The following is a 57,671-nucleotide window of genomic DNA, read 5'->3' on the forward strand; positions in this document are numbered from 1 at the left end:
CACCCCCCAGGTCATCCCTTCGACAGGGGGGAACAGTCATGCCGGGCCCGGAGGCCAGCGGCCCTCTTGCAGGACCGCGAAGAAGATAACGGGGGGCCGCTCATGCGGAGACGGGGCCGGAGGTCGTGCCCGCCGCCGGCACCCGCGGGCGGTTCCCCGCCCGGCGTCGCAGCGCGTGCCGTGCGCGACACGCCGCGGGGCCGGCGCATCGGCACCGGCCCCTGGCCCCTGTGCGGAGTCCGGGCCTACGCCCCGCTCTCCCGGAGCATGTCCTCGCGCTCGACGATCTTCACGCGCTCACGGCCCTGCGGCTCGCCCAGAGCGCGCTCGGCGGCGTCCAGCTTGTACCAGCCCTCCCAGGTGGTGAAGCGGACCTCGCGCTCGGCGAGGAAGGCGTCCACCGCCTCCGGGCCGGGCGAGGCCGGGGTGTGCAGCCGGCCGTTCGCGTAGTCGTCCAGCAGGTTGGCGACGGTCTCGTTGGCGTCGCCCTTGGTGTGGCCGATCAGGCCGACGGGGCCGCGTCGGATCCAGCCGGTGACGTAGGTGGACTGCACCGGGGTGCCGCCCTCCTCGATGACCCGGCCGCCCTCGTCCGGGATCGTGCCCGAGTCGATGTCCCAGGGCAGCTTGGGCAGCTTCTCGGAGAGGTAGCCGACCGCGCGGTAGACCGCGGTCACGTCCCAGTCCTTGAACTCGCCGGTGCCCTTGACGTTTCCGGTGCCGTCGAGGGCGGTGCGCTCGGTGCGCAGGCCGACGACCTTGCCGTCCTCGCCGAGGATCTCCGCGGGGGACTCGAAGAAGTGCAGGAACAGCTTGTGCGGCCGGTCGCCGACATCCCGGATCGCCCAGTTCTCCAGGGTCTTGGCAACCATGTCGGCCTGCTTGTTGCCGCGCCGGGTCTCGATCGAGCCCTCGTCGTAGTCGATGTCCTCGGGGTCGACGATGACCTCGATGTTCGGCGAGTGGTCCAGCTCGCGCAGCTCCATCGGGCTGAACTTCGCCTGGGCGGGCCCGCGCCGGCCGAAGACGTGGATCTCCACGGCCTTGTTGGCCTTCAGTCCGTCGTGGACGTTCGGCGGGATCTCGGTCGGCAGCAGCTCGTCGGCGGTCTTGGCGAGGATGCGGGCCACGTCGAGGGCGACATTGCCGACGCCCAGCACGGCGACCTTCTCGGCCTCCAGGGGCCAGGTGCGCGGCACGTCCGGGTGGCCGTCGTACCAGGAGACGAAGTCGGCGGCGCCGTAGGAGCCGTCCAGGCCCGCGCCGGGGATCGGCAGGTCGCGGTCGGCCATCGCGCCGGTGGAGAAGATCACCGCGTCGTAGAAGGCGCGCAGGTCGTCCAGGCTGATGTCGGTCGGGTAGTCGACGTTGCCGAACAGACGGATCTGCGGCTTGTCGAGGACCTGGTGCAGGGCGGTGATGATGCCTTTGATGCGCGGGTGGTCGGGGGCGACGCCGTACCGGATCAGGCCGAACGGGGCGGGCATGCGCTCGAAGAGGTCGATGGAGACGCCGGGGTCGGCGGCCACCTCGGACTTGAGCAGGGCGTCGGCGGCGTAGATCCCGGCGGGGCCGGCTCCGACGATGGCTACCCGCAGGGGGCGCGGCATGATCAGGTTCCCTTCGAGCGTGAATGGGCGACTCGATCGGGAAGCCTAAACTAAGGCACACCTAAGTTGGTACGGGGGTCCGGTCTATGACCCCATAAGTGGATCTTATGACATACCCAGTGCCGCCTTATGGTCCGCTGTCGCCCTGTGGTCCAGGGTGTTCCCCTGCAGCATCCGGTGCCCGACCCTGTCCTCGGACGGCGGCATGGGGAGGGTGAGCGTGGGCGGACACGCGGGGACGGTCGTGACGGGGACGGTCGTGGCGGTGACGGGCGGCAGCGGATTCGTCGGCAGCCATCTCGTTCGACGCCTGCTGGAGCGGGGTTACCTGGTCCATGCCACCGTACGCAACAGGGCCGACGCGGCGAAGGTCCGGCCGCTGTGGGAGATCCAGGAGGCGTTTCCCGGCCAACTGGAGCTCTTTGAGGCGGACTTGGTCAACAGCGGCACCTTCGGCGCGGCGTTCCGGGGCTGCTCTGTCGTCTTCCATGTCGCCTCGCCGTTCCTGATGCCGGAGCGGATCGAGGACGGCCGACGGGACGTGGTGGACCCGGCGCTGCTGGGCACCCGCAACGTACTGGCGGCGATCGAGCGGACCCCCGAGGTGCGGACGCTCGTGTTCACGTCCACCGTGGGCGCGATCTTCGGCGACTACGCCGATGTGCTCGCGATGGACGGCCAGGTCCTCTCCGAACGGTACTTCAACACCACCAGCACCCTCGAGAACAACCCCTACCACTACGCCAAGACGCTGGCCGAGCGTGCCGCGTGGGAGGCCGAGGCGGCGCAGGACCGCTGGCGCATGGTGTCGGTCAACCCCGGGCTGATCCTGGGCCCCTCGTTCACCCCCGCCTCCGGCTCCGGCAGCCTCTTCCTGCTGGACGAGCTGTTCCAGGGCTACTTCTGTTACGGCGCACCGGACTTCAGCTTCACCACGGCGGACGTCCGGGACGTGGCCGACGCGCACATCGCCGCCGCCGAGAACCCGTCCGCGCACGGGCGGTACATCGTGGCCGCCGAGACCATGACGTCGTTCCACGAGATGGCCCGCATCGTCCTCGCCCGCCACCCCCGCGACCTGCGGCTCCCGCGCACCAGACTGCCGCACTGGCCGGTCCGCATCCTGGGCCCCGCCTTCGGCCTCACCCAGGACTACATCGGCAAGCACCTCGGCATCCGCTTCCGCGTCGACAACAGCCGCAGCATCCACGAACTGGGCCTGACCTACCGCCCGTTGGAGGAGACCCTGCTCGACCACTATGAGAGCCGGCGCGCACACCGGCGCCGCGGCTGATCCCGGTCCCGGTCCACCCGGCCCACGGACCGCTCAGGCGGGCCGCACGATCCGGTGGATCGCCGACTCCCCGGCGCCGTAGATCGACTCCTCGCGTATCGACGAGCCCGGGCCCGGCGCGTGCACCATCATGCCGCCGCCGACATGCAGGCCCACGTGCCGGTCGTCGTCGAAGAAGAGGACGAGGTCGCCGGGCTCGATCCCGGCGAGAGTGACCGGCGCACCGGCGAGCGCCTGCTGGTACGCGGCGCGCGGCAGCGGGACCCCGGCGGCCCGCCAGGCGGCCTGAGTGAGGCCGGCGCAGTCGTACGAGTCCGGCCCGGTCGCCCCCCACACGCAGGGTTTCCCGATCTGCGCCCGGGCGAACGCGATGGCCTTGGCGGCCCGCACGGCCCGGGGCGACTCGGGGTGGGCGGTGGGTGCCATGGGGTCGGCCGCGGGGGGTGCGGTGGTGGGCGAGACGTCCACGGTCGGCGTCGCGGTCGCCGTCGCTCCGGGCGTCGTCCATGGCGACTCCTGCCACTGGCCGGTTGCGGGGTCCGGGAAGGGGGCCTGGACGGGCGGTGCGGGCGGTACGGCCGTAACGGGCACGGGAGTTGGCGCGGTGACGGGAGCCGACGGTGCGGCCGTCGTCGGTACGGGTGGTGCGACCGTGACGGGTGTGGGCGGGACGGCTGTCACGGACGCGGGCGGTGTGGCCGCGACCGACGTCGGCGGTGCGGCCATCATGTATTCCGCCGGTGCGGCCGCACCGTACTCAGGCGCCGCGACCGCACCGTACTCCGGCGGGGTCACCGTCATGGGCGCGGCTTGAGCGGCTGCGGCGGCCGTGGTCAGTCGGGCGGTGTACCGGGTGATCACGTCGCTCGCTGCGGCCAGCTTGCGCTGGTTGTTCGCCTTGGAGGTGGCGGGGGAGGGGCGGCCCGGCGCGTTGGGGCCGGGCAGTGTCCTCGGTTCCTGAACCGGGGTGCCCTGCACAGTGGGTGGGGCGGGCGTCGGGAGAACGGCGGTTTCGGCGGGACCGGCGCCGGCCGGTGACGCAGTCCCGAGCCCGGCCGGATACACCGGACCGAGCCCGGTCGGTTCCAGCGGTCCGAGGCCGGTCGGTTCCACCGGTCCGAGGCCGGCAGGCCCCACCGGATCAAGACCGGCCGGTACTCCCAGCGGGTCGGCCGTCACCAGGGCTGACGCGCCCGGCAGCGCCAGGCCCGCCGGGCCCGCGCCGGCCGTCCCTGTTCCGTCGAGGGCGGACAACTCCGTGACCGCTCCTGGCAGTTCAGGGCGTCGCGGCCCCGGCAGCGCCGCGCGTCCGCTCTGCCGTGCGGCCAGGGCCAGGCTCTCCGGATCCGTCGCCCGGCCGGCCGTCAGCTCGGCCACCGTGCGGGCGGCGGCACGCTCCAGGGCCTCGGCCCGTCGGGCGGAGGGGCCCACGCCCAGGGCGTCCGGTGCGCCGCCCGTCCGGCCGCGGGAGCGCCCCGCCGCCGGGCGGTCGGGCAGCCGGTCGGCGGGCAGCACGGCGGGGACGGTCGGGCCGAGCTTGGCGCGTGCGCCGTCGAACCACTGCCGGGCGATCTCGTCGAGAGCGGGATCGGACCGCCGCGCCGAGCGCTTGGCCAGGGGGACGCCCCGTGAGCGCGTCACCGAGGCCATGGCCCGGGTCGCGTTGTAGTTCCCGGTCTCGTTCTCGGCCCGGTCGTAGAGGGAGTCGATCCGCTGCCGAACCTCGTCCCGCGCAACCTCGTCGCGGCTCTCCGGCGCCATGGAAGACACGCTCCTTCCTTGCCCCGTAGGGCAGTTGGGCCGTTGCGTCCGGCACGTCGAGGGCCGGGCGGCCTCGCGTCAACCTAGCCAACGTGTGTACCTCGTGTGAAGGTTGAGGTGTGAAATGTCCGATACGTATTTGTGATGTTCGTGTCACTGTTCGAAAGGGAAGGAGCGAGTTCCGCGTTTTCCTGTGAGGTCCCGGTGAATCCGCGATCCGGTTGAACACATCGGTGCCGCCCTCCGTATGAGCCCGGGGAGCTCCATGCCCGACCGGCGCACACCACACAGGGGACGACCTTGGCACGCAACAAGCGCAGACGCCCGACCGGCGCACGACGCGCGACCTTCGCAGCGATCGCCCTGATGCTGGGCGGAGGTGGCCTCGCCACGGTCAATGTCTACGCCTCGGCGACCGAGGGCTGGGGCGACGGATCCGGAGCGAACGGAACCGGACACGTGCTGTCCGCCGGCATGGCGACCATCGACTGCCCCGACATCGGCAGCCGGCTGACCGCCGTACCGGACGCCGCCCGTCCCGACGTGGACCGTGAACTCGCCCTGCTCGACCGGCAGACGGCCGAGGCCTACCGGCAGCTCCAGCAGTCCGCGCAGGCCGGCGGGCAGGACTCCGGCTCGGTCGACGACACGATCATGAACCCACTCAGGGAACAGCGGGCCGCCGCCATCGGCCGGATCACCGACGCCATCGACCGGGCGGGGGAGCGCCCGCAGGGCCTGGACGCCCTGGCCGCCTGCACCCTGCGCCCCGGCGGCGACGGCGCGAGCGCCGGCCCTCAGGCCACCGCCACCGCGAGCCCGGGTGCCCTGCCGGGCGGCGCCGGCCAGGGCGGCAACGGACCCGTCGTCTCCGACTACGCGGACATCACCTCGGTACCGCCCGCTGCACCGAACCCGCCTCAGCAGGCCGACGCCTCGCGCGGCAGCTTCACCTCCGACTGCGGTGTCAACGCGAACGGCCTGTTCAACTCCGACAACGTCATCGTCGCCCCCGGCGTCTCCAACGGCGCCCACCACTTCCACGACTACGTCGGCAACCAGGGCAACAACGCCTTCGCGAGCGACGACGACCTGGCGAACGCCGGCACGAGTTGCGTGGACCAGGGCGACAGGTCCACCTACTACTGGCCGGTGCTGCGCCTGCAGAACGGCACACAGGAGCGGGACGCCGGATCCCCGGGCGGCGGCACGGAGGGCAACGCCGGCCAGATCGTCACACCCGCGCAGGTCACGCTGACCTTCACGGGCAACCCGCGCGGCAAGGTCACCGCCATGCCGCGGTTCCTGCGCATCATCACCGGCGACGCCAAGGCCTTCGTCAACGGGCCCGGTAACGCCAACGCGTCCTGGAGCTGCACCGGTCACGAGGACCGGCAGCTGAAGGACAAGTACCCCCTGTGTCCGCAGGGCAGCGACGTGGTGCGCACCTTCCGGTTCCAGAGCTGCTGGGACGGCCGCAACATCGACAGCGCCAACCACCGCACCCACGTGGCCTTCACCGCCCCCGACGGCTCCTGCCCGGCCGGCTTCCGCGCCATTCCGCAGCTGGAGGAGCGCATCGTCTACGACGTCAAGGCGCCGAGCCTCCAGGACGGCGGCCGTACGGTCCCGCTCTTCGCGGTCGACTCCTTCCCCGAGCAACTCCACAAACCCGTCACCGACCACGGCGACTTCATCAACGTCTTCGACGAGGACCTGATGCGGCAGATGGTCGACTGCATCAACTCCGGCCGCGCCTGCGGCCCCGACGGCGACACCCCGGGTACGACGGCGTCACCCACGGCGACTTCCGGCTCCGGTACGACGGCCGCCCCGGGTTCCGGTACGACGGAGCAGCCCGGCGCCACCGCCACCGCCACCTCCGCACCGGCGCCCTCGGCCACGCAGACCAGCGAGGCTCCTAGGACCGACGCGACGATCACACCGGCCCGCACCACCGCACCGGCCCGCACGACGACAGCGACTGGCACCCCTGGGCAGCACCACACCACCGGGCACCACACCGCCGAGCAGGGCAGGTCCACCGAGTCGGCGCCGCCCCCGCCCACGTCCGCCCCCGCCGAGTCGGCCCCCGCCGAGTCGGCACCGGCCAAGTCCGCACCTGCTCACTCCGCACCCGCTCGGTCCGCATCCGCCCAGCCCACCGCCGCCGGATCGGCCCCGCCGCCCCAGGCGCAGGGCGCTCGGCAGGGCGCACTCGCGGAGACCGGTGCGCACCTGTGGCCGGCCGCGCTCGGCACGCTGCTCGCCCTGTCGGGTCTGATCATGCTGCTGAGGGCCAGGCGTCTCCGCTACTGACGGCCGCACCCCGCGGCCGGCCGGCTCAGGTCAACTCGGGCGTCCGCTCGGCGACTTCGTAGGCGGGCCGCATCGCCTCGCGCTCCTCGGTGTCCATCCCGCCGGGTGCAGGACCACCGGGCCCTCGGGCGTGCCGACCGCGAGCGCGGACTCTGTCTTCGTCGCGCCCAGGAGCTTGCTGGTGTAGAGGTACTCCACCTCCACGCCGGTCAGGCCGCCGCGGGTCCTGAAGGGGTGGTACCTCTCCTTGCCGGCGTTGTCCTCCGCGGCGACGAACTCCCGCAGCACGCTGCCGGCGTCGGCCTCACCGGACCTGCCGGTCCACACGCGCAGGAAGCCGATGTGGCCCGCCGGTCTGGTCGATCTCGCAGGCCGCGGTGACCGGACCCTGACGCAGGAAGGCGTCCGCGAGCGAGCCGCTCAGGTCGCCGTCGGGCCCCTTGGACGCCTTCGACAGCTCCGCCTCGGCGTCGATCGCCTTGGCCTGCCAGCGCACCGCCCCCACCCCGACCTGCACTTCCCTCCCCCTTCCGGTACAGGGGCGCAACCGTAGCCGAGGGCACCGACAGCGCCGGACGCGTTTTCCGGCGCCACCCGCCCCGCCCCGGTCAGCCGGTGACGAGCGGTTTGCCGTAGACCGTGGAACTGCTCCGGACCGTCATGCCCAGGCGCTCGTACAGCGAGAGCGCGCCGGTGCCGGAGTGCGTCCGCAGGGTGCAGGCCGGCCTGCCGAGACGGTGGAAGGTGCGGAACGCCTCGCGCAGCAGCGTGCGGGCGATGCCCCGGCCGCGCTGGTCGCGCCGCACCGCGACGCGCGCGACGTATCCCTCGTCGTGGCCCGGAACGTCCAGTGACAGCACGGCCCCGACCAGGTGGCCGTCGGCGAAGGCGAGCGGTGACGCCGCCGGCCGGAACGTGCCGCGTTCCACCGTCTGCCGCGCCCATTCCGCGTAGCTCTTCCGCCGTGGCTGCCACTCGTCGAAGGCGTCCTCGGTGAGCTGGTACGCGGCCTGTTCGTCGCCGTGCCGGAACGGGCGTACGGCGATGCCCGCGGGCGGATCCGGTACCTCCGGTTCGCGTGGCAGCGCGATCTCCAGCAGCCACTCGGTGACCAGGCGGGAGTATCCACCGGCCCGCAGGAGTGCGGCCGCGGCGCCGTCGCCGTCGGGGACCGTCTGCGCGAGCCGGTCGCCGCCCGCTCGCCGGGCCCTGGTCTCGCTCCAGGCGAGCAGCGCACCGCCGAGGCCCCGGCCCCGGTGACCGGGGTGCACATGAACCCTGGCCCGCTGCCCCTTCACCCAGCCGTATGCGGCCGGCGCACCGGTGGCGTCGTGCACGAGCAGCGTGTCGTGCTCCGGCCGCAGACCGGGCAGGGTGAGCTCGGCGCTGATCCGGTCGGCCGCGGTCTCGGCGCGGCCGTGCACCTCGCGTTCGTACGCGGCGACCAGGCGGTGGACCGCGTCCGCGTCGGCGGTGGTCGCCGGCCGCCATCGGTAGCCGGCCGGCAGCCCCTTCGGGCCGGGATCGGCCCCGAGTGCATCCGTGCCCGTCACGGCGGCCCCTCCCGTCGCTCCCCGTGTACAGCCACTACCCCGCCGCGCGGCCCGCCACGCCCGTCGTTTGCGAGGCGCCGAGCGGGCACGGCAGGGTGCGGGGTGTGCCTACCTTGCTGATCGTCCATCACACCCCCTCGCCCAACTGCCAAACGCTGTTCGAGGCCGTCGTCTCCGGCGCCACGGCACCGGAGATCGAGGGCGTCCGCGTCGTCCGCCGGGCCGCGCTGTCCGCGACCGCCTCCGACGTCCTGGCGGCCGACGGCTATCTGCTCGGCACACCGGCGAACCTCGGGTACATGTCCGGCGCGCTGAAGCATTTCTTCGACCAGATCTACTACCCCTGCCTGGACGAGACCCGGGGCCGGCCCTTCGGTTACTACGTCCACGGCGGCAGTGACGTCACCGGCGCCGTCCGTGCCATCGAGGCCGTCACCACCGGCCTCGGCTGGCGCCGCGCCGCCGACACGGTGACGGTCACCGGCGAGCCCGGCAAGGCCGACACCGAGGCGTGCTGGGAGCTCGGGGCCACCGTCGCCGCGGGATTGATGCCCGGGGCATGAGCCGGCGGCCCCACGGGCGGCCACCCGAACGAGGTGTGCACGCTCACGCGCGGTGACCGGCGGGGGGCGAAGCCCTCCCCCGCCGTCCGTTGCGACCGGCGGGGGAGGAACGCCCTGCGGCCGTTCGGGGGACATGGTCCGGGCCCGGCTGCCGAGGCGGGGCGGGGGAGTATGCGGCGGTGTGCGCGGTGATCGATGCAGCCGTCGTGCGGCCGTGGGGTCCGGGCCCGGCGGGCCGCACGGCCTCGGCGTCCGCTGCCTGGACGGATGAAGGTGCGGGCCCGGTGTCCCTGGCCGACGATGGGACCGGGATCGCGCCGCTCCGGCGCGGCTGAACCCTGTCTTGTGTCGTCGTACGTCGTCGAACGAGGGAGCGTCGGATGCGAGCGGACGGCCACGCACCCGGACGGCTCGCGCCGGACGGTCAGGACACCGGAGAGCTGCTGCGCCGGTGCGCACGGGACGTGGTGGAGGTCGCCCAGGGCATTCGCGCGGTGTCCGCACGCACCGGCACCACGCTGTTCGCGCCTCCCCTGACCGCCTCCGCGCGCCGCCGTCCCCGTACCGGCCTCGCCGCCCGGTGGGCGCTGCTGCGGGCCCTGACGAACGGACAGGGCCTCGGCGGCCCGGCGGACGGCGCGCCGAAGGGCATGGGCCAGGTGCTCGGTGCGGCGGGTGCGGTGCTGGGCCGGGAGAGCCTGGCCGCGCTGGTCGCCGTCACCTCGCTGCGCCTGCGGGTCGCCGCCGTGCTGGTGGACCACCCCGAGTTCCGACGCGACCCGGGCATGCGCCGGCTGCTGGAGGCCGTCACCGCCGACCGCGACCCGGCGGCGGTACGGGCGCTGCGCGCCCTGTTCCGGGACCAGGGCGCCCAGCGGGCCCTGTCCGGGCTCGCCCCGCTGATGGCAGAACTGGTCGCCGTCCGCGCCCTGCTGGACGAGGACCCGGAGCACGACGAGACCGCCTGGGCGCTCGCGTCGGGGCGTGAGCCGTCCGCCGAGCCGACCGTCTGGCCGTCCCCCCGGCCCTCCGCCGATCCGCTGCACCGGATCAGCGGCCCGCACCGCGCGGACACGGACCGGGGCGCGGCCGAGGCCGTCGACCTCACGGACCAGGAGAAGCAGTTCATCGCCACCGAGGGCTCGTTCCTCGGGTACCTGCGCAACATCGACGTGCTGTCCGCCGACGGACGGATCCTCGTGCAGAACGTGCGCGGTCCCGACGGTGTCGTCCGCTATGTCGTCCAGGCGCCCGGCGTGGCACCGGGCCGGCCGCGCAACGACTCCCCGCAGGACTTCGTCGGTGCCTGGCGCAACCTGGTCCTGGCCGACTCGCCCCGCACCCGCTCGGTCCTGCTCGCCCTGGCGGACTACGGCATCCCGCGCGGCGCGGAGCTCGCGCTGATCGGACACGGCGAGGGCGGGATCGCGCTGATGAACCTCGCCCAGGACGAGGAGTTCTGCCGCACCTACCGGGTCACGCACATCGTCGCCGTCGGCTCGCCGGTGGACGACAAGAAGCCCGCCGACCCGCGCACCTGGGTCGCGAGCATCACCAACCAGCACGACGTCGTGCCCGTCCTGGACGGCCGGGACGCGGGCTCCGTGTTCGACCCGCACCCGCACCGGTACGCGGTCGACTACACCGGGCCCACCCGTGAGTTCCCGCTGTGCCACATGCTCCGCGAGTACATCGAGCACCTGCGCACGGTCATCCCCGAGGCCCGCCGGGACGTCGACGCGGCACTGACGCCGTACCGCGGCCCGATCGTGCGCACCCAGGCCTACCAGCTCAAGGACCGCGCCCACCCGCCCGACGGCTACCCGTTCCTCACCCTGCCGACCACCTCCATCCCGACGACGGCCGGCCCGGTCGACGTACCGGTGCGCTACTACGACTCCTCCGTCGCCCACCTCTGCTTCCCCGTCTGCCCGGACGCGACGCGCCGCCTGCTGCCCGGCGTGACCTGGCTGACCCCGAGCCGGCTGGGCCGACGGGCCCTCGCCGTGCTGTCGCTCTACGAGCACCGCTGCTCCACGATCGGCCCGCACACCGAGATCGCCCTGTCCGTCCTGGTCGACGACCTGTGGCGGCCGCGCCCGTACGACGTCGCCGCGGACCTGCTGCGCCGCGTCGACCTGCGCCGCACGGGCCGATACGTCCTCTCCCTCGCCGTCACCAGCGACGAGGCCCGTGTGGTCGCCCAGGAGATCTGGGGCCAGCCCGCGATGCGGACGACCGCCGAGGTCGACCTGACGGGCCGGCGGATCGGCGTCCGGTCCGGGGACCTCGGGATCACCGTGCAGGGCCGGCTCGGACCGGGCGTCCGCTGCCCGGAGGCCGACTGGATCCTCTACGGCCGCCGGTCCGAGAGCACCGTACGCACCCTGGTCCGGGCCCACGGCAGGCCGAGGCTGCACCCCGGCACGGGCGTGCGGCTGCGACTGCACACCGCGGCGGCCGAACCCCTCGCCGGACAGCTGCGCCGGCTCGGCATCGACCGGACCCGGCCCCGGTTCGTGCTGACCTGCCCCCAGTTCATGCTGCACCGCAGCGCAGGCGCCGTCCTGCCGCGCTGAATCCCCCCGTCCTCATCCCCAGTCGAGTGGGAGCCGCCATGGTGACCGAGTCCCCCCGCGCGATCACGGCCTCGGCCGACGAACTCCTCGCACAGGTCGGCACCTTGCGGGCCGACGCCGACCGCATGGACGGCTACGCCCGTCAACTGCTCGCCACCGCGGCCACTCTGAGCGGCTGCCCGGCCGCGCCCGACTGGAGCCGTCCCGCCCTGGAGCAGCAGGCCGCCGCCTGCACCACGGCCGCGGAGCAACTCCGCACCGCCGCCGAGGCGTTGGACGCCCACGCACGATCCGGCGGGGCCCGGCACTGAACCCGCGCACGTCCCGGCGGCACGAGGCGGGCGCCCGGGAAAGGCGGTGGCCGGCCCCGCTCCTCACGGCGGGCCCCGCTGCCCACGGTGCATGACGGGCCCGCCCCGCGTCGCCGTCGGGGCACTCGGCGAGCGGCCGTACGAAGAGGCTGATGGTGGCCTCCTCCGCGAAGCCGCTGCGACGCATCAGCCCGGCCGAGGCGGTGTTGCGCCGGGCGGCATTTCGCCGCACAGGTCCTCGGGGAGCGGCCGGCGCGGCAGGTGGTCAGGGCTTGCGGGCCACCCCCACGTACACCGGCTGCTCGACGCGGACCCGCATGTCCGGCTCCGGGTGCCACTGGGTGACCTCCACGACACCCGGCTCGGCGAGCTCCAGACCGTCGAAGAACCGGACCACGTCGGCGTACGACCGCAACCGCACCGAGGTGCCACCGGAGCGGTACACGGCGTCTATCCGCCCCCACACCTCGGGGTCGAACAGTTCCGTGCCGCCGTGCGACAGCATCAGGTAGCTGCCCGACGGCAGCGGCTCCAGCAGGGTGCGGACGACACGGTGCGGGTCCTGCTCGTCCGTCACGAAGGGCAGCAGCGCGATCAGCGACAGGCCCACGGGCCGGCCGAGGTCGAGATGTTCCCGGGCGTACTCCACGATCCGCTCCGGCTCGCGGACATCGGCGTGCAGATAGGCGGTACGGCCCTCCGGCGTGCCCTTGAGCAGGGCTTCGGCGTGCCGCAGCACGATCGGGTCGTTGTCGACGTACACCACCCGGGCGCTCGGGGCGACCGCCTGGACGACCTGGTGCAGGTTCGGCTCGGTGGGGATACCGGTGCCCACGTCCAGGAACTGGTCGACGCCCTGGCCGGCGACGAAGCGCGCGGCCCGGTGCATGAACTCGCGGTTGGCCCAGGCCGAGTCCTTGGCGTCCGGGAAGAACTCCAGCACCTTGCTCGCGGCCTCGGCGTCGACGACGTAGTGGTCCTTGCCGTCCAGGAACCAGTCGTACATCCGCGCGGAGTGCGGCTTGCCGGTGTCGATCCACTCCGGGCTGAATCCGGTGTCTGTCACGTCGGCTCTCCGTGAAGGGTGGGGGGTGGTCGGTGATCGTGTGGTCCGGTGGTCGAGTGGTCGTCAGCGGCAGCGGGAGGCCGCCGCGCTGTCGTGGCGGTGCCAGACGGCCTCGACCACACGGCCGTCGGGCAGCGTGTGCCGGGGCGGCCCCTCGTCCGGGACGAAGCCGGCCCGGGCCAGGGCCCGTCGGCTCGCGGTGTTCCCGGGCTCCGCGCCCGCCCGGACGGTGCTCAGCCCGGCGTGGGTGTGCGCGAGGGCGGCGCCCGCGCGGAACAGCTCCGCGCCCAGACCCTGGCCGCGGCAGGCCGGCGCCAGCCAGCCGCCCATCTCGCCGGTGCGGTGCTCCAGTTCGAGGGCGCCGGCGTAGCCGAGGTCCGACCTGCGCACGCAGACGAGCAGCAGGGGGTCGTCCGGGCCGGGTGCGTACGGCTGGGCCAGCTTCCGGGGCACCCGGCGACCGTCGTCGCCGGCCGGCCGCCAGGCCAGCAGGGCCCTGCGGGTGCTCGGGTCGGGCACGACCTCGTCCGCCTGGGTGCCGAGCCAGCGCTGCGCCTCGGCGTCGGCGCAGGCGGCGAGGGCCGCCGCCACGTCCAGCCGGGTCCGGGGCGTGAACAGCAACAGCCGCTCGGTGGCCAGGACATGCCGGCCGGCCTCGGGCCCGCACCGCCCGGGCACGGGCAGCCCGGCCGTGGCGGCCCGCCTCCGGCGGATCACCGACCAGACCATGCACACCCCCGAGGGAACGGCCCGCGCGACGACCAGGGAACCCGTGCGGACGCCGAGCCCCGAGGATGCGGACGACCCGCACCGGCGGCGAATGTACCGGGGTTCGGGGGCGGGTGGGGTGTCGGTGGGGGTGGTTTTGGGACGGGGGAGTGAAGCGGCCGGGTGGTTAGGCGGGTGCGGGGTCAGCCGGCCTGTTCCTGGGAGCCGGGCCCGGGGCGGGTGCGGGTCCAGGACGGGTCGGCGTACGGCGCGGGGGCGGGGGCGACGAGGCGCATGGGCATCCTTCGGACGAGTGGGGGATGGTCCGTGGGTGGTCTGGTGGGGGCGGGCACGCTGTCAGTCGTGGTGTCGGTCGTGGCCGGACGGCAGCTCCGCCCAGACGACCCGGGCGGGACGGCCGGACACCGGCGTCACGCCCCAGTCGCGGCTCAGCGCGTCGACCAGGAAGAGCCCGCGGCCGTGCTGGTCGTCGGGCGCCGGGCGGCGCGCCACGGGCAGCGTGGGGCCGCCGTCCTGGTCCTCGACCTCGATCCGTATCCGGTCCGCCGTGCCGCGCAGCCGGCAGGCGATCCGTGCACCGGCCGCGTGCACGAGGGCGTTCGTGACCAGCTCCGAGGTCACCAGGAGCGCGTCGGCCCTGGGGCCGTCCGGCACGCCCCAGGCGGTCAGCAGGTCCTCGACGACACGCCGGGCGGTGCCGACGGCCGACGGCTGCGCGGGCAGCTCGAACGCGGCGGCGGAGCGGGGAGGCGGGTCCCCGGAGGCGAGCCGGTCGGGGCCGAGGGGCCCAGGGAGTCGACCGAGCCGCCCGCCTCCGGGTGGTCTCGGGACGCCGGCCGCGCTCGGCGGTCGACGCGCATGATTCAGGGCTTCCGGGCCGGGGAGCGAGCGTTCCCCGGTGTCCTGCGAGGCGCGCTGTGGTAAGTCGTCCGTGTCCTCCGGGGCGCGCTGGGGGCACTCCCCGGCGTCTTCCGAGGCGGGGTGTGGGTGGACTTCCGCGGCCCCTGCGGAGGGGTGTGGGTCGTCCTTGGTGCCCTCCGAGGACCGCTCCGGCAGGCCCGCCGTGTCCGCGCGACGGCCCGGTCCATCGGCGGCGACCCCCCACCCGCCGCGCCGTTCCGCGCTGTCCGGAGCCGGGTGCGGGTCGTCCCCGTGGTCCAGGATCAGGGTTGGCCGATTTGCGCTGTCCGGAGCCCGGTCCGGCCGGCTTGGACGGGTCGGTGTCCGGCCTGGGCGCTGGACGGCAGCGGGGGGTGGGGCCGGGCGGTCTTCGGGGCGGTTCTCGTGGGGTACCACCGGCAGGCGCAACGGGCCGGCAGGCAGCGGTGGTTGGGCGGGGCTCCGGTGCTCGGGCGGGTGGCGGAGCGGTTGGGAGAGGAAGGGCGGAGCCATCGCCGTGCGCCTTTCGTCCGGCCTCGCGTGGGGGTGCGGTGTCGGGCCGACCGCCCGCGCAGCGGACGACGGACCTCGTACGAGGCCTTGGTGCGGCCCGGTCTCCCCCAACCCGTCCGCGCCGCCCGCTCCTTGGGTCGGCCGGAGCAGTGAGTCCACTGTGGCACCCGCCAAGAACGCTCCGCAACCAGCAAGTTGAAATTTGCAAGTGGCGAAGTGCATGCTGCTCCGGCCAGGACGTGATCGAATGGCCCCGGGAGAGCGACCGTGTGCGACGGTGTCCCCGTGACCTGATGAGGGGGTGTGGGGCATGACCGCGGAGACCGACTGGGGCGGCGCCCCCTCCGTCCTGCGCATGATCCTCGGCCGGCAGCTGGAGGAACTGCGCACCCGGGCCGGCCTGAGCTACGCCGAGGCGGGCGCCGCCATCGGCGTCAGCCACTCCACCATCCGCCGCATGGAGGCCGCCAAGGTGGCCCGGCTGCGGCTCGCGGACGCCGAGAAGCTGCTCCAGGTCTACGGCGTCGCCGACCAGGACGAGATCGACACCTTCCTGAAGTCCGTGCGCGAGGCCAACAAGCGCGGCTGGTGGCACACCTACCGCGATGTGATGCCCGACTGGTTCGCCGCGTATCTCAGCCTGGAACAGGCGGCGTTGCAGATCCGGGCGTACGAGAACCAGTTCGTGCACGGCCTGCTGCAGACCGAGGACTATGCCCGCGCCCTGCTCGGCGCGGACAGCCCGCACGCCTCCGCCGAGGCCACCGAGCGCCGGGTCGCGCTGCGCATGCGCCGCCAGGAACTCCTGGCCCGCGAGGCGCCGCCGCGGGTGTGGGTGGTGATGGACGAGACGGTGCTGCGCTGGCCGGTCGGCGGACCGGAGGTGATGCGGGCGCAGATCGACCACCTGATCGAGGTGAACCGGCTGCCCCATGTGACCCTGCAGCTCATGCCGTTCGCCAACGGCCCCCACCCGGCGATGCGGGCGGGCGCCTACCACCTCTTCCGCTTCAGGGCCCGCGAACTGCCCGACATCGTCTACCTCAACGGCCTGGTCGGGGCCGTCTACCTCGACAAGGCCGACGACGTCGTGGTGTACCGGGAGGCGCTGGACCGGCTCGGCGCCCAGGCCGCGCCGGCCCGGAAGACCGAGGCCCTGCTCGGCGCGATCCGCAAGGAGCTGTGACGCACCCACCTGTTCGTACGCAAGTCCCCACCCCCCGACCCGAATGGGAGACACGGCGTTGCCCGACAACGGATGGCCGGCCGACCGCATCGACACCGAGAACGCCCACTCCGCCCGCATCTACGACTACATCCTCGGCGGCAAGGACTACTACCCCGCAGACCAGGAGGCCGGTGACGCCATGTCCCGGGAGTGGCCCGCGCTCCCGGTCCACATGCGCGCCAACCGCGACTGGATGAACCGCGCCGTGCGCTGGCTCGCCGAGGAGGCGGATATGCGCCAGTTCCTGGACATCGGCACCGGCATCCCGACCTCGCCCAACCTGCACGAGATCGCCCAGGCCGTGGCCCCCGAGTCCCGGGTGGTCTACGTCGACAACGACCCGATCGTCCTCACCCTCTCCCAGGGCCTGCTGGCCAGCGCGCCCGAGGGTCGTACCTCCTACATCGAGGCCGACTTCCGCGACCCTGCGGCCATCCTGGACGCCCCGGAACTGCGCGAGACCCTGGACCTGGACCGGCCCGTCGCGCTCACCGTCATCGCCATCGTCCACTTCATGCTCGACGAGGACGACGCGGTCGGTGTCGTACGGCGGCTGCTCGAGCCGCTGCCGTCCGGCAGCTACCTGGCGATGTCCATCGGCACCGCCGAGTTCGCGCCCGAGGAGGTAGGCCGGGTCGCCCGCGAGTACGCGGCCCGCAACATGCCGATGCGGCTGCGCACCCTCGGCGAGGCCCACGAGTTCTTCGAGGGGCTGCAGCTGGTCGAGCCGGGCATCGTCCAGGTCCACAAGTGGCATCCGGACGGCACCGGCGAGCAGAACATCCGCGACGAGGACATAGCGATGTACGGCGCGGTCGCCCGCAAGCCCTGACGGAACGGCCGGCCCGGCCAGGCCGCCGGCAGGCTCCCACAGACCAGGGGCCGGGGTCCGCACCCACCTCCCGGACCCCGGCCCCGCCCCCTTTCGTACGGCGGGTCGGGCGGCTCCCCTGCCCGGTGGCGTGAGCCCGCGTACGCCACCCGACTCTCCCGCTGACGATGACCGCCACGCTCACCGCGGCCGACCGAGGCGGAATGACCGAAAGGACGCGGAAACACGACCGGAATTCGGCACAACCATCCGGCTGCCTCATATTCCGGGAACGGAGTGGGAAAAAGCCGAGAGAAAGCGGAACCGGTGCGAGGGAAATGAGGTCTTAAGGTCCGTCGACGGCCGGGATCAGCCCGGTCGTAACGAAACCGGGGGAATGAGACCTATGTCCGTCCGTAGTCGCAAGACCCTCATCACCGCCGTCGCCCTCACCGGCGGCCTCACCCTGGCCGCCGTGACGCCCGCCCTCGCGGGTGCCGGCGCGAGCCGCACCACCCGTGCCGCCGCGGTGAGCTCCGCCCAGGGCGACCCGCGCAACGTCACCCAGCACGTCGCCGACTTCTACGGCGCCTACATCGACGCCGTCTGGTCCACCGACGACAAGTCCGCCGGTGACGCCGCCAAGGCGCTGCGTGCCTTCTACCTCTCCGCCGCCGCACAGAAGAAGGTCGCCGCCTTCGAGAAGAAGGAGCACGCGGACGGCATCCTCTTCGCGCAGAACGTGCCGGTGAAGTGGAAGGTGACCTACACGGGTTCCGGTGCCGGCCACGCGACCAGCCTGGTCACGCTCACCTGGGGTGACGGGCCGCACGCCGAGGTCAGCCGGATCGACGTCCAGTCCGACCTGAAGACCCTGAAGATCACCGACCTCAGGTCGGTCCGCTGACCGGGGGGCGTGCGGCCCCGCCCCGCCCCACTCGGGGCGGGGCTCACGCCTGCCGTGCCGGTCGGTGCCACCCGGGGCCACCTTGAGCCCGCGCGTGCGCCTCGGCGACCAATCTGATAGAGCGTCAGATTCTTGATGTACTTGCCGGCATACGGGTCACCCGCGCTGGAAGGTGTCCGAGCCGGTGGTCCGGCCGTGGTGGCGGCGTCGGTCGACGGCCGTGCGGTGCAGGGCGATGAGCGCGGCGTCGTCGCCCAGCCGGCCGCCCGCATGGGCGAGCAGATCGCGCCGGACATGGTGCATCAGCGCCTCGGGGGCGTCGTCGGTCCACAGCGCGACCCGCTCCGTGAGCGGATAGAACCGTCCGCGGGCGTCCCGGGCCTCCACCACGCCGTCGGTGTACAGGAGCAGGGTGTCACCGGCCTCGAAGGAGAACACGTCCAGCGTGTGTTCGGTGCTGCCGTGCACCCCGAGCGGCGGGGAGGGGTGCAGGCTCGGCACCGTGACGGCGTGGCCGGGGCTCAACAGCAGCGGTGGCGGATGGCCGCAGCTGGTCATCCGGGTGACCGGATCCCGGTCCGGTATCTCCACCAGCAGGGCGGTGGCGAACCGCTCGCCGGCCTCCTCCGGCGGATCCAGGTCAGCCGCGTAACGGGTGACACTCTGCTCCAGCAAGGTGGCCAGCTCGGCGAGCGCGATGTGCCGGTGCGCGCTCTCCCGGAACGCGCCGAGCAGCAGCGCGGCCTCGCCGATGGCGGACAGGCCCTTGCCGCGCACGTCCCCGATCAGGACCCGTACCGCGCCGTCGCACCGGGTCACCGCGTACAGGTCGCCGCCGATCTGCGCCTCGTCCTCCGCCGCCAGATACAGCGAGGCGATCCGCAGCGGGCCGATCTGCTCGGGCAGCGGCCACATCAACACGTGCTGCGCGGCCTCGGCGACCGTGCGGACCTGTGCCAGCTGGGCCTGCCGGCGCTCGCGCAGGGCGCTGTAGAGCACCAGCAGCAGGGTCAGCACCGCGAGGGTGATGATCTGCACGACGTGGTTCATGGTGCCGAGCCCGCCGTGCGTCACACCGATGAGGACCTGGGCGGCCAGGGCCAGCCCTCCGATGGCGGCCGTGGTCCGGGGCCCGGCGAACGAAGGGGTGATGGCGGGCGCGATCACGAGGGCGGGACCGAGGTGGACGCTGGTGGGAGCCTGCACGTCCACCACCGTGATCACCACGATGAGCAGGACCGGGAGCAGCAGCAGAGCGTGTACCGACTGCCACGGCTGCTGTGAACCCGCCGCCCTTGACCAGGGCCTCATCCCTCCAGCGTGCGCCAGGGCCGGACGCGACGCACGTCAGTGCGGCCACCGGCCGCCGGCACGGCATCCGGCGAGGGTGCGGGGCACGGGCCGCGGCCTGCTGATCACGTGCGGCGCCGCAGCAGCCCCTTCCCTGTGGGGGGGACTCCCGGGCCGGCACTGCGGCGCCGCCGTGCTGATCACGCCCGGCGCGGCCGCAGCGCCTTCCGCCGCGTCCGAACCGGTCTCGGCACTCCGGCGCCGGTCGTGGGGCCGCGGCCGCGAACCGCCCGGCCGTACGCCGTGTCGGTGCGGTCGCGCCGGGTACCCGTACGGCCCCCGGGTCCGAACCGGCCGACCCGGGGGTGCCGGGGTCTCGAACGGAGATGCCATGACGCACAACGGGGAGGGCGCCCCACTCCGGCGACCGGAGGTCACCGAGCTCCGCCTCGCCGGGGGCGGACCGGACCGGCCCGTCGCGGCCGCATCCGGGCAGCCGGACGTGCCCGCACCGGGACAGCCGGGCCTGCCGCAGGACCGCAGCCAGGCGATCCTGGAGGCCACCAAGGAGATCGGCGCGCTGCTCAAACGCGCCGGCCACCCCTTCGCGCTCGCCGGCAGCGTGGCCGTCTACGCCCACGGCGGCAGCCGCTACCTCCAGCACGACGCCGACTTCTGCGTACTGCCCGACGACGCCGAGGCGGTGGCCACCACCCTGCGCGAGGCCGGCCTCCCCGTCCGGACCCCGCCCGAGGACTGGCTGCTGAAGACCACCTGCCGCGGGCAGAACATCGACATCATCTTCGCCCTCGCGCACCAGCCCGTCACCGAGGACATGCTCGAGCGCGCCCATGTCCTGCCGGTCGACTCGGTGCTGATGCCCGTCCTCTCCCCGACCGACCTGATCCACAGCCTGATCAGCGCCTTCTCGGAGCACTACTGCGATTTCGGTGCCGTCCTGCCGGTGGCCCGCGCCGTCCGCGAGAAGGTCGACTGGGAGGCGCTCCGGGTGGCCTGCGGCGACCAGCCCATGCCGGCGGCCTTCCTCTTCCTCCTCGAACGGCTGAACGTGATCGAACCCCAGGAGGGGCAGCCATGACCGACACGAGCCCGCCGCCCCCGTCGGAGGCCGGCAACCTGGACTACCGCGTCGCCCACCTCGCCGAGCGCCTGGTCACCGGGGACCTCGGAGAACTCGGCGTACGGCTGGAGCTGCGCGGAGACGCCATCCTGCTGACCGGCACCGTGCCGTCCAGCCAGTGCCGGGACGACATCTGCACCATGGCCCGGGAGGAGCTGGCGGGGCATCCCGTCCACTGCGACATCCTCGTCGCCGGGACCTCCTCGCCCGACCACGGAGAGGACCTGACATGATCCGCGTCGCGGCCGTCGGGGACATCCACATGGGCCCCGAGAGCCAGGGCACGCTGCGTCCCTCCTTCGAGACGCTGCCCGAGCACGCAGACGTCCTGCTGCTCGCCGGCGACCTCACCCGGCACGGCACGACGGAGGAGGCCGCGGTCGTCGCACGGGAGATCAAGGACCTGGGGGTGCCCGTCGTCGCCGTGCTGGGCAACCACGACCACCACGACGAACGGCCCGAAGAAGTCGCCGCGGCCCTGCGGGACGTCGGCGCGCACGTCCTGGAGGGCCAGGCCGCCGTCGTCAGCGCGGGCGAGGCCCGGATCGGGGTCGCCGGGACCAAGGGCTTCGGCGGCGGATTCGTCGGACGCTGTGCCGGGGAGTTCGGCGAACACCTCATGAAGGAGTTCGTCCGCTACAGCCGCCGGTGCGCCGACGGCCTGCACAGCGCGCTGAAGGACCTGGCCGACTGGAACTGCGACGTGCGGATCGCCCTGACCCACTTCGCGCCCGTGCCGGACACCCTGGCCGGGGAGCCGCCGGAGATCTACCCGTTCCTCGGCAGCTATCTACTCGCGGAGGCCATCGACACCGCGGGTGCCGACCTCGCCGTGCACGGGCACGCCCACGCAGGCACCGAGCACGGCATGACCAGCGGCGGCGTCCGCGTGCGGAACGTGGCCCAGCCGGTCATCGGCCAGGCCTTCCACGTGTACAACCTCCCGACCCACCACGAGCAGGAGCAGGCGCGGTTGCGCCCGGGAACGGCGGTCTGAAGCCCCGGGCCGACGTGCTCCTCCCACGGTCCACCTGCTTCTCCGCCATGCGGCGGAAACGGTTCGGCCCACGGGACGATCCACCGGACCAGTCGGCCCTGCGATCTTCGATACCGCACGGGCCCGCCGGGCCCACCGAGACCGAGGACCGCGCATGGCCCCGATGCCGCCCGGCACCGCCGCCCGCCCCGCCCGTCTGCGTGCCGCCTGGCGGGAGGCGCACGAACCCGTCGAGGGCGTCTCCCGAAGCGCACGCCGCATCGCCTGCGCCATACCGCTGACCGTGCTGCCGTCGAGCCTGTGGCGGCTGCCGGTCGCCCTCCGTCCCGGCATCGGCCTCGGCGAACGGGCCTACGTCATCGGCCTTTCGGTACTCTGCGAGGTCCTCGCGCTCACCGCGTTCGGTCTGATCGCCCGCTGGGGCGAGGTGTTCCCGGGGTGGGTGCCGTATCTGCGCGGCCGACGCGTCCCGGTGAGCGCGGCGGTGATCCCGGCCGGTCTCGGGGCCACCGCCCTGACCCTGCTGTGGACGGTACTGACCTTCCTCACCGAGATCATGGGCAGGACGATCACGGGCGAACGCCTGCCCGCCGACTTCCCGACCCGAGCGGGCGGTTGGCAGGCCCTGTCCCTCTACGTCTGCTACACGCCCCTGCTCCTGTGGGGGCCGTTACTGGGCTCGCTGACGGTCGCCTATGTCCGACGCCGGAGACGCAGCCCCCGAAAAGGGCGGCATCCCCTTCGGCCTAGCGGTTGACGGCTCGCATCCCCGCCTCGTCGTACCGCTCACCGGCCGCCGCAGGCAGCTCCGCGTCGATGCGGGCCAGGTCCTCCTTGGTGAGCTCGATGCCGGCCGCGGCGGCGTTCTGCTCCAGGTAGCTGCGCCGCTTGGTGCCCGGGATCGGCACCAGGTCCTCGCCCTGGGCCAGCACCCAGGCGATGGCCAGCTGGGCCGGGGTCACGTCCTTCTCTGCGGCGATCTCCTTCACCTTCGCCGCCAGCCGCAGGTTCGCCTCCAGATTGGCGTCCGTGAAGCGCGGGTTGTTGCGCCGGAAGTCGTTCTCGTCCAGCTCGTCCGGCGAGGTGAAGCGGCCCGCGAGGAAGCCGCGCCCGAGCGGGGAGTACGGCACGAAGCCGATGCCGAGCTCACGGCAGGCCGGCAGCACCTCGGCCTCCACGTCCCGCGTCCACAGCGAGTACTCGCTCTGCACGGCGGTGACCGGGTGCACCGCGTGCGCCCGCCGGATGGTCTCCGCGCCCGCCTCGCTCAGCCCGATGTGCCGCACCTTGCCCTCGGCGACCAGCTCGCCCAGCGCGCCGACCGTCTCCTCGATGGGCACGTTCGGGTCGACCCGGTGCTGGTAGTACAGGTCGATGCGGTCGGTGCCCAGCCGCTGCAGCGAGCCGTGGACCGACGCACGGACGTGCTCGGCGGAGCCGTCCTGCCGGCCGATCGTGCTCATGTCGCCCGGTACGGCGTCGTCCATCCGGTAGTTGAACTTGGTTGCGATCACGTACTCGTCGCGGTGCCCCCGGATCGCCTCGCCGACCAGCGACTCGTTGGTCAGCGGGCCGTACACCTGGGCGGTGTCGAGGAAGTTGACCCCCAGTTCCAGGGCCCGCCGGATGGTCGCGATGCCCTCCTCCTGGTCGGCGGAGCCGTAGAAGGCGGACATGCCCATGCATCCGAGGCCGATGGCCGATACCTGGAGGTCCCGCAGACTGCGCTTGCGCATGTGACGTCCCAGCCTTTCCCACGCATTCGAAGGTCGTTCCGTACGGCACACGCATGGCGCACCCGCCGTGCCGTACGTCTGCGACGCTACGAGTTGGAGCGCTCTCCAAGTCAAGCAACGCTCCGGGCCGGGCCAGGAATCCACAGCCGGTACCGCCTGCGCCGGGGTGCGCTGCTCCGGATGGGTGGAAAGGTTCACGACCGCGTCGGACGCCCCCCATGGCGCGTGGGAACGGGCCTACAGGGGAGGACGGATCCGAGGGGGCGAAGGTTGCCTCTCGGGCCCGGATTCCGCCGCTGACGGTCTGTGGGTCTTCCCACACCCCTACGTGTCCGTAAAGGATCTTGACGATCACCTCATGGCTCGCTGAACTGTCACCGATCGGGTCTCACCACCACAGAGACCCACACCGGGGGAGGGACCGGGCGCATGTCGGAACGACAGCGGGAGCACACGCCCCGCTTCGCCGGAATCCAGGACCGCGCCGGACGCCCTATCCCCGTGACCGCACCGACCAGAACCGAAGAAGGCACCGGCGGCTGACCGCGCGGGCGCCGCGACCCGCGCGCAGGGTTGGGCCGACCGGGAGAGATCCGTACATCTACACGATGGCGGCTGAAACGGGTGGATGAGAAAAACACCTCAAAGCCGGAATGCCGGACTGGGGTCAAGGGGGCGATGGACATGACGGGGGAGCCGAAGGCGATGGGCTGCCGTGCCTCATGACGACTGAAGCGCGCATCGAGTGGTGCCGGGCACTGCTCGCGAGGCTGGCCCGGTTCACCGGGCGCACGCTGCGGGGCGAGTGGCACGCCATCGTCGTCGAACCGGTGCGGCGGCTCACCCGGCGCGGACTGTCCGGGCTGCTGCTGGCGTTCGTCGCCGCGTTCGGCGTCATCTTCTTCCACGCCATCGCCCAGCACCCGCTCGGCGCGGTGTGGGTGACACGGCTCGGCGGCGTCAGGGCCGACCTGCCGCTGTGGCTGTCGCTGCTGCGCACCCCCGTGTCGCTGTACGTCCCGGCGCTCGACCTGCCCGTGTGGGCGGGCATCACCCAGCTGTTCCTCGCCTTCGCCTGGGCCGAACTGGCCCTGGGCCGGTCCCGGACGCTGGCGATCTCCTACGCCACCACCCTGGCCGGCACGCTCACCGCCCGCGTGATGATCGCGCTGGGCCCCGGCTGGTGGGGCTTCGGGCTGCCGCACGCGGATGCGGCAGTGCTCGACACCGGTCCGTCCGCGGCCGTGGTCGGCCTGTTCACCTACCTCTCGGTCGTCAAACGCGCGCCCGTGGTGTTCACCCTGACCGGCGGCTCGATGGTGTGGGAGTCCGTCGCCGTGCCCAACCTGGCCGGCCGCGAGCACCTGATCGCGGTGGCCTCGGCGATCGTCCTCGGCCTGCTGCACGGCCGCCGCGCACGGCTGCGGGCCCGTCTGCGGTCCCTGCTGCCCGTCCCGGGCCGCGGGCCCGCGCCCGTGGAGCCACCGGCGAGTCCCGCGCCCGCGCCGTCCCGGCCCGTGCCCGCTCCTGCGACCGCCGAGCGGTCCCAGGACACGGCGATGAGCTCCCTGGAGTGCTGATCCCACCGCGCGTGCGTGTGGCGTCGCCCACCCCGTCGGTGTGATGGTTGTCGCACGTCGGCACACGCGAGCACCCCCTAAGGTGGCCGGGATGTACGGCAAGGCGTGGCTGACACCGTGGTGTTCGTCGCCGGCAGGCAGCTGAAGGGAATCCAGGATGTTCCGCAAGGTGCTGGTCGCCAACCGTGGAGAGATCGCGATCCGCGCGTTCCGGGCGGGCTACGAACTCGGCGCGCGTACCGTCGCCGTGTTCCCGCACGAGGACCGCAACTCGCTGCACCGGCTGAAGGCCGACGAGGCGTACGAGATCGGGCAGCCGGGGCATCCGGTGCGGGCCTACCTCTCGGTCGAGGAGATCGTGGGCGCCGCCCGCCGGGCCGGCGCCGACGCCGTCTACCCGGGTTACGGCTTCCTGTCCGAGAACCCCGAACTGGCCCGCGCCTGCGAGGAGGCGGGCATCACCTTCGTCGGCCCGAGCGCGGCCACCCTGGAGCTGACCGGCAACAAGGCCCGGGCGGTCGCCGCCGCGCGGGCGGCCGGGGTGCCCGTGCTCGGCTCGTCGCAGCCCTCCACCGACGTGGACGAACTGGTGCGCGCGGCCGAGGAGATCGGCTTCCCCGTCTTCGTCAAGGCCGTCGCCGGCGGCGGCGGGCGCGGCATGCGCCGCGTGGAGGAGCCCGCCCAACTGCGTGAGTCCATCGAGGCCGCCTCCCGCGAGGCCGACGCCGCCTTCGGCGACCCGACCGTCTTCCTGGAGAAGGCCGTCGTGGACCCGCGCCACATCGAGGTGCAGATCCTCGCCGACGGCCAGGGCGAGGTCATCCACCTCTACGAGCGCGACTGCTCGCTCCAGCGCCGCCACCAGAAGGTCGTGGAGCTGGCCCCCGCCCCCAACCTCGACCCCGAGGTGCGGGCACGGATCTGCGACGACGCGGTGCGCTTCGCCCGCGAGATCGGCTACCGCAACGCGGGCACCGTCGAGTTCCTCCTCGACCGCGACGGCAACCACGTCTTCATCGAGATGAACCCGCGCATCCAGGTCGAGCACACCGTGACCGAGGAAGTCACGGACGTGGACCTGGTCCAGGCCCAGCTGCGGATCGCCGCCGGCGAGAGTCTCGCCGACCTCGGCCTCGCCCAGGACACGATCACCCTGCGCGGCGCCGCCCTGCAGTGCCGTATCACCACCGAGGACCCCGCCAACGGCTTCCGCCCGGACACCGGCCGGATCAGCGCCTACCGCTCCCCGGGCGGCTCCGGCATCCGTCTGGACGGCGGCACCACCCACGCCGGTACGGAGATCAGCGCCCACTTCGACTCGATGCTGGTCAAACTCACCTGCCGGGGCCGGGACTTCAAGGCCGCCGTCGGCCGCGCCCGGCGTGCCGTGGCCGAGTTCCGCATCCGGGGCGTGGCCACCAACATCCCGTTCCTGCAGGCCGTGCTGGACGACCCGGACTTCCAGGCGGGCCGGGTCACCACGTCCTTCATCGAGCAGCGCCCGCACCTGCTCACGGCCCGCTCCTCCGCGGACCGCGGCACCAAGCTGCTCACCTACCTCGCCGACGTGACGGTCAACAAGCCGCACGGCGAACGCCCCGACCTGCTCGACCCGGTCACCAAGCTGCCGCCGCTGCCGGCCGGTGAACCCCCGGCCGGTTCCCGCCAGTTGCTGGTCGACCTCGGCCCCGAGGGCTTCGCGCGCCGACTGCGCGAGTCGCCGACCATCGGCGTCACCGACACCACCTTCCGCGACGCCCACCAGTCCCTGCTCGCCACCCGCGTGCGCACCAAGGACCTCCTCGCCGTCGCCCCGGTCGTCGCCCGCACCCTGCCGCAGCTGCTCTCCCTGGAGTGCTGGGGCGGCGCCACGTACGACGTCGCGCTGCGCTTCCTCGCCGAGGACCCCTGGGAGCGGCTGGCCGCCCTGCGCGAGGCGGTGCCCAACATCTGCCTGCAGATGCTGCTGCGCGGCCGCAACACCGTCGGCTACACGCCGTACCCCACCGAGGTGACCGACGCCTTCGTGCAGGAGGCCGCCGCCACCGGCATCGACATCTTCCGCATCTTCGACGCCCTCAACGACGTCGGCCAGATGCGTCCCGCCATCGACGCCGTACGCGATACCGGCACCGCGATCGCCGAGGTCGCCCTCTGCTACACCGCCGACCTCAACGACCCGAACGAGCGGCTCTACACCCTCGACTACTACCTGCGTCTGGCCGAGCAGATCGTCGAGGCCGGCGCGCACGTCCTCGCGATCAAGGACATGGCCGGGCTGCTGCGCGCCCCGGCCGCCGCCAAGCTGGTCTCCGCGCTGCGCCGCGAGTTCGATCTGCCCGTGCATCTGCACACGCACGACACGGCCGGCGGCCAGCTCGCCACGTACCTCGCCGCGATCCAGGCGGGCGCGGACGCGGTGGACGGCGCGGTGGCCTCGATGGCCGGTACGACGTCCCAGCCGTCCCTGTCGGCGCTGGTGGCCGCCACCGACCACTCCGACCGACCCACCGGCCTGGACCTCGGGGCCGTCGGTGACCTGGAGCCGTACTGGGAGGGCGTGCGGAAGATCTACGCGCCGTTCGAGGCGGGCCTCGCCTCCCCGACCGGCCGGGTCTACCACCACGAGATCCCCGGCGGCCAGCTGTCCAACCTGCGCACCCAGGCCGTTGCCCTCGGCCTCGGCGACCGCTTCGAGGACATCGAGGCGATGTACGCCGCCGCCGACCGCATCCTCGGCCGCCTGGTCAAGGTCACCCCCTCCTCCAAGGTGGTCGGCGACCTCGCCCTGCACCTGGTCGGCGCCGGGGTCTCCCCGAAGGACTTCGAGGAGACGCCCGACCGGTTCGACATCCCGGACTCGGTGATCGGCTTCCTGCGCGGCGAGCTGGGCACCCCGCCCGGCGGCTGGCCGGAGCCGTTCCGGACCAAGGCGCTGCAGGGCCGGGGCGCTGCCAAGCCGGCGCCCGAGCTGTCCGCCGAGGACCGCGAGGGGCTGGCCAAGGACCGCCGGGCCACCCTCAACCGGCTGCTGTTCCCCGGCCCGACGCGGGAGTTCGACACCCACCGGCAGGCCTTCGGCGACACCAGCGTGCTGGACAGCAAGGCGTTCTTCTACGGGCTGCGTCCCGCCAAGGAGTACGCCGTCGACCTGGAGCCCGGGGTCCGGCTGCTGATCGAGCTGCAGGCGATCGGTGAGGCGGACGAGCGGGGCCTGCGCACGGTGATGTCCACGCTCAACGGCCAGCTGCGGCCCATCCAGGTCCGTGACCGCGCCGCGGCCTCGGACGTGCCGGTGACGGAGAAGGCCGACCGGGCGAACCCCGGCCACGTGGCGGCGCCGTTCGCCGGTGTGGTGACGCTGGCGGTTGCCGAGGGCGACGAGGTCGCCGCCGGTGCCACCGTCGCCACCATCGAGGCGATGAAGATGGAGGCCACCATCACGGCTCCGAAGGCGGGCCGGGTGTCCCGGCTGGCCATCAACCGGATCCAGCAGGTGGAGGGCGGGGACCTGTTGGTCGAGCTCGCCTGAGCCGCCGCCCGCGCCGGGCCGGAGGGGACCGGGTCAGTCCCAGAGCGGGTAGGTCATGACCTGGTTGAAGCCCTTCGGCCGGGCGCCGGTGTAGGTCAGGCTGATCTGCGCGTAGCGCTCGAAGGACGGATGCTTCTTCCACTGCTGCACGCCGGTGAGCCGGATGACCACCGGGTACTGGTGGAAGGTGCCGGCGGCGCAGTACGGGTCGCAGTCGTTGACCCAGTTCACGCCCACGGCCTTCGCCCCGTCCGGACTCCACTGGGACCACTGGAGTCCGGTGAGGCGACTGTTGCCGTCACCGCAGGCCAGGATGAAGTCGGCCGGGCGGACGTTCCGGTGGAAGAAGCAGTCGACCAGCACGGGCCGGGCCCGACCGACCTGGGCACCGGCCCCGGGAGGGGTCGGGGGACTGGCCGATGCCGTCGTCATTGCCGTGGTCAGCAGGGCTCCTGCCGCCAGGGTGACCGCCGTTCCCACCAGTCCTCCACGCATGGCCGCTCCCACGTTGTGCTGTGTTCGACCGTCCACTCGACGCTACGACCCCGCGGCCGATTGCACCAATCTCGCAGGTCGCAGGGCGTGTCATCCGTGTTTGACAGTCAGGCCGTAGAACGCGACCCGGGCGCCGTCGGTGGTGCTGTCCGAGGCGGACTGGTTGTAGGAGCCGGCCTTGAAGTACTGCTTGTACTGCTGGAACGAGGCCGGGATGCCGTAGTGGGTGGTGGTGCCGTTGACGGTCAGGTCGATGGAGTTCCCGCCGGAGACGGCGATGGTGTAGCTCCAGGTCTTTCCGACCGCAACGTGCCCCACGGTGTGCGCGGTCTGTCCGCCGGACGGCGAGTTCTCCGTGCCGAGGACGATGTCACCGTTCGCGTGGTAGTAGAGCTCCAGCAGCGGTTTGGTGGAGGAGCCGCCGCTGCCGAGGTGGATCTGCCCGACGCACACGTTCTTCGTCACGGACACCACGCGCAGGGTCGCGCTCATCCGGTGCGTGCCGGACAGTGACCAGTCGGCGGTGCTGCCGTCGCGGTTCATCTCGCGCAGCTCGGAGCGGGCGTAGTTGGAGTTCGGCGTGGTGACGCCCTTCTCGGGCGCCCAGAAGGTCATCGCCCCGTCGCGCGTGTCGGTGTAGAAGTACGCGTCCTGGTAGCCGTTCGCGCCCTGGAGCCGGGACGACGGGATGGTGGTCGGGTGGCCGGGGGAGCCGACGGGCTCCTGCAGCTCCCAGACCGACAGGTCGAAGTTGCCCCCGGGCGCGACGTGCGGGTCGGCGGCGATCGCGCTGGGGCTGCCGAGGAGGGCCAGGGCGAGGGCGAGGCCCGCGGTGGTGGGCACCGCGAGGAGCCGGGATCGGGTCATGTGGGGGGTCCCCTTCTTCGAAGCGAAGGCCGGGCCGGGCGGATGCGTTCAGCATGATGAACGCTGAACGCATCCTTGGCCGTCGATGACCCGAGAAGCTAAAGGTCTGAACCAGACACGTCAAGAGGTTCAGCAGGCGCCCTCGTCCTGCCACGGCCCCCATTCCGAGGCGCCCGGCACCTCGTTCTGGGTCCACCACTTGGCCTTCCAGTTGTGCTTGCCGTACGAGACCTCGTCCCCGGCCGTGTACACCGACGACGAACTCCAGGCGGTCTTGCAGGAGGTGGGAGTGGGCGTCGGGGTGGGGGTGGGCGTCGGGTTCGGCGGGGTGGCGCCGGCGAACCGCACGGAGTACTTGGCGAAGTCCCAGTCGTTCTGCGCCACGCTGGAGCAAGTACCGGACGTACGGCCGCCGTTGTCCGGCGGGGTGCACTGCCGGTCGCGGTTCAGGGACCAGAACGTGAAGCGGTCCATGTTGTGGCTCGTCGCGTAGTCCAGCACGGTCTGGAAGTCCGCCTGGGTGAAGTACTCGCCTGAGTCGCTGCGGCCGTTCATGCCGGAGAAGCCCTCGTGGGCGTACGCGGTCGCCTGGTCCCAGCCGAAGGTCGACTGCAGGATCGAGTTGAAGTTGGTCAGCGCGCCGGTCTGGCTCGCCGCCCCGTTGAAGCCGCCGTCGAACGGCATGATGGAGAAGTTGTTCGGGGTGAACCCCTGGGACTTGGCCTCCAGCAGCATCTGCTTGCCGAACCAGCCGGTGCCGTCGGCGGTGCCGGCCGTCGTCACCGAGACGTACAGTCCGGGGTTGTTCTGCTGGAGGATCTTGGCCGCGCCGATCTCGTTCTTGATGGCCGCGCTGTTCTCGTACTCCGGCTCCTCCAGGTCGAAGTCGATGGCGTGCAGCCCGTACTTGGTGATGACCTGCTGGTAGGCCGCCGCCGTGGACGCGGCGTCCGCGCAGGCCTGACCGAGCTTGGTGCCGCCGTAGCCGCCGATGGAGACCGAGACGTCACCACCCTTGCTGTGGATGGTGCTGATCATCGACTGCACGGCCGTGTCCGAGGAGACGGGTGCGGTGCCGCCCCAAGTGGGCGAACAGCCGCCGCCGTTGGGGGCGAGGACGAAGGCCAGCTGGAAGGCCTTGAGGCCGGTGGCGTCCATGATGGCGGCCGGGTCCGGCGGGTCGTTGTCCAGCGGCATCAGATAGGGGGCGGCGGCGTACCAGCGGTTGCTCAACGCGGTCGTCGCGCCCGAGGCGTTGCTCGCGACGAGCGCGGTCGTGCCCGCGGCGGCGAGCGTGACGGCCGCTGTCGCGCCCAGGCATGCCCGAAGACGTCTCACTGCGTGCCTCCAGAGGGTGGGGTCACCCGGGACGGGGCCCGGGGTGGGGAGCCCCACCCTCCGGGAGCTGTTGCGGCCACGTCAATAAGTTGGACTAGACCAACTCTCTCTTTGGACTAGACCATACGATTCCTTTACCTCCCGTCGACCAGTCGCACCGTGAAGCCCCGGTCCACTGGCAGGCTCGGTGCGGTGATCGTCGTGACATGGGTGCCGGCGTCGTACGACCAGGCGGCAGCGGGCAGTTGGCGGCCGTCCAGGAGGACCCGTGCGGGGGCCGGGCCGCCGTGCACGGTGAACCGGTACGCGCGGGCGTCCGCCTTGCCGGCGTAGTCGCCCCGGCTCGGGCCCACCGAGACGGTCGTTCCGCCGCTGTCGGAGTGCAGGGACACCCGCTGGGTGGCCGCGGCGCCCCGGGTGAAGCCGCGGGTCACCCCGTCGTCCTCGTACAGCGTGTAGCGACTGGTGCCGTGGGCCGCCGGATACAGGTCCCAGTCCAGCTCGTGCCGGTCCCGGGTCTGCCAACTCGTCGTCCCCTTCGGCCACATCGGCACGATCGCACCCTCGCGCACGAACAGCGGGAGCGTGTCGAGCGGGGCGTGGTAACCGTCGACCGTGGTCGGGCCCTGGTAGGTGCGGCCGGTCCAGTAGTCGGTCCAGGTGCCCTTCGGCAGGTAGATGCCGTCGCGGGTGTCGGAGTCCTGGTAGACCGGGGCCACGAGGAAGTCGGGCCCGGACAGGAACTCGTACTTCGCCTGGTCCGACAGGGTGCCCGGGTCGTCCGGGAACTCCAGCCACAGCGGACGCACCGCCCCGACACCGCTCTTCGCCGCCTCGGCCGACAGCGTGTACATGTACGGCAGCAGCCGCTCCTTCAGCTGCAGGTACTTCTGGTTGACGGAGGTGTACGGCTCACCGTCCAGCCAGGGCTGCTGGTCGGCGGGCTTCTTGGTCGTGAGGTCGGTGGCCCAGCCGTCCATGGTCATGATGGCCGGAAGGAACGCCTTCCACTGCAGGTCGCGGGCGTACATCTTGGCGTCGTGGCGGTAGATGCTGCCCACGTCACCGGTGTTGTAGGCGATACCGGACATGGTCGCCCCGGCGTAGGTCGGGATCTGCCAGCGGATGTAGTCCCAGGACAGCTTCTGGTCGCCGCTCCACAGCACTCCGCAGCGCTGGGCGCCCGCCCAGGACACCGGCAGCCACACGAAACCGCGCGCGTCGCTGTTGTCCTCGATCCCCTTCTTCGCGGCGTCGCACGCGTCCAGCGCGAACTTGTAGCCGTTGCCGACCCAGGCCACGTCCAGCTTGGCCACCCGCTGACCCGCCTTGACCTGGTCGGCGAGCTTGCCGATGCCGTCCTGTGTCCACAGGCCGAGCTGGGCGTGGTGGTCCTGCAGGCCCTGGGCGGTCTGCTCCAGGTTCTCGTACCCGCAGCCGTAGCCGTCGTTGACCAGCATCCAGCCGAGCGGCATCTGGTGCTCGGTGTACCCGTCGGCGATCTTCAGCGCGTCCAGGGTGTGCCGTTCACCGCGGTTGGCGTTGTGCAGGTAGCAGTCGGAGTCGCCGGGTTCGAGGCCGTACACCGGTGGCATGAAGGGCTTGCCCACCAGCGCCGTGTACTTCCCGATGACCTGCTTGGCGTCCCCGAGGAAGTAGTAGGCGTCCAGGCGCCGTTCCTGCTGGCCCGTGGTGACCGGCGAGCCGAAGGTGTACACGCCCGGTGCGAAGGTGTTGCGGAAGACGCCGTAGCCCGCGCTGGAGAGGTAGAACGGCTGGGAGTTGTTGTAGCCGCCCTCGTCCCAGTCGAAGCTGTTGGACACGTACATCGTCTGCCCGCGGTGCGAGAAGCTGCCGTTCTGCTCGCCGCCGCCGAAGAACTGCTCGTCCGCGCCCCGCACCAGGCTCTGCCGCATCCCGCCGGTCGACCAGCGCAGCGGCTTGTCCTCCTGCCAGATCCGGGTGCGATTGTCGGGTCTGTACAGCCCGAAGCGCAGCGGGCTCTTGTAGACGCGCAGCACCGCCTGCGGGGAGCGGATGCCGTAGTAGTCGCCGGCGTCGAAGGACGAGGTGTGCCGCTCCGGGGCGGGCCGCTCGCGCACGATGGCGGTGCCCGCGGGGTCGCTCAGCGAGCCGGACGGATCGGCCTGCAGCCGTAGCTGACCGCCCGCCAGGAAGTCTGCCTGCGCCGTGAGTTGACCGGCCTTGATGGTGTAGGAGCCGTCGTCGCCCGAGAAGGACGTGAGATCGCCGGCGTCCGTGGTGGCGGGCAGGTACGCGGTGCCCGTGAAGGAGTTGTCGTGCACGTCGTAGGGCACGACCACCACGTGGTACGTCCCGGACGCCCGCGGGATCACCGTGGCCTCCGGGTCGGCGGTGCCCGCGCTGGACGCGACCTGCTTGCCGTGGTCGTCGTAGACGTACAGGTCGAAGTCGTCGGAGGGCTTCTCCCACTTGATCGACAGCGGGACGCCGCCCTCGGGGTTGTCGTCCCAGTAGCCGTCCGGCACCGAGACGGACAGGTCGAAGCGGTCGCAGACCTTGTTGTCGGGGTCGGCGGCCGGGTCGGGACAGCTCTCGGTGCCCCCGCCGGTGCCCTTGGCGTAGACCGGGCTCTGCCAGTCGACGCTGCTGTGGGCGGGGTCGAGTACGGCGCCGGAGGCGGTGGCGGCGGCCTGGGCGGGTGCCGGGGCGGCGAGCACGGTTCCCGCCAGGGCGGTCGCCAGCCCCAGCGGTACCCAGGCCGGCCACGGCACACGGTGGCGCAGTCTTCGCGGTCTTTGCACGGCGGAACAGCTCCCCTCGCAGCACTGCGGACTGACTGTTCTTGCTCTGCATGCTCACAAGCGCTCGAAACGAGCTTCAATCGAGCAACTTCAAGCAGGAAGACTCGGGGCTGACGCAGGTTCATGTCAAGAGCGCGAGCCCGGAACCCGGCCGTACACGGCTCCGGAACCCGGCCGGACACGCCGAAGGCCGGCCCCCTCGAACAACGGGGCCGGCCTTCGGGCGCGGGTGGTTCAGCCTGCGCTCCTCCGGAGCACGATCTGGGTCTGCGTGGTCTGGCCGACCAACCGGTCCCGGTCGTCGCGCAGGTCCGTCTGCACCACCACGAGGGTGCCGCCGAGGTGCAGCGGCCGGGCGGTGGCATGGACGTGCCCGGCGGTGACCGCCCGCAGGAAGTTGGTCTTGGACTCCACCGTCGAGGTACCGGTCGCCCCCTCCGGCAGGTTGAGGTGGGCGCACACCGCCCCGACGCTGTCCGCCAGCGCCATCAGGGCGCCACCGTGCAGGGCACCGCCCGCCGTACACACCTGCGGCGACCAGGCCAGGGAGCCGACGGTGCGCTCGGCAGTGGCTTCCTTCAACTCGATGCCCAGGCCGGCTGCGAAGGGCATGGCGGCCAGCAACTCGGTGGGCTCGGGGAGGCTGTGCCGGGGGGTGGTCGACATGGCGTACCGCCTTTCGTGTGGGCCACGGTGATCAGGCAGTGTGCCAGTCGGTCCCCGGACGGCTCCTGCAGCAGGGCGAGTTTCAGGACACCCCCGGCGACACCTCGGCCGCCGTCCGCCGCCTCGGCTCCGTCTGTTCCTCGTCCAGGCTCCAGGCAGGCACCTTGAAATTCGCGAACGGCACGGGTTCCGCTCCGTCCACCAGCCGTACGACGGCCCCGGCGACATCGGCGGGGTCCGCGTCCATCGCCGCGAACCCGCAGATGCGGCAGCGCGGCCGGGTTCCCCCGCTGGACATCCAGCACGTTGACGTCGTACAGGTCCGTCGACTCCGACGTCACATCGGAACCCAGGACTTGGGGGCCACGCCGCAAGGCCGGGGCACCGGCCCCGCTGAGACAGTCGGCCCGGAAGCGCACCGGACTTGTCACGATGTCGGCAGACCCGTGGCGGATCATCCGTCGCCTGAGGCACCCTTGACAGTGTGCGCCCTGTTTCGCGACGTTTGAGCAGTCGCGCGCGGAGGGGATGCGGCGCACATCGGAACCAGTGGCAGGACGCGCCCGGCGCGTCATGGGGGGGAGCGGTCGCCCATGCGATCCATCAGCCGTGATCCATACGCCTCACCGGCCCGTGCCGCCTCGGGCACACCGCTTGCGGAGCCCGCGGAAGGACGGTCGAACTGAGGTGGAGATCACCATCCACAGACCCGGCGAGCTGACGCCCGAGCTGCGCGGGGCCTGGCACCGCGCGATGGACGAGTCGCCCGAGTACTCCAACCCCTTCCTCGCACCGGAGTTCGCGATCGGCGTCGGACGGTACCGGCGCGGGGCGCGGGTGGCGGTGCTGCGCGAGGGCGGGCAACCGGCCGGGTTCTTCCCGTACGAGCGGGGGCCGTTCGGCACCGGACGGGCCATCGGGCTCGGGCTGTCCGACTGCCAGGCCCTCGTGCACCGGCCCGGCGTCACCTGGAACGCGGAGGAACTGCTGCGGGCCTGCGGGCTCAGCATCTTCGAGTTCGACCATCTCGTCCACGAGCAGCGGCCGTTCGCGCCGCACATCACGGGCACCTTCGCCTCCCCGGTGATCGATGTGAAGCCCGGCGACGGCGGCTACCCGGAGTGGCTGCGCGGCACCTACCCGGGCCTGGCCAAGACCACGCTGAAGAAGGAACGACGGCTCGGCCGGGACATCGGCGAGGTGCGGTTCGAGTTCGACGAGCGCGACCCGGAGGTGCTGCGCACCCTCATGCGGTGGAAGTCCGCGCAGTACCGCAGGACCGGCCGTATGGACCGGTTCTCCCGGCCGTGGATCGTCGGCCTGGTCGACCATCTCTTCCGCCTCCGCGAGGAGCACTTCACCGGAGTGCTGTCCGTGCTCTACGCGGGGGAGCGGCCGGTCGCCGCCCACTTCGGCCCCCGGTCGAGTACCGTGCTGGCGGCGTGGTTCACCGCCTACGATCCCGAACTGCACTACTACTCCCCGGGGTTGATGATGCATCTGCGGACCGCCGAGGCGGCGGCGCGGCACGGGGTGACCCTCGTGGACCTCGGGCGCGGCGACAAGGAGTACAAGGACTGGCTCAAGACCCGTGAACTGCGGGTCGCCGAGGGCTTCGCGGCCCGCCCGCACCCGGTGGCGCTCGCTCAGCGGCTGTGGCGCAGGCCGGTGCGGGGGCTGCGGAACACGGTCAACGCCCATCCGCAGCTGCGCGAGCCGGCCGACCGGCTGCTGAGGACGGCCGGCAGGTGGCGCACTCAGGGCGTCGCGGCTGCCCCCGCCGTCCGGAAGAACCGCCTTACGGAGCGGTAGCACTGGCAGGTCCTCGTCAAAATTTCGCCAAATGGCGGAAATTTTGCCGTCGGCGTGATCGGGTCTCCTGCGTCGGCCGTGTCGATGCCTTCCGGGAGGTCCCTGGTGTCCGTACCAACCCGCAGAAGACGGTGGTTCACCCTCTGCGCGCTCACCGCGTCCGCCGCACTGGTCGCGATTCCCCCCTCCGTCGCCTCGGGGCGCTCGGTGAGCCCCTTCGGTGTGCGGGTCACCGGGCAACTCGCCAAGGAGCGCGAGCAGTCGGTGGGTGCCATGTCGCCGCACGTGGCGGCGAACGACGGCGATAACGGGAACGAGGCGGACGAGATCGCCGAGGGCGCGGACCAGTACGCCGAGGCCCGCACCTCGCCGGGTGTCGTCGCGCCGGGCGCGTACGGCGCCGCCTGGCACGACCTCACCAACCTCAGGAGCACCGGCGGCAACTGGCGCAACATCACCGATCTGCCCTACAACTCCGACGACCCGCGCTACCGCGACATCGACTCCAACTCCAGCGGCGGAGGCGGGAACGTCACCGGGCGGATGGCGGCGATCGCCGCCGACGACGACGGTTACGTCTACGCGGGCAGCGCCGGTGGCGGGGTGTGGCGCTCGCGCAGCGGGGGCGGCCACTGGCAGCCGATCAGCGACCGGCTGCCCGCCCAGTCCACCGGTGCCCTCGCCCTCGACGGCGCCGGCCGGCTCTGGCTGGGCACGGGCGAGGCGACCACCAACGCCGACGCCTACCTCGGCAGCGGCGTCTACGTCCTCACGCACCCGCACCACGGCACCTTCTCCGCCCGCAGCCGGGTCGGCGGCGACGAGCTGGAGAGCACCACCATCCACGAGCTGCGCTTCGCCGGCGACACGGTGTGGGCGGCCACCAGCAAGGGAGTGTGGAGCCACTCCACGAGGGAACTGAGCGGCCCCTGGAAGCTGGAGTACGCACCCAACCCCGACTTCCTGCCCGGCGGTTCGAAGGCCGACGACCCGAGCGCGCCGTACAAGAACATCGCCAACGACATCGCCATCGACCCCAAGGACCCCTCCAAGGTGGTCCTGGCCGTCGGCTGGCGCAGCGGCGACGACTACAACGGCTTCTACACCAAGGTGAACGGCGCCTGGACCCGGATCACCAGCGGCCTCGGTGACCTCCCGGCCGACGCCGCCGACGTCGGCAACGTCACCTTCGCAAGCTCCGCCGACGGCTCCCGCTACTACGCCATCGACCAGTCCCCGGAGCAGCTGAACACCAACCCGGACAGCGGCCTGGAGGGCATCTACGTCTCCACGTCCGGCTCGCCGACGGGCCCCTGGACGAAGATCGCCGACTACAAGGGCCTCGCCGCCGACAACTCGGCGCTCACCACGGCCGGTTACATGCCCGGCGTCCAGGCCTGGTACAACCAGTTCCTCGCCGTCGACCCGAGCGACCCGAAGCACCTGTACGCCGGCCTGGAAGAGGTCTACGAGACCAAGGACGGCGGCAGCACCTGGTCCACCGTCGGCCCGTACTGGAACTTCACCTTCCCCTGCTGGAGCATCGACCCCGCCAAGCAGACCGGTGACTGCAACCCGACCACCCACTCCGACCAGCACGGTGTCGCGATCGGCCGCTACCACGGCAAGAGCTTCGTGTACGTCGGCAACGACGGCGGCGTCTACAAGCGGCCGGTGAACGGCGCCCAGGACGCCTCCGGCCACGCCACCGACTGGACGTCCCTCAACGACGGCACCATCGACACCCTCCAGTACTACTCCGTCGGCATCGGCAAGGACCTCGACCACGGCGGCCTGTCCGTCACCGGCGGCCTGCAGGACAACGGCCAGTCGATCCTGCGCGGCGACGACAAGGTGATGGGCTCCAACTTCGGCGGCGACGGCGGCGACACCCTCACCGACCCCGCCAACGGCTGCGACATCGCCCAGGAGTACGTGTACCTCGCCGTCCAGGTCACCCAGAACTGCGCGGTCAACGACGGCAGTTGGATCACGGACGCGAGCAAGGCGACGTCGTACTCCGTCGCCCCGCCCGACAACGCCACCAGCGAGGCCCGCTTCATCGCCCCGCTCGCCGCGGACATGAAGGACGGCAACACCTGGGTCGCCGGCGGCCGGCACATCTGGGTGCAGACCCACGGCTACGCCATCCGCAGCGGCAAGGAGTGGACCAGCGTCCACGACTTCGGCGCGGGCCGGGTCGCGACCGCCGTGGCCGCCTCCGGCGGGAAGATCTACGCCGCCTGGTGCGGCCCCTGCAACAACCAGGGCTTCGCCCGGGGCATCGCCGTCGGCAACGCGGACGGCACCGGCTGGCACGACATCAGCCTGCCCGTCGACGGCACCGTCCCCAACCGCTACCTCAGCGGCTTCGCCGTCGACCCGAACAACGCCGACCACGTCTTCCTCGCCGTCAACGGCTTCTCCCGGCACTGGACCGAGGGCCCCGGCGCCGGCGTCGGCCACGTCTTCGAGTCCACCGACGGCGGCACCACCTGGAAGGACGTCTCGGCCAACCTGCCCGACGTGCCGACAAACTCCGCGCTGGTGACGGCGGACGGCGGCCTCGCCGTCGCCACCGACCTCGGTGTCGTCTACCGCGCGCCGGGCCGCACCACCTGGCAGCGCATCGGCAGCCTGCCGGCCGTCGCCGTGCTCCAGCTCAAGGCGAGCCCCGACGGCGGCACCCTGTACGCCGCCACGCACGGCCGCGGGATCTACACCGTCAAGGTGTGCGACCTCCGCTGACCTGCCGCTGATCAGCGCTGATCAGGAGGGGTGACTCCCGGGCCTTCGGGGGTCACCCCTCCCGCGTGTACGGCACCACGTCCAGGTCGAGCGTGAAGACCGGGCGCGCGGCGCCGGCCACATCCGGTGCCCTGGCCGCCGCGGTGACCTGAGCCGTACCGCCCCGGGTGCCCGCGCAGCGCAGGGTGGCGTGCGCGGTGCCGTCCCCGTCCACCCGCCAGCCGGACGCCACCACGAGCGCCGGCGCCGAACTCAGCACGCCCGTCCACCGCTTGTCGTCCAGGCGCGGGCGCAGGATGAGGGCCACCTCCGTCCCGGGACGCACACACACCCGGCGCCGGACCGGGTCTCCGGGGGCCACGGAGACCTCAGCGTGCCCGGCCGGGCAGGACGCCGGGCGACCGGAGGAGGGCGGAGCCGCCCCGCCGGAGGACGCGGTGCCGCCCGGGGAGGGTGAGCCGCCCGGCGCCCCCGAGCCGCCCGGCGACTGCGACGGCCGTACCGAAGGCGCGGGCCGCGCCGACCCGCTCCCCGGCGCTCCGGTACCCGCTCCCGCCCCGCGACCCGCCGATGCCCCGCACCCCGCCAGAACGACGACCGCGGCGACCGCGCATCCACCGACCCACCACCGCATCCCGAGCCACCTCCCGGCCTCCTGGTACGCCTCCCAGGATGCCTCACCCGCCGCCGCGCACGGCCCGCCCGACCTCCGTGCGCAGCTTCACGAACCCGGGCAGGCTCCGGGTGGTGAGCTGGTCGCGTTCGCCGGGCAGGTCGACCGGCAGGTCTCGGACGACGCGGGAGCCGGGGCCGGGGGAGAGGACGACGACGCGGTCACCGACGTACACGCTCTCGTCGATGTCGTGGGTGACGAACACGATGGTCGTGTCGTTCGTCCGGTGGACCTCCAGCAGCAGGTCCTCCAGGTCCTCCCGGGTGCCCGCGTCCAGCGAGCCGAACGGCTCGTCCATGAGCAGCAGGGAGGGTCGGCAGACCAGGGCGCGGGCGATGGCGACGCGCTGCTGCATCCCGCCGGACAGCTCCCGGGGACGGCGCCGGGCGGCCCCGTGCAGCCCGACCCGTTCGAGGATCGTCTCGGCCTCGGCGCGGCGGGCGGCGCGGGACAGGCCCCGGCGGCGCAGTGGCAGGGCCACGTTGTCGCGGACGGTGAGCCAGGGCAGCAGCGAGCGGCCGTACTCCTGGAAGACGACCGCGAGCCGCTCCGGTACGCCGCTCACCGCTGTCCCGTCGACCGTGACGGTGCCCTCCTGCGCGGGCAGCAGCCCGGCGATGGTGCGCAGCAGCGTGGACTTGCCGCACCCGGAGGGGCCGACCACGCTGAGGAGCTGGCCGTCCGGCACGGTCAGGGTGATGCCGTCCAGGACGCGGGTGTCGCCGAAGTGCCGGCTGACGGAGTCGAGGCGCAGCATCCCTCACCCGGCCCAGGGTTCGTACAGGGTGCCTGCGCTGCCGGCGACCCGCAGGTGCAGCAGGAAGGGTCCCGAGCCGTCGCCCCGGCCCATGGCGTGGTCCAGCGCTGCCGGCAGCTCGTCGGCGTGTTCGGCACGAGCCGCCGGGCAGCCGAAGGACTCCGCGAGGCCGGCGAAGTCGATGCCCGTGATGTCCGTGCCGGGGACGGGCGCGATGCCGATCCGGCGGCCCAGCGCCCGCACGGCCGCGTAACCGCCGTTGTCCAGCAGGACGTAGGTGACCGGGGCCGCGTGCCGGGCCGCGCTCCACAGCGCCTGCACCGAGTACAGCGCCGAGCCGTCGCCGACGACGCACACCACCCGGCGCCGGTCGGCGAGGGCCCGGCCCACCGCGAGGGGCAGGCCCCAGCCGAGCGCCCCGCTGCCCGTGGTGAGGAACCCGCCGCCCGACTCGACGGGCACGCGCGCGTGCAGCGTGTCGCGGTGGCTCGGTGCCTCCTCGACGAGGACCCGGTGGCGCGGCAGCCGGGCGCGGAGCAGGTCGAAGAACAGCTCGGGGGTGATGTGCCCCTGGTGCCCATCGACGGGGGCCGGGACGGGGGCCGGCCGCGGTGGTGGCGGGGCGCGGTCGGGCTCCTTCAGCAGCCCGGCGAGCCGTTCCAGGGCGGGCCGCAGGGTGGTGACGACGCTGGTGCCGGTGGGCAGCCAGGCGGCCTGGCCGGGGTCGCGGTCCAGGTGGAACAGCTCGGTGCCGGGCGCGAGCGGCGGGCCGCCGTCCGCCACGTGATAGGTGAACACCGGCGTGCCGAGGGCGACCACCACGTCGTACGGCGCGAGGCGCGCGGCCAGTTGACGGGCGACGGGCGGCAGGAACCCCTGGAACAGCGGATGCGACTCGGGGAAGCCGGAGCGTCCGGAGAGCGGGCTGATCCACACCCCGGCCCGGATCCGCTCGGCCAGTGTCCGGACCTGTTCCAGCGCGTCCTCGTCGTCCACGCCCGGCCCGACCACGAGCGCCGGGCGCGCGCAGGCCGCCAGCCGGGCGGCGAGCGCGTCGAGGGCGTCCGGGGCGGCCGTGAACCCCGAGTGCACCGTGCGGGGTGTCACGGGCTCGGCGGGCCGGTCCCAGTCGTCCTCGGGCACCGACACGAACACCGGGCCGCGTGGATGCGACATCGCGATCCGGTACGCCTCGGCGAGCACCGCCGGCACGTCCTCCGCGCGTTCCGGCTGGCGGGCCGACTTCACGTACGGGCGCGGGAACAGGGCCGGCTCGTCGGCGCCGAGGAACGGCCGCAACTGGATCAGGGAGCGCGCCTGTTGACCCGCGACGATCACCAGCGGGACCCGGTCGCGGTAGGCGTTGAAGACGGCACCGAGCGCGTGCCCCACTCCGCCCGCCGAGTGCAGGCTGACGAAGGCGGCCCGCCGGGTACCGAGCGCGTGCCCGGCCGCCATGCCGACGGCGACGGACTCCTGCAGGCCCAGCACATAGGTGAAGTCGTCCGGCCAGTCGCGGAACATCCGCAGTTCCGTGGAGCCCGGATTGCCGAAGACCGTGGTCATGCCGGTGTCGCGCAGAAACCGTACGACCGCCTCACGCACCGTGGCCGTCGTCATGCCGTCCTCCCTGCGGACGATCCGGGGCCGACGAGCCGCTTCTCGACCGCCAGCAGACCGGTGTTGAGGAGATACCCGAGCGCGCCGAGCAGCATCAGCGCCGACCACACCGTGAGCAGGTCGGAGCGGGTCAGGGCGTCGGTGAGCGTGAAGCCGATCCCGTTGTCACTGCCCGGCAGCAGCTCCGAGAACACCATCAGGATCAGGCACAGCGAGAGGCTGAGCCGCAGCCCCGCGAAGATCCGGGGCAGCGCCGAGGGCAGGACCAGGAACCACAGCCGTTCGGGCGCCGTCAGCCGCAGCACGGCCGCCACCTCGAGCCGCAGCGGGTCGGTGGCCCGGGCACCCTCGGCCGAGTTGACCAGCACCGGCCATACGGCGCTGAACACGATCGACGCCACCTGCATGGGCGTACCGAAGTCGAAGACGACGACGAACACCGGCACCAGCGCGGGCGGCGGCACGGCCCGTGCGAACTGCAGCACCGGGTTGCACAGCGCGTACGCCCGCCGCGAGCGGCCCACCGTGATCCCGAGCGTGATCCCGGCGACGGCGGCGAGCGTGAACCCGGCCGCCATCCGGCCCAGGCTCGGCAGGATGGTGTCGACGGCGGCCGGGGTGAGGAACAGATGGCCGGCCGGCCCCGAGAACCACAGGTCGCGGGTGTGCCGGGCGATTTGCAGCGGCGGCGGGAAGTACACGCTGCCCCGGGCACGGGCGGCCAGTTCCCAGCAGGTGACGGCGACGAGGAGCACCGACCAGCGCAGCAGGAAGGGGACGGCGGTGGCCCGGGGCGGGCCGGATGCCGGGGCGGGCCGTGCGCCGCCCGGGGTCTCGGTCATGGCCGACTCCGCTGCGACGTCCCCGCCTCCGGGCCGGGTTCCTGGGCCCACGCGAACAACCGCCGCTCCGCGCCGACCAGGAGGCCGTTGATCACCAGCCCGAGGGCGCCCGCCCACACCACCCCGGCCAGCACGTCCCGCGTGCCGTCCGTCTCCGTCTGGGCCTGGGCGATGAAGATGCCCAGGCCCTGGCCGAAGCCGGAGAGGATCTCCGTCGCGACGGCCAGGATCAGGGCGACCGCGGCCGAGATCCGCACGCCGGCGGCGATGAACGGCGCGGTGGCCGGCAACTCCACCCGCAGCAGCACCGCGAGCCGCCCGAACCCGAAGGCGCGCAGGGTGTCCTTGGCCAGCGGATCGGTCTCGCCCAGCCCGTAGACGGTGTTGAACAGCACCGGCCAGAGCGAGGCGTACGCGATCAGCGTCACCTCCGTCCGGGTGCCCGACCCGAGCAGCAGGGACACCAGCGGGATGAGCGCGACGGACGGCAGGGGCCGCAGCAACTCGATCACCGCGCGTACGGCGGCCTCCACCACCGGCACCGCGCCCAGCAGCAGGCCCAGCGGTACGGCGATCACGCAGGCGAGCCCCAGGCCCAGCGCCCACGCCCGCAGGGTCACCCCGATCCCGTCGAGAAAGCCGGGGTCACCCGCCAACCGGGCGGCGCGGGCGAGGACTTCGGAGGCGGGCGGCAGATAGCTGCGCCGTACGATCCCGGCCCGGGCGACCACCTCGCAGATTCCGAAGGCGCCGGCCGCGCCGAGCAGGCCGAGCAGCAGTTCCTGACGTCGTGTCATCCCGGCCGCGTCACTTCACCAGCAGGGGTGCCGGATCGACGTCCTTCTTCAACACTCCCTGCGTGCGCATCAGCGTGATGAGGCGGCGCAGCGCGGCCGGGTCGGCGGTCGCCGGATAGGCGGGCAGATGGATCGACCTGGCCTGGTCAGCGGTCACTTTGGCGTACTTGGGCAGCTCCGTGCGGACCGCTCCGGGATCCTCGGCGGCGAGTTTGGAGGCCGCCTCGACGGCGCGCCGGAAGCCCGCCGCGGCCTTCGGGTTCTTCTTCACGAAGTCGGCCGTGGTGATGTACCCGCTGGCGGGCAGGCCCCGCGCGGGTCCGGACCCGCCGTCCAGCAGCACGCGCGCCCCCAACTCGCCCTGGACGGCGGTGTCGAAGGGCTCGACCACGTGGGCGGCGTCCACCTGGCCCCGCTGCAGGGCCGGGCCCATCTGCGGGAACAGGATCTGCCGGTAGACGGGCCGGCCGGCGCCTCGGGCGTCCAGGATCGCGTTCAGGGTCAGGGACTGGATGTTGTTGAGGACGGCGACGGCGACCTTCCGGCCCGCGAGGTCGGCGGGCGACCTGAGCGCGGAGTCCCTGGGCACGAGGACGTCCATCATGTGCGGGGCGATCCGGACGCCCTCGGCGAGGATGCGCAGATCCAGGGTGCCCTTCGCGTACGCCTGGAAGTAGGTGACGTAGTTCGCGCTCGCGATCACGTCCACCTGGCCCTTCAGCAGCGCGGGCAGCGCCTGGATGCTCTGCTGCACGGGCTGGATGCGCACGTCCAGGCCCTCCTTGGCGAACAGCCCGCGGTCCCGGGCCAGATAGAGGGCGGCGGAGTCGGTGAGCGGCAGCGCCGCCACGGTCAGCTGTTGCCGTCCGTCGGCGGAGTGCGACGTCCCGCCGCTGCCGCAGCTCGCCAGGAGCAGTACCGCCGCGGCGACGAGCGCGGCGAGGCGTGTGGTTCCCGTCATTCCCGGTCGTGATCGGCGTAAAGGCATACGGGCATGACTACCCCGCATTTGTCATGATCGCTACATTCTGCGAAAGGGGCGGCCGATCAGGCCCGTGGGCCGGCGATGCGCAGGGGTGTCGCCGAAGCGGGTGAGGTGGTGTCGGCGGCGCCGGTGACGTCCGTCCACCAGTCCGCGCCGTCCTCGATGTAGCGCAGCAGCACGCCCTCGCGGATCGCCCAGGGGGAGACGACGGCCCCGCGCAACCCCATGAGCTTGAGCGCCGTGTGCCCGACCACCGCTCCGGCCAGGCTCTGCCCGGAGCGCGGCGCGGAGATCCCGGGCAGCTCGGCCCGCTCGGCCGTGGGCCGCGCGGCGAGGGTGCGGACCGCCTCGCGCAGATCCCGGCAGCGCATCTCCCGCTGCACGAACGGGCCGTGGCGCCCGGGCGCCGCCCCGCACAGCCGGCCCAGCTGCTGGAAGGTACGGGAGCTGACCGCGGCGGTGCGCGGCCGTTCCCAGCGGATCCGCGAGGCCACGTCCCGCAGCTCATGGCGGATCCGGCGGCGCAGTTCCTTCAGCTCCTCGGGCCCCGGCGGGTCCTGGACCTCGAGGTACTCCTGGGTGAGGCGCCGGGCGCCGAGCGGCAGGGACGCGGCGAAGTCGGGCAGCCGGCCCCGCCCGAAGGCCACCTCCAGGGAGCCGCCGCCGATGTCGAGCACCGCGAGTGGGCCGGCGTGCCAGCCCAGCCAGCGCCGGGCCGCCAGGAAGGTCAGCTCGGCCTCGGTCTCACCCGGCAGGGTGCACATGCGGATCCCGGTCCCGGCCGCGACCCGGCGCAGTACGTCCTGCCGGTTCGGGGCGGCGCGCACCACCGCGGTCGCGAAGGCCAGCGGCCCCGACGCATGCCATCTCCGGGCCGTGGCCCCCGCCGCGGCCACCGCCTTCACCAACTCCTCCACCGCCTCCTCGGCGATGGTGCCGTCCGGACCGACGTGTTCGGACAGGCGCAGCTTCCACTTGACGGTGTGCACCGGCAGCGGAACACCCCCCTCCGCATCCGCGATCACCAAACGGACCGTGTTCGACCCCGCGTCCAGCACGCTCACCCGCATGGCCGGGAAGTACCCACTTTCCCGAAAGGAACCCGTCATTCAGGGGGGCGCCTGTGTGCACAGCGTCAGCTGGTGTGACTCCCGGGAGCGGCTCGCGGGGCAGCCGGAGGCGCGCCGGGCGCGGGCCGCGCACGGGCCGGGGTCCGGCGGGTCCCCGTCCGCCGGCACGGTGCGCGGACACCGCCACGCGCCCCCTGCGTCGGTCACCTCGCCCGCACCCCTCGGCACCCGCCCGGATCCTGTCCTGATCCCGGCCACCGGCCCACCATCTCGCCCGCCCCTGCCCTTAGATGGTCATCACCACTGTCGGCGCGAGGAGCGGCACTTGAGCAGGACGGACCCGACGAGGGTACTGGTGATCGGCGGCGGAATCGCGGGGACCGCGGCCGCGCTCGGCCTGCACAAGGCCGGACACGAGGTCACCGTCTACGAGGCGCACCCCGACACGGCCGAGGACATCGGAGCGTTCCTGACCCTGGCGAGCAACGGAATGCGCGCCCTGGCCCAGCTCGACGCCGCGGACGCCGTCACGGCCGTCGGTTTTCCGCTGACTTCGCAGCGGCTGCTCGACAGCGACGGCACCGAGCTGACCCACGCACCGCTCGGCGAGGTCGCCGAGCCCGGGCTGCAGTACCGGTGCCTGCGCCGCGGCGAGCTGAACGCGGCCCTGCAGGAGGAGGCGGCCCGGCGCGGCATCCGCCTGCGCCACGGCGCCCGTCTGGTCGCCGTCACGGACGGCCCGCACGGCGTCACCGCCCGGTTCGCCGACGGCACGTCCGCCCACGGGGGCCTCCTGGTCGGCGCCGACGGGCTGAACTCCACCGTCCGCCGGCTCCTCACCCCGGCTGTCCGGCCCGTGTACGCGGGCCAGCGGATCTGCTACGGCTACACCGGCCCCGCCGCCGGCGCGGACGGCACCGGCGTCATCACCTTCGTCCGGGGCAGCGAGACCACGTTCGGGCACGCGGTGTCGCCCGCCGGGCAGACGTACTGGTTCGCCCGCGTGAGCACGGACCCCCTCCCCGTCGGCGGCTCCGCGCACCGCGCCCCCTGGCGCGAGGAACTGCTGCCACTGCTGCGCAAGGACGCCACACCCGCCGCGGACATCGTCGCCGCCTCCCAGGGGACCGTCATGGTCACCAACGCCACCGAGATGCCGCTCGGCGCGGTCTGGCACCGGGGGCGCGTCCTGCTCATCGGCGACGCGGCCCACGCGGCCTCCCCGGCGACCGGCCAGGGAGCCTCGATGGCCCTGGAGGACGCCGTCGTGCTCGCCAAGGCGCTGCGCGACCTGCCCGGCGCACCGGCCGCGTTCGCCGCCTACGAGCGGCACCGGCGCCCACGGGTGGAGCACAACATCACCGTCAGCGGCGGTATCTCCCGCGGCGGCCGGAACCCGTCCCGCCCGGGTCCCGTCGTGGCCCGTCCTGCCGAGCCGGACGAGGCACTGGTGCGTCAACTCGCCTGGGACAGCCGGCTGTCGGCGGCCGCGCCCGAGGAGGCCTGACCGGGGGGCACCGGTGGGGGCGGGTGCGTCCGAGGAGGTCTGACCGGGGGCGCCGGTGGGGGCGGGTGCGCGAAAGTGCAAGAGGTGGAGCACTGGAGTCCATGGCCGGGGGAACCGCCGGGCCGGATCGTTCCGTTGCGACCGGCCCTTCGGAACCTTCGGCACCAAGGAGCACAGTTGCGACTCTTGAGCAGAGCAGGCGGCGCGGCGGCCGCGACCGCCGCCCTGGTCCTGGGCGGTGGCACGGCGTCCCCGGCACCGGCCGCCACACCCGCCGACGCGGGCTACACCGTGACCGTGGGGACCCCGGTGCCCTTCACCCACCCCACGGACACCCCCGCCAGTCCCTACCTCGACCGGGACGGCACCTTCCACTACCAGCAGTCCGCCGCCCTGTACGGCGCCAAGGACCCGCGCACCTGGGACTTCTACACCGGCACGGACTTCGACAGCGCGATCTTCGACAAGGCCCTGAGCAAGGCGGTGAACCCGGCCAACCCCGCCGACCGCAACGACGACACCACCTGGCGCTGCAACAACAGCCCCACCGGGCGGGAGGCGACGTACGCGCCGAGCGGCTCCGGCTACGCCCAGAAGAACTACTGCGACCTGTCCGGGGTGTGGGTCGACCCCGACACCGGCGACTGGTACGGCCTGGTGCACAACGAGTTCACCCCGCAACCCTTCGGCGACGGCCTGCACTACGACGCCATCGACTACGCCGTCTCCACCGACCGGGGCCGCACCTGGACCATCGAGGACCATGTGCTCACGTCTCCGTACAGCACCGAACGCGGGGACACGACGGCCTTCCCGAACCAGACGTACTCCTACGGCGACGGCGACCAGCGCCTCTTCGTCGACACCGCCTCCGGATACTTCTACGTCTATTACGGCTCCCGGATCATCGACAAGAGCGGCGGCTGGAAGGCCTTCTACGAGCACGTGGCCCGCGCCCCGATCTCCGCCAAGATGGCACCCGGCTCCTGGCGCAAGTGGTACGACGGCGCCTGGTCGCAGCCCGGCACCGGCGGCAAGGAGAGCAACATCGTCCCCGTGGACGCCGATCACCCCACCGGCTACACCCCCGCCCCCGCCGAGTACGACCCGGCCAACACCGGCACCGCCGCCCAGCAGATCGCGGCGGGCCGCATGCCGTCGACCTCGCCGCTGTTCGTCATGAACATCGCCTACGACGCCCATCTCGGGCTGTACATCGGCGAACCGCAGGCCGTCGACCAGAGCGGGAACTCACCGCAGTACCTCTACGCCACCGACGACCTCGCGACCCAGAAGTGGCGCCTGATCGGGGACACCGGCAGCTACACCAACGCCTCCTGGTACCGCTGGTTCCTCGACAGCGCGAACCGCACCAGCTCCACGATCGTCGGCAGGTCCTTCCGCTCCTACTGCGCCTTCGGCTGCGCGCACGACGCCTCCGGCGAGTACGTCGACATCACCGTGGACTCCTCCGCGCCCGCGGCCGCGCCGATGGACACGAGCCGCGGCTACCGCATCGCGAGCGGCACGGGCCGGTTCCTCGCCCAGGCGGCCGGCGGCACCGGCACCACCTCGCTGGCGCGGCCCAGCGGATCCGGCCGCGACGTCTGGGTCTTCACCCCGACCGGCGACGGCGCCTTCACCGTCACCAACGCAGCGAGCGGCCGGCTGCTCGGCGTCGACTCCTCCTCCACCGCGGGCCGCGCCTGGGGCGCCAGGCCCACCGTCACGGCGGCACGGGCCGGGCGGCCCAGGATCGGCCAGCAGTGGTTCGTGATCCCGAACGCCTCCGGCGGCACCTATCGTCTGGTCAACCGTTACAGCGGACTCGTGCTCGGCCTCTCCGGCACCTCCGGCCGGCTCGCCGAGACCACGCCGATGCGCACCTGGACGGACCGCAGCGGAAGTTCCGTCGGCGCGGGGCGCTCCGCCGCGGAACAGACGCTGTCCCTCGGCGCGACCGGATACACGCGCCGCTGACCGAACCCGGTCCCGGCCCGCGCGGGCGCTCCCGGCCGCGCGGGCCCGCCCCTGGCCCGTGTCCGCGGACTTGCCCCGTGGTTATCCTGCGCCCATGTCGATCATCAACGGGGATTCCGACGCCCAACTGGCCGTGCGCGCGGCCCAGGCGGGCGCAGCCGTGGTCCGTGACCTCTACGGCAGCCGGCTCGAACGCCACGACAAGTCCGCCGGCGACTTCGCGACCGAGGCGGACCTCGCCGCCGAGCGGGCCATCCTGGACGTACTGCGCGCCGCCCGCCCCGACGAAGCCGTGACCGGCGAGGAAAGCGGACGCTCCGGCGCCGTCGACGCCCACCGCCGCTGGCTCGTCGACCCGCTGTGCGGCACCCTCAACTACGCGGTGCGGAACATGCTCGTCGGCGTGAACGTCGCCCTGCGGGAAGGAGCCGACGTCACGGCCGCCGCCACCGCCGACCCGTTCAGCGGCGAGGTGTTCTGGACCGACGCAGAGGCGGCCTGGGTCCACAGGGACGGCCACGACGAGCGGCTGACGCCCTGGGCCGGGTCCGCGCTCGTCGACGTCAACCTCGACCCGTCGTTCCCCAACGCCCCCGGCTTCCAGGCGGTCCGCCTCCTCGCGGACCCGGGCTTCGCCGAGCGGTTCCGGCCCCGGGTCATCTCCAGCACCCTCGCGGTGGCCTGGGTGGCCGCCGGACGCCGGGCCGCCTATGTCACCGACGGCGACCTGCGCGACAGCGTGCACTTCGCGGCGGGGATCGCCCTGTGCCGGGCGGCCGGCTGCACGGTGAGCGGCCTGGACGGCGAGCCCGTGCTCAGCGGAGCGGGCGGACTCGTCGCGGCGGCCGACGCGGAGACCCACGCGGCCCTCATCAACCTCATCAAGAACCAGAGGGGCGAGGGGAGTTAGCCCACAGGCCGAAGGGAGTCACCCGTCAAGGGCCTGAAAAGCGGGGCGAATCGGCGTGCTTGTCGACTCGGCCGCGGCTCGTCTGGTGTGATGCCCGCATGACCTTGGCCGCCGACCTCGCCACCCGCTTCGAACAGGCCCTGGACACCCGGCCGGAGACCCTGCGCGAGGCCGCACAGGACTTCGGGCACATCGTGTCGGCCCCGCCGCTGGCGGTCCTGCGCCCACCGTCCGTCGCCGGGATCAGGGACCTGCTGGAGTTCGCCGGACCCCGGGGCATCCCGGTGAGCGTGCGCGGCGGCGGCCACTCGATGTACGGCCAGGGGCAGGCCGGCGGCGGGATCGTACTGGACATGCGGGGGCTGAACCGGGTCGGTCCCGTGGCGGACGACCAGGTGACCGTACAGGCAGGCGCGTCGTGGCGGGAGGTGCTGGCCGCCACCCTGCCGCACGGCCGCACCCCGCCGGTCCTCACCGACTACCTCGGCGCGGGTGTCGGCGGTGTCCTGTCGGCGGGCGGACTCGGCGGCGCCGGCCACCGGCACGGCCTGGTCGCGGACCAGGTCCTGGAGCTGGAGGTGGTGACCGGGGCCGGGGAGCACCGGGTCTGCTCACCCGGCCGGGACGCCGAGCTGTTCCACGCCGTGCTCGCCGGACTCGGTCAGTGCGCCGTCATCGTGTCCGCCACGCTGCGCCTGGCCCCGGCCCCCACCCGGATCCGCCGCTACTGCCTGTACTACGCCGGCCTCACCCCCTACCTCGCCGACCAGCGGCGGCTCGCCGAGGAGCAGCGCTTCCGCTATCTGGAGGGGCAGGCCCGGCCGGACGGTGAGCACGGCTGGCGGTACATGATCGAGGCCGTGGCCCCGCACGACGGCTCCTGCCCGCCCGACGACGCCGCCCTCCTCGACGGACTCGGGCACGATCCCGCCGCACGGGAGACGGAGGACCTGGGATACGACGAGTTCGTCCACCGCGTGGACACCGACGAGGAGGTCCTGCGGGAGACGGGGGAGTGGGTGTATCCGCACCCATGGCTCAATCTGCTGCTCCCGCACGACAGCGCCGAGCATGTCGTCGGCGCAGTGCTTGCCGACCCCGCCTTCCGGGACCTGCGCGACACCGGCCTCGTCCTGCTGTACCCCCTGCTCTCCGGCCGGCTGCGGGCCCCTCTCTTCAGCCGCCCCGCCGGCGAAGTCCTGTACCTGTTCGCCCTGTTGCGCACGGCGCCGCCCGGCAGCCCGGAGACGGTCGCGGCGATGGTGGCCGCCAACCGTGCCGCGTACGAACTGGCCCGTTCCCGGGGCGCCGTCGCCTATCCCGTCAACGCCCTGCCCATGTCCGAGGCCGACTGGCGGGACCACTACGGCGGCCGCGGGCCGGCCTTCGCCGCCGCCAAACGGCGCTACGACCCCCATCGCGTCCTGGCGCGCGGACACGGTCTGCGCCTTTGATTCAAGCCCTGAACCAAGTGTCCGCTCGGTGACCCGTCCCCGATGCGAGGCGCGCCGGGGTTTCGAGTGCGCGGCGAGTGCAACACGGACGGTGCGGCCCGTGTGGACGAAGCCGCACCCTCCGCCTGCCCGCAGGGAAGAGGACACTCATGGATCACTCGCGCGCACCCGTACTCGAAGCCCTGGAGCAGTTCCGGCGCCGCGGCGACGTGGTGTTCGGGCCACCCGGGCACAAACAGGGCCGCGGCACCGATCCCCGGGTCGCCGAGGTCCTCGGCATCGACGTCTTCCGCTCGGACGTGCTGATCCTCAACGGCCTGGACGACCGCCGGGAGTCCCAGGGCGTGCTGGAGGAGGCGCAGGAGCTGATGGCCGACGCGGTCGGCGCCGAGCGCGCCTTCTTCTCCACCTGCGGCAGCTCCCTGTCGGTGAAGACCGCGATGTGCTCGGTCGCCGGCCCGGGCGAGAAACTGCTGCTGTCGCGCAACGCGCACAAGTCGGTCATCGCGGCGGTGATCATCAACGGCGTGGAGCCGATCTGGGTCCACCCGAAGTTCGACACCGAGCGGCACATGGCCCATCCGCCCGAGCCCGACGACGTCCGCGACCGGCTGAGCGAGCACCCCGACGCCAAGGGCATGCTGCTGATCACCCCCACCGAGTGGGGCACCTGCGCCGACGTCCGCGGCGTCGCCGACGCCTGCCACGCCTACGACGTACCCCTCATCGTGGACGAGGCCTGGGGCGCCCATCTGCCCTTCCACCCCGACCTCCCGGCCTGGGGCATGGACGCCGACGCCGACCTGGTCGTCACCAGCGTGCACAAGATGGGCGGCGCCATCGAGCAGAGCTCGGTCTTCCACCTCCAGCACGACCGGGTGGCGCCCGAGGTGCTCAAGCAGCGCGAGGACCTGCTCGGCACCACCAGCGCCTCCTGTCTGGTGTACGGCGCCCTGGACGGCTGGCGGCGGCAGATGGCCGAGCGGGGCCGGGAGATGCTGGAGGCGGCCGTCCACCGCGCCTGGCGCATCCGGGCGGAACTGCGGGAACTGCCGGGACTGCGGATCATGGGGGGGGGCGAGGTGATCGAGGAGGGCCTGGCGGCCGAGTTCGACCCGATGAAGATCGTCATGGACGTCCGGGACCTCGGCATCAGCGGCATGCAGGCGGCCGAATGGCTGCGGGCGTACCGGCACGTCGACGTGGGTGGCTCGGACACCTGCCGGATCAGTGCCTCCGTCACCCATGCCGACGACGACGAGACGGAGAAGGCCCTGCTGGACGCCATGCGCTCCCTGGTGGAGAACGCCGGCTCGCTCGATCGGCGGCCCGCCGTCCGGCTGCCCGAGCCCCGGGCGCTCGAACTGGACCAGGTGGTCCTGCCGCGCGAGGCGTTCTTCGGGCCCGCCGAACAAGTGCCCGCCGAGCGGGCCGTGGGCCGGATCTCCGCCGAGATGATCAGCCCCTATCCGCCCGGCGTGCCCGTCGTGGCGCCCGGCGAGCTGATCACCCATGAGGTGCTGGACTACCTGCGCAGCGGAGTGGCGCACGGCTTCCTCATCGCCGACGCGGCGGACCCGTTGCTGGAGAGCCTGCGCGTCACGGCTCGGACGTGACGGTCCCCCGTGCGCCGGAGCCGGCCGCCCGCGGACCCCTGGCGGCCGCCCGTGCGCCCGTGACCGGGCGTTTTCGGACTGCGGGGACCGGGGGCAGAGCCTAAGGTGGCGGGTGCGGGCGGCCGGGTGCCTGCCCGACGGTCCCCGGGTACGGACGACACGTCCGGCGGGCCTGCCGTCCCGGCAACTCGATGGGAGACGGCCCGACTTCACCCCGACCGGAAATCCGCGGCGATTCCCGGTTTCGGACGCCCCGGCCCGGGGACCTCGATACAAGGCGTCGACCTCTTTCACCGGACTTCATCTGGTTTCAGAAGATTCATCCATGTCCTGCGTCGTATGCCCGAGTAGGGCCACCGTGCGTCGCACGCCCCGCTTCGACGGTGCCCGGCCCATCCCCCCGGCGAGCAGCGAAGGAAGCACAGCCATGAGCGAGACGAACCCCCTGAAGCGAGCGGCGGAGAAGGCGGCGGACGTCCTGCGGGGCGACGGCGCCGGCCCGGAGCAGGGAATTCCCGGGAAGCCGGGGGCCCGGGCCCCGTCGCTCGCCGAGCCCACGCAGCCCCGTGAGCCTCTCCCGCCCAAGCCCGACCAGACCGGCCCGGAGACCGTCTCGCCCACCGGGCAGCCGACCGGCGCCGAGCAGGCACGGATGGCGCAGAGCGGCAGCCGCCTGACCAACGCCCCGGCCACCCGGCTGTACGACACGGACCACTCGCTCAAGGCGGGACCCCGTGGCCCGGTGCTCCTGCAGGACCACCACCTGCGGGAGAAGGTCATGCACTTCGACCACGAACGCATCCCCGAGCGGGTGGTCCACGCCCGGGGCGCCGCCGCGCACGGGGTGTTCCGCAGCTACGGCACGGCGGCGAACGTGACGAAGGCGGCCTTCCTCGCCGAGGGCGTGGAGACCCCCGTGTTCGTCCGCTTCTCCACCGTGCTCGGCTCCCGGGGCTCCGCCGACACCGTCCGGGACACACGCGGCTTCGCGACGAAGTTCTACACCAGCGAGGGCGTCTTCGACCTGGTCGGCAACAACATCCCGGTCTTCTTCATCCAGGACGCGATCAAGTTCCCGGACGTCGTGCACGCCGCCAAACCCCACCCCGACCGGGAGATCCCGCAGGCCCAGAGCGCCCACGACACCTTCTGGGACTTCGTCGGCCTGCACACCGAGGCCACCCACCACACCCTGTGGAACATGTCCGACCGGGGCATCCCCCGCTCGTACCGCACCATGGAGGGCTTCGGGATCCACACCTTCCGCCTGGTCGACGCCGACGGCGGGACGACCCTGGTGAAGTTCCACTGGAAGCCGAAGCTGGGCGTGCACTCCCTGGTGTGGGAGGAGGCCCAGATCATGGGCGGCGTCGACCCGGACTTCCACCGCCGCGACCTCGCCGACGCCATCGAGGCGGGGGCGTACCCGCAGTGGGAGTTCGGCATCCAGACCTTCCCCGACACACCCGACCAGACGTTCGAGGGCATCGACCTGCTGGACCCCACGAACCTCGTCCCCGAGGAACTGGCCCCCGTGCAGCCCATCGGCCTGCTCACCCTCGACCGCAACCCGCTGAACTTCTTCGCCGAGACCGAGCAGGTCGCCTTCCACCCCGGCCACCTCGTCCCCGGCATCGACATCACCGACGACCCGTTGCTCGCCGGTCGGCTCTTCTCCTACCTGGACACCCAGATCACCCGGCTGGGCGGCCCCAACTTCCCGCAGATCCCGATCAACCGGCCGCACGCGCCCGTCAACGACATGCTGCGCGACGGCATGCACCAGACGGCCGTGCACCAGGGCGTGGCCCCCTACCGCCCCAACTCCCTCGACGGCGGCTGCCCGTTCGTGGCCGGCGCCGATGCCGGCGCGTTCGTCGAGGTCCCGGTGCGGGTGCCGGAGGCGACCAAGGTCCGCGAGGCACCGGCGTCGTTCGACGACCACTTCAGCCAGCCGCGCCGGTTCTGGCTCAGCATGAGCCCGGTGGAGCGCGAGCACATCATCGGCGCCTACACCTTCGAACTCGGCAAATGCTACGAACAGGCCATCAAGGAGCGGGTGTTGCAGGTGCTGGCGAACATCGACCCGGAGCTGTGCGCGGGCGTCGCTACCGGCCTCGGCCTGCCGGCCCCCGCACCCGCCGTGCCCCTCGCCGACGTCGAACCCAGCCCCGCCCTGTCCCAGGTCGGGCACACCTGGCCCACCGACGGCCGGACCATCGGCATCATCACCGGCCCCGACGGCGACCTGGACGGCGTACGGGCCGTACGCCAGGAGGTGCTGGACGAGGGCATGGTCCCGCTCGTCGTCGCACCGACGGGCGGCACCCTCGGCTCCGGCCCGGACGCGCCGGACGTCCAGCGGACCTATGCGACGGCACGGTCCGTGGAGTTCGACGCGGTACTCGTGGCCGGCACCCCGGGAATCGGCGTCGACGCCTACGGCGCCCGTGACGCCAAGGCGGGCCTGCCCACCGGCCGCTACGGCACTCCCGACCCACGCGTGGGCCTGCTGCTCGCGGAGGCCTACCGGCACGGCAAGGCCATCGGCGCGGCCAAGGGCGGCGAGACCGCGCTGGAGGCGGCCGGCATCCCCCTCGACGCACCCGGTGTGATCGCCGGCGACGGCGCCACGAGCGTCCTCCAGCAGCTCACCCGACTGCTCGGCTCCCACCGGGTCTGGGACCGCTTCCCGTCCACCGCCTGACGGCCCGACGCGACACCTGCCGGGCGGGACGGCGGAAGAGGGCCGTCCACAGGAAGTCGCGGCCGAACAGCGCGGAATCCGCCGGTTCCTGCCGCATGGCGCGCAGTTCCACCTCCTGGAGATCGCAGAAGATCCGGCGCAGTGACCCGGGGGTGTAGGCGAGACCGCCGTGCAGGCCGGGCTCGCGGTAGAAGGCCGCGTCGGGGAGTTCGGAGCCCATCCGGCCGGCGGCGAAGCAGGTGAGTGAGAAGTGCCCGCCCGGCGCCAGTACGCGTTCCAGCAGCGCGAGGTGGCTGACCCGGCGGTGCGGTGGCAGGTGGTGGAAGCAGCCGGAGTCGTGGACGAGGTCGTAGGGGCCGTGCAGCGCCGCTTCGGTGCCCGCGCTCAGGGCGAAGGCGTCACCGCAGTGGAACCGCACGGCGCCCCCCGCGCCCCGGACCTCCCGTGCGCGCTCCTCGGCCCAGGCGATCGCGGTCGGCGAGAGATCGACGGCGTCCACGTCGAAGCCCTGGGCGGCGAGGTACACCGCGTTACGGCCGGGGCCGCAGCCCAGGTCGAGGGCCCGCCCCGGCCTGATGAGACCGCGCTCCAGGTAGGACACCAGGCTCTCGTCCGGCTTCGCCGCGAAGAACGGCACCGGTTTGTCCCGTTCCCCGTAGAAACCGTCCCACCAGGTGGCCGCGCCCCGCGTCCACCGGTCGGCCTCCGGGGCGAACAGCCCGTCCAGGAGTCGCAGTACGTCTTCCACCGTGCGGATGTCCCGGTCCATCCGGCCCCCTTTCCCGCTGCGCACAACCTAGGGACGGGGGCGGGGCGACACCAGGCGGCAGGGCACGGCCCGAGGGCACCGGTGGGCGTCCGGGCGGACGGGGGAGGGGGGCCGGGGACCTCCCCTCGGAGGTCCGCCGGCAGGCGTGCCGGGCCCCACGGCGCCCCGGCACGCGGCCGTTCCTGATCGAGCCGAGGGCACATTTTTCGGCCGCGTGCCCGAGCTCGCCCCCCAAGCGCGGGGAGCGGCTCAGTCGCCTGTCGCCACCGGTGCCTCGCCGCGAGCCTCGGCCGCATCCGGCTGGGCGGCCGGGCGGCGGCGCCGGCGCAGCAGCAGGCGTCTCGCCGGGCGCTCCACCGCCTCGTACAGGAGCCAGGACAGCCCGAGCGACACGGTGAACACGGTCGTGGTGACGGCGATCCCCGCCAGCAGCCCGAAGTGCGGCTTCGTGCCGAGCAACTGCGTGGCGGCCCGGATCACCAGCAGATGGATCATGTAGAAGGCGAACGACAGCTCGCCGAGCCGCACCAGCCGCTTGCGCCGCCACAGCGAGGGCAGCCCCTGCATGTCCGCGACGGCCGCGGCCGGGATGAGCAGCGTGAACCCGGCGATGGTGCACATGGTGGCGGAGTAGCCGGGCGCGACCTGCGGCACGAGGAAGTAGCCGATGATCGCCAGGGCGAGCGAGGCCTCGAGACCGGGTCCGCGCCACCGGCCGAGCAGCACCAGCCGCGCGGTCACCGCCCCGAGGACGAACTCGGGCAGCCGGGCGGCCGGGAACGAGTACAGCGCGTACGTCCACCAGTGGTGGGCGTCCGCCCAGGCCAGCACCACGACCGCCACCACCGACAGGGCGCCCAGCGCGGCCGAGGC

At 72.8% G+C, this 57,671-nt stretch carries 47 protein-coding genes (1 of these 47 running past the window's edge); 22 read left to right on the forward strand and 25 right to left on the reverse strand.

All coding sequences use genetic code 11. The annotated features are described in order from the left end of the window. Positions 1–245: 245 nt before the first annotated feature. The gene (locus ACFYZB_RS29070) at positions 246–1,610 is read right to left on the reverse strand and encodes an FAD-dependent oxidoreductase (protein WP_388763694.1); all 1,365 of its coding nucleotides are present in this window, start codon (positions 1,608–1,610) and stop codon (positions 246–248) included. Positions 1,611–1,830: 220 nt separating this feature from the next. Here ACFYZB_RS29070 and ACFYZB_RS29075 point away from each other — a divergent pair, with 220 nt between their 5' ends. Beyond that, positions 1,831–2,904, forward strand: a complete 1,074-nt coding sequence (locus ACFYZB_RS29075; protein WP_388763696.1) for an NAD-dependent epimerase/dehydratase family protein — start codon at positions 1,831–1,833, stop codon at positions 2,902–2,904. Between the two features lie 33 nt (positions 2,905–2,937). Here ACFYZB_RS29075 and ACFYZB_RS29080 read toward each other — a convergent pair whose 3' ends face one another. Next, positions 2,938–4,665, reverse strand: a complete 1,728-nt coding sequence (locus ACFYZB_RS29080; protein WP_388763698.1) for an NlpC/P60 family protein — start codon at positions 4,663–4,665, stop codon at positions 2,938–2,940. 366 nt (positions 4,666–5,031) lie between these two features. Between ACFYZB_RS29080 and ACFYZB_RS29085 the strand changes: the two genes are divergently transcribed. After that, positions 5,032–6,984 (forward strand): DUF1996 domain-containing protein, encoded by a 1,953-nt coding sequence (locus ACFYZB_RS29085; RefSeq protein ID WP_388763906.1) that lies wholly within the window; start codon positions 5,032–5,034, stop codon positions 6,982–6,984. Between the two features lie 30 nt (positions 6,985–7,014). On the opposite strand, the gene ACFYZB_RS29090 is transcribed toward ACFYZB_RS29085, so the two are convergent. The 3 genes from ACFYZB_RS29090 to ACFYZB_RS29100 all read right to left on the reverse strand — a co-directional run bounded on the left by ACFYZB_RS29090 (position 7,015) and on the right by ACFYZB_RS29100 (position 8,537). Then, positions 7,015–7,311, reverse strand: coding sequence for a lipoprotein (locus ACFYZB_RS29090; RefSeq protein ID WP_388763699.1), 297 nt, complete (start codon positions 7,309–7,311; stop codon positions 7,015–7,017). Then, a complete protein-coding gene (locus ACFYZB_RS29095; protein ID WP_388763701.1) occupies positions 7,289–7,501 on the reverse strand; it encodes a hypothetical protein in 213 nt (70 codons plus the stop codon). Before ACFYZB_RS29095 ends, ACFYZB_RS29090 begins: the two co-directional genes overlap by 23 nt. Positions 7,502–7,592: 91 nt before the next feature. Then, entirely contained in the window at positions 7,593–8,537 is a 945-nt protein-coding gene (locus tag ACFYZB_RS29100; RefSeq protein WP_388763703.1) for a GNAT family N-acetyltransferase, read from the reverse strand. Positions 8,538–8,641: 104 nt separating this feature from the next. Here ACFYZB_RS29100 and ACFYZB_RS29105 point away from each other — a divergent pair, with 104 nt between their 5' ends. From ACFYZB_RS29105 to ACFYZB_RS29115, 3 genes are all read left to right on the forward strand, one after another. Continuing rightward, positions 8,642–9,100 carry an NAD(P)H-dependent oxidoreductase gene (locus ACFYZB_RS29105; protein ID WP_351213503.1) on the forward strand — a complete coding sequence of 153 codons (459 nt, stop codon included), beginning with the start codon at positions 8,642–8,644 and terminating at the stop codon, positions 9,098–9,100. Positions 9,101–9,480: 380 nt separating this feature from the next. Beyond that, a complete protein-coding gene (locus ACFYZB_RS29110; protein ID WP_388763705.1) occupies positions 9,481–11,679 on the forward strand; it encodes a hypothetical protein in 2,199 nt (732 codons plus the stop codon). Between the two features lie 38 nt (positions 11,680–11,717). After that, a complete protein-coding gene (locus tag ACFYZB_RS29115) occupies positions 11,718–11,990 on the forward strand; it encodes a hypothetical protein (RefSeq protein ID WP_388763706.1) in 273 nt (90 codons plus the stop codon). 265 nt (positions 11,991–12,255) lie between these two features. On the opposite strand, the gene ACFYZB_RS29120 is transcribed toward ACFYZB_RS29115, so the two are convergent. The 3 genes from ACFYZB_RS29120 to ACFYZB_RS29130 form a co-directional block, all read right to left on the reverse strand. Beyond that, on the reverse strand, positions 12,256–13,056 hold the full coding sequence (locus ACFYZB_RS29120; protein WP_388763708.1) for an SAM-dependent methyltransferase: 801 nt from the start codon (positions 13,054–13,056) through the stop codon (positions 12,256–12,258). Between the two features lie 63 nt (positions 13,057–13,119). Next, positions 13,120–13,773 carry a GNAT family N-acetyltransferase gene (locus tag ACFYZB_RS29125; protein ID WP_388763709.1) on the reverse strand — a complete coding sequence of 218 codons (654 nt, stop codon included), beginning with the start codon at positions 13,771–13,773 and terminating at the stop codon, positions 13,120–13,122. Positions 13,774–14,121: 348 nt separating this feature from the next. Further along, on the reverse strand, positions 14,122–15,534 hold the full coding sequence (locus ACFYZB_RS29130; protein ID WP_388763711.1) for an ATP-binding protein: 1,413 nt from the start codon (positions 15,532–15,534) through the stop codon (positions 14,122–14,124). Here ACFYZB_RS29130 and ACFYZB_RS29135 point away from each other — a divergent pair. The 3 genes from ACFYZB_RS29135 to ACFYZB_RS29145 all read left to right on the forward strand — a co-directional run bounded on the left by ACFYZB_RS29135 (position 15,488) and on the right by ACFYZB_RS29145 (position 18,123). Continuing rightward, positions 15,488–16,363, forward strand: a complete 876-nt coding sequence (locus tag ACFYZB_RS29135) for a helix-turn-helix domain-containing protein (RefSeq protein WP_388763712.1) — start codon at positions 15,488–15,490, stop codon at positions 16,361–16,363. The two genes, ACFYZB_RS29130 and ACFYZB_RS29135, sit on opposite strands and share 47 nt — an antisense overlap. A 58-nt stretch (positions 16,364–16,421) precedes the next feature. After that, positions 16,422–17,237, forward strand: a complete 816-nt coding sequence (locus ACFYZB_RS29140) for an SAM-dependent methyltransferase (RefSeq protein WP_351213516.1) — start codon at positions 16,422–16,424, stop codon at positions 17,235–17,237. 385 nt (positions 17,238–17,622) lie between these two features. Then, the gene (locus ACFYZB_RS29145; protein ID WP_388763714.1) at positions 17,623–18,123 is read left to right on the forward strand and encodes a hypothetical protein; all 501 of its coding nucleotides are present in this window, start codon (positions 17,623–17,625) and stop codon (positions 18,121–18,123) included. 156 nt (positions 18,124–18,279) lie between these two features. Here ACFYZB_RS29145 and ACFYZB_RS29150 read toward each other — a convergent pair whose 3' ends face one another. Beyond that, positions 18,280–19,434: a PP2C family protein-serine/threonine phosphatase gene (locus ACFYZB_RS29150; RefSeq protein WP_388763716.1), complete on the reverse strand. Its 1,155-nt coding sequence runs from the start codon at positions 19,432–19,434 to the stop codon at positions 18,280–18,282. Positions 19,435–19,804: 370 nt separating this feature from the next. Here ACFYZB_RS29150 and ACFYZB_RS29155 point away from each other — a divergent pair, with 370 nt between their 5' ends. From ACFYZB_RS29155 to ACFYZB_RS29170, 4 genes are all read left to right on the forward strand, one after another. Further along, on the forward strand, positions 19,805–20,512 hold the full coding sequence (locus tag ACFYZB_RS29155) for a hypothetical protein (RefSeq protein ID WP_388763717.1): 708 nt from the start codon (positions 19,805–19,807) through the stop codon (positions 20,510–20,512). Beyond that, positions 20,509–20,787, forward strand: a complete 279-nt coding sequence (locus tag ACFYZB_RS29160; RefSeq protein WP_351213524.1) for a hypothetical protein — start codon at positions 20,509–20,511, stop codon at positions 20,785–20,787. Before ACFYZB_RS29155 ends, ACFYZB_RS29160 begins: the two co-directional genes overlap by 4 nt. Further along, a complete protein-coding gene (locus ACFYZB_RS29165; RefSeq protein WP_388763719.1) occupies positions 20,784–21,551 on the forward strand; it encodes a metallophosphoesterase in 768 nt (255 codons plus the stop codon). Before ACFYZB_RS29160 ends, ACFYZB_RS29165 begins: the two co-directional genes overlap by 4 nt. A gap of 154 nt (positions 21,552–21,705) precedes the next feature. After that, positions 21,706–22,308 (forward strand): hypothetical protein, encoded by a 603-nt coding sequence (locus ACFYZB_RS29170; protein ID WP_388763721.1) that lies wholly within the window; start codon positions 21,706–21,708, stop codon positions 22,306–22,308. Here the strand turns inward: ACFYZB_RS29170 and ACFYZB_RS29175 are convergent. Continuing rightward, on the reverse strand, positions 22,298–23,287 hold the full coding sequence (locus ACFYZB_RS29175) for an aldo/keto reductase (RefSeq protein ID WP_388763723.1): 990 nt from the start codon (positions 23,285–23,287) through the stop codon (positions 22,298–22,300). The two genes, ACFYZB_RS29170 and ACFYZB_RS29175, sit on opposite strands and share 11 nt — an antisense overlap. 722 nt (positions 23,288–24,009) lie before the next feature. Between ACFYZB_RS29175 and ACFYZB_RS29180 the strand changes: the two genes are divergently transcribed. Continuing rightward, positions 24,010–24,867 (forward strand): hypothetical protein, encoded by an 858-nt coding sequence (locus tag ACFYZB_RS29180; protein ID WP_388763725.1) that lies wholly within the window; start codon positions 24,010–24,012, stop codon positions 24,865–24,867. A gap of 157 nt (positions 24,868–25,024) precedes the next feature. Next, a complete protein-coding gene (locus ACFYZB_RS29185) occupies positions 25,025–28,399 on the forward strand; it encodes a pyruvate carboxylase (RefSeq protein WP_388763727.1) in 3,375 nt (1,124 codons plus the stop codon). 33 nt (positions 28,400–28,432) lie between these two features. On the opposite strand, the gene ACFYZB_RS29190 is transcribed toward ACFYZB_RS29185, so the two are convergent. The 6 genes from ACFYZB_RS29190 to ACFYZB_RS29215 all read right to left on the reverse strand — a co-directional run bounded on the left by ACFYZB_RS29190 (position 28,433) and on the right by ACFYZB_RS29215 (position 34,849). After that, on the reverse strand, positions 28,433–28,894 hold the full coding sequence (locus ACFYZB_RS29190) for a hypothetical protein (protein ID WP_388763729.1): 462 nt from the start codon (positions 28,892–28,894) through the stop codon (positions 28,433–28,435). A 90-nt stretch (positions 28,895–28,984) separates the two neighbouring features. Continuing rightward, entirely contained in the window at positions 28,985–29,761 is a 777-nt protein-coding gene (locus ACFYZB_RS29195) for a polysaccharide lyase family 7 protein (RefSeq protein ID WP_388763731.1), read from the reverse strand. A gap of 129 nt (positions 29,762–29,890) precedes the next feature. After that, a complete protein-coding gene (locus tag ACFYZB_RS29200) occupies positions 29,891–31,099 on the reverse strand; it encodes a carbohydrate-binding protein (protein WP_388763732.1) in 1,209 nt (402 codons plus the stop codon). A 134-nt stretch (positions 31,100–31,233) separates the two neighbouring features. Beyond that, entirely contained in the window at positions 31,234–33,855 is a 2,622-nt protein-coding gene (locus tag ACFYZB_RS29205; protein ID WP_388763733.1) for a TIM-barrel domain-containing protein, read from the reverse strand. A 264-nt stretch (positions 33,856–34,119) separates the two neighbouring features. Further along, positions 34,120–34,551 (reverse strand): PaaI family thioesterase, encoded by a 432-nt coding sequence (locus ACFYZB_RS29210; protein WP_388763735.1) that lies wholly within the window; start codon positions 34,549–34,551, stop codon positions 34,120–34,122. Positions 34,552–34,633: 82 nt separating this feature from the next. Beyond that, positions 34,634–34,849, reverse strand: coding sequence for a hypothetical protein (locus ACFYZB_RS29215; protein ID WP_388763737.1), 216 nt, complete (start codon positions 34,847–34,849; stop codon positions 34,634–34,636). A 389-nt stretch (positions 34,850–35,238) separates the two neighbouring features. Between ACFYZB_RS29215 and ACFYZB_RS29220 the strand changes: the two genes are divergently transcribed. Further along, complete coding sequence (locus tag ACFYZB_RS29220) at positions 35,239–36,363, forward strand: GNAT family N-acetyltransferase (protein ID WP_388763738.1); 1,125 nt, start codon at positions 35,239–35,241, stop codon at positions 36,361–36,363. 105 nt (positions 36,364–36,468) lie between these two features. Beyond that, complete coding sequence (locus ACFYZB_RS29225) at positions 36,469–39,111, forward strand: WD40/YVTN/BNR-like repeat-containing protein (protein ID WP_388763740.1); 2,643 nt, start codon at positions 36,469–36,471, stop codon at positions 39,109–39,111. A gap of 52 nt (positions 39,112–39,163) precedes the next feature. Here ACFYZB_RS29225 and ACFYZB_RS29230 read toward each other — a convergent pair whose 3' ends face one another. The 7 genes from ACFYZB_RS29230 to ACFYZB_RS29260 all read right to left on the reverse strand — a co-directional run bounded on the left by ACFYZB_RS29230 (position 39,164) and on the right by ACFYZB_RS29260 (position 45,855). Then, on the reverse strand, positions 39,164–39,472 hold the full coding sequence (locus ACFYZB_RS29230; protein ID WP_388763742.1) for an acetyl-CoA synthetase: 309 nt from the start codon (positions 39,470–39,472) through the stop codon (positions 39,164–39,166). A gap of 316 nt (positions 39,473–39,788) precedes the next feature. Next, entirely contained in the window at positions 39,789–40,541 is a 753-nt protein-coding gene (locus tag ACFYZB_RS29235; protein ID WP_388763743.1) for an ABC transporter ATP-binding protein, read from the reverse strand. A 3-nt stretch (positions 40,542–40,544) separates the two neighbouring features. Continuing rightward, positions 40,545–42,161, reverse strand: coding sequence for a benzoylformate decarboxylase (mdlC, locus tag ACFYZB_RS29240; RefSeq protein ID WP_388763745.1), 1,617 nt, complete (start codon positions 42,159–42,161; stop codon positions 40,545–40,547). Beyond that, positions 42,158–43,003 (reverse strand): ABC transporter permease, encoded by an 846-nt coding sequence (locus ACFYZB_RS29245; RefSeq protein WP_388763747.1) that lies wholly within the window; start codon positions 43,001–43,003, stop codon positions 42,158–42,160. Before ACFYZB_RS29245 ends, mdlC begins: the two co-directional genes overlap by 4 nt. Then, the gene (locus tag ACFYZB_RS29250; protein ID WP_388763749.1) at positions 43,000–43,800 is read right to left on the reverse strand and encodes an ABC transporter permease; all 801 of its coding nucleotides are present in this window, start codon (positions 43,798–43,800) and stop codon (positions 43,000–43,002) included. Before ACFYZB_RS29250 ends, ACFYZB_RS29245 begins: the two co-directional genes overlap by 4 nt. Before the next feature lie 10 nt (positions 43,801–43,810). Continuing rightward, complete coding sequence (locus tag ACFYZB_RS29255; RefSeq protein WP_388763750.1) at positions 43,811–44,761, reverse strand: ABC transporter substrate-binding protein; 951 nt, start codon at positions 44,759–44,761, stop codon at positions 43,811–43,813. 86 nt (positions 44,762–44,847) lie between these two features. Beyond that, complete coding sequence (locus tag ACFYZB_RS29260; RefSeq protein WP_388763752.1) at positions 44,848–45,855, reverse strand: Ppx/GppA family phosphatase; 1,008 nt, start codon at positions 45,853–45,855, stop codon at positions 44,848–44,850. Here ACFYZB_RS29260 and ACFYZB_RS29265 point away from each other — a divergent pair. From ACFYZB_RS29265 to ACFYZB_RS29290, 6 genes are all read left to right on the forward strand, one after another. Then, entirely contained in the window at positions 45,854–47,362 is a 1,509-nt protein-coding gene (locus tag ACFYZB_RS29265) for an FAD-dependent oxidoreductase (RefSeq protein WP_388763754.1), read from the forward strand. The two genes, ACFYZB_RS29260 and ACFYZB_RS29265, sit on opposite strands and share 2 nt — an antisense overlap. A gap of 186 nt (positions 47,363–47,548) precedes the next feature. Further along, positions 47,549–49,342 carry an RICIN domain-containing protein gene (locus ACFYZB_RS29270; protein ID WP_388763755.1) on the forward strand — a complete coding sequence of 598 codons (1,794 nt, stop codon included), beginning with the start codon at positions 47,549–47,551 and terminating at the stop codon, positions 49,340–49,342. Between the two features lie 94 nt (positions 49,343–49,436). Further along, positions 49,437–50,252: an inositol monophosphatase family protein gene (locus ACFYZB_RS29275; RefSeq protein ID WP_388763757.1), complete on the forward strand. Its 816-nt coding sequence runs from the start codon at positions 49,437–49,439 to the stop codon at positions 50,250–50,252. Between the two features lie 98 nt (positions 50,253–50,350). Next, the gene (locus tag ACFYZB_RS29280) at positions 50,351–51,706 is read left to right on the forward strand and encodes an FAD-binding protein (protein WP_388763758.1); all 1,356 of its coding nucleotides are present in this window, start codon (positions 50,351–50,353) and stop codon (positions 51,704–51,706) included. Positions 51,707–51,855: 149 nt separating this feature from the next. Further along, a complete protein-coding gene (locus tag ACFYZB_RS29285; RefSeq protein ID WP_388763760.1) occupies positions 51,856–53,322 on the forward strand; it encodes an aminotransferase class I/II-fold pyridoxal phosphate-dependent enzyme in 1,467 nt (488 codons plus the stop codon). Between the two features lie 427 nt (positions 53,323–53,749). Continuing rightward, on the forward strand, positions 53,750–56,029 hold the full coding sequence (locus tag ACFYZB_RS29290; protein ID WP_388763762.1) for a catalase: 2,280 nt from the start codon (positions 53,750–53,752) through the stop codon (positions 56,027–56,029). Here ACFYZB_RS29290 and ACFYZB_RS29295 read toward each other — a convergent pair. Both ACFYZB_RS29295 and ACFYZB_RS29300 read right to left on the reverse strand, forming a co-directional pair. Then, entirely contained in the window at positions 55,974–56,798 is an 825-nt protein-coding gene (locus ACFYZB_RS29295) for a class I SAM-dependent methyltransferase (RefSeq protein WP_388763764.1), read from the reverse strand. The genes ACFYZB_RS29290 and ACFYZB_RS29295 overlap by 56 nt on opposite strands. A gap of 249 nt (positions 56,799–57,047) precedes the next feature. Further along, positions 57,048–57,671 carry the 3' portion of an acyltransferase family protein gene (locus ACFYZB_RS29300; protein ID WP_388763765.1) on the reverse strand. The gene runs 558 nt beyond the window's last position, so the window shows 624 of its 1,182 coding nt (coding positions 559–1,182); its start codon lies off the right edge, out of view; the stop codon is at positions 57,048–57,050.

Origin of the sequence: Streptomyces sp. NPDC001852, from assembly GCF_042891825.1 — a bacterium.
GTDB lineage: Bacteria > Actinomycetota > Actinomycetes > Streptomycetales > Streptomycetaceae > Streptomyces.

Excerpts from the sequence above, each read along its gene's own strand:
- ACFYZB_RS29070 (WP_388763694.1), bottom strand. The coding sequence starts at position 1,610 with ATGCCGCGCCCCCTGCGGGTAGCCATCGTCGGAGCCGGCCCCGCCGGG.
- ACFYZB_RS29080 (WP_388763698.1), bottom strand. The coding sequence starts at position 4,665 with ATGGCGCCGGAGAGCCGCGACGAGGTTGCGCGGGACGAGGTTCGGCAG.
- ACFYZB_RS29085 (WP_388763906.1), top strand. The coding sequence starts at position 5,032 with ATGCTGGGCGGAGGTGGCCTCGCCACGGTCAATGTCTACGCCTCGGCG.
- ACFYZB_RS29110 (WP_388763705.1), top strand. The coding sequence starts at position 9,481 with ATGCGAGCGGACGGCCACGCACCCGGACGGCTCGCGCCGGACGGTCAG.
- ACFYZB_RS29115 (WP_388763706.1), top strand. The coding sequence starts at position 11,718 with ATGGTGACCGAGTCCCCCCGCGCGATCACGGCCTCGGCCGACGAACTC.
- ACFYZB_RS29135 (WP_388763712.1), top strand. The coding sequence starts at position 15,488 with ATGACCGCGGAGACCGACTGGGGCGGCGCCCCCTCCGTCCTGCGCATG.
- ACFYZB_RS29130 (WP_388763711.1), bottom strand. The coding sequence starts at position 15,534 with ATGCGCAGGACGGAGGGGGCGCCGCCCCAGTCGGTCTCCGCGGTCATG.
- ACFYZB_RS29145 (WP_388763714.1), top strand. The coding sequence starts at position 17,623 with ATGTCCGTCCGTAGTCGCAAGACCCTCATCACCGCCGTCGCCCTCACC.
- ACFYZB_RS29150 (WP_388763716.1), bottom strand. The coding sequence starts at position 19,434 with ATGAGGCCCTGGTCAAGGGCGGCGGGTTCACAGCAGCCGTGGCAGTCG.
- ACFYZB_RS29155 (WP_388763717.1), top strand. The coding sequence starts at position 19,805 with ATGACGCACAACGGGGAGGGCGCCCCACTCCGGCGACCGGAGGTCACC.
- ACFYZB_RS29160 (WP_351213524.1), top strand. The coding sequence starts at position 20,509 with ATGACCGACACGAGCCCGCCGCCCCCGTCGGAGGCCGGCAACCTGGAC.
- ACFYZB_RS29165 (WP_388763719.1), top strand. The coding sequence starts at position 20,784 with ATGATCCGCGTCGCGGCCGTCGGGGACATCCACATGGGCCCCGAGAGC.
- ACFYZB_RS29170 (WP_388763721.1), top strand. The coding sequence starts at position 21,706 with ATGGCCCCGATGCCGCCCGGCACCGCCGCCCGCCCCGCCCGTCTGCGT.
- ACFYZB_RS29175 (WP_388763723.1), bottom strand. The coding sequence starts at position 23,287 with ATGCGCAAGCGCAGTCTGCGGGACCTCCAGGTATCGGCCATCGGCCTC.
- ACFYZB_RS29180 (WP_388763725.1), top strand. The coding sequence starts at position 24,010 with ATGACGACTGAAGCGCGCATCGAGTGGTGCCGGGCACTGCTCGCGAGG.
- ACFYZB_RS29185 (WP_388763727.1), top strand. The coding sequence starts at position 25,025 with ATGTTCCGCAAGGTGCTGGTCGCCAACCGTGGAGAGATCGCGATCCGC.
- ACFYZB_RS29190 (WP_388763729.1), bottom strand. The coding sequence starts at position 28,894 with ATGCGTGGAGGACTGGTGGGAACGGCGGTCACCCTGGCGGCAGGAGCC.
- ACFYZB_RS29195 (WP_388763731.1), bottom strand. The coding sequence starts at position 29,761 with ATGACCCGATCCCGGCTCCTCGCGGTGCCCACCACCGCGGGCCTCGCC.
- ACFYZB_RS29210 (WP_388763735.1), bottom strand. The coding sequence starts at position 34,551 with ATGTCGACCACCCCCCGGCACAGCCTCCCCGAGCCCACCGAGTTGCTG.
- ACFYZB_RS29215 (WP_388763737.1), bottom strand. The coding sequence starts at position 34,849 with ATGTCCAGCGGGGGAACCCGGCCGCGCTGCCGCATCTGCGGGTTCGCG.
- ACFYZB_RS29235 (WP_388763743.1), bottom strand. The coding sequence starts at position 40,541 with ATGCTGCGCCTCGACTCCGTCAGCCGGCACTTCGGCGACACCCGCGTC.
- mdlC (WP_388763745.1), bottom strand. The coding sequence starts at position 42,161 with ATGACGACGGCCACGGTGCGTGAGGCGGTCGTACGGTTTCTGCGCGAC.
- ACFYZB_RS29245 (WP_388763747.1), bottom strand. The coding sequence starts at position 43,003 with ATGACCGAGACCCCGGGCGGCGCACGGCCCGCCCCGGCATCCGGCCCG.
- ACFYZB_RS29250 (WP_388763749.1), bottom strand. The coding sequence starts at position 43,800 with ATGACACGACGTCAGGAACTGCTGCTCGGCCTGCTCGGCGCGGCCGGC.
- ACFYZB_RS29255 (WP_388763750.1), bottom strand. The coding sequence starts at position 44,761 with ATGACGGGAACCACACGCCTCGCCGCGCTCGTCGCCGCGGCGGTACTG.
- ACFYZB_RS29265 (WP_388763754.1), top strand. The coding sequence starts at position 45,854 with ATGGCCGGGAAGTACCCACTTTCCCGAAAGGAACCCGTCATTCAGGGG.
- ACFYZB_RS29260 (WP_388763752.1), bottom strand. The coding sequence starts at position 45,855 with ATGCGGGTGAGCGTGCTGGACGCGGGGTCGAACACGGTCCGTTTGGTG.
- ACFYZB_RS29275 (WP_388763757.1), top strand. The coding sequence starts at position 49,437 with ATGTCGATCATCAACGGGGATTCCGACGCCCAACTGGCCGTGCGCGCG.
- ACFYZB_RS29280 (WP_388763758.1), top strand. The coding sequence starts at position 50,351 with ATGACCTTGGCCGCCGACCTCGCCACCCGCTTCGAACAGGCCCTGGAC.
- ACFYZB_RS29285 (WP_388763760.1), top strand. The coding sequence starts at position 51,856 with ATGGATCACTCGCGCGCACCCGTACTCGAAGCCCTGGAGCAGTTCCGG.
- ACFYZB_RS29290 (WP_388763762.1), top strand. The coding sequence starts at position 53,750 with ATGAGCGAGACGAACCCCCTGAAGCGAGCGGCGGAGAAGGCGGCGGAC.
- ACFYZB_RS29295 (WP_388763764.1), bottom strand. The coding sequence starts at position 56,798 with ATGGACCGGGACATCCGCACGGTGGAAGACGTACTGCGACTCCTGGAC.